This is a genomic window from Methanobrevibacter sp. (assembly GCF_045539575.1).
GTDB lineage: Archaea > Methanobacteriota > Methanobacteria > Methanobacteriales > Methanobacteriaceae > Methanocatella.
The window spans coordinates 1-57671 of record NZ_JAZQFM010000057.1 but is presented as its reverse complement, the minus strand read 5'-3'; the positions used below and the strand labels follow the sequence as shown (position 1 = coordinate 57671).

33 protein-coding genes and 1 tRNA gene (1 of these 34 running past the window's edge) are annotated in these 57671 nt (G+C 35.7%); 31 read left to right on the top strand and 3 right to left on the bottom strand.

All coding sequences use genetic code 11. The features are described from left to right. The 3 genes in view from ACKI30_RS07550 to ACKI30_RS07540 are tightly spaced (at most 8 nt apart) and all read left to right on the top strand, a layout consistent with a single transcriptional unit that may run on beyond the window. Positions 1 to 2088, top strand: partial view of a DUF5814 domain-containing protein gene (locus ACKI30_RS07550; protein ID WP_407411295.1) — the 3' portion only. The gene continues 504 nt to the left of window position 1, outside the view; 2088 of the gene's 2592 nt are visible here — the last part of the coding sequence; the start codon falls outside the window, past its left edge; the stop codon is at positions 2086 to 2088. Between the two features lie 6 nt (positions 2089 to 2094). After that, positions 2095 to 3708, top strand: coding sequence for a helicase HerA-like domain-containing protein (locus tag ACKI30_RS07545; protein WP_407411293.1), 1614 nt, complete (start codon positions 2095 to 2097; stop codon positions 3706 to 3708). An 8-nt stretch (positions 3709 to 3716) separates the two neighbouring features. Further along, complete coding sequence (locus ACKI30_RS07540; protein WP_407411291.1) at positions 3717 to 4208, top strand: hypothetical protein; 492 nt, start codon at positions 3717 to 3719, stop codon at positions 4206 to 4208. A 29-nt stretch (positions 4209 to 4237) separates the two neighbouring features. Here the strand turns inward: ACKI30_RS07540 and ACKI30_RS07535 are convergent, their stop codons facing one another. Then, on the bottom strand, positions 4238 to 4654 hold the full coding sequence (locus ACKI30_RS07535) for a GIY-YIG nuclease family protein (protein WP_407411289.1): 417 nt from the start codon (positions 4652 to 4654) through the stop codon (positions 4238 to 4240). Between the two features lie 119 nt (positions 4655 to 4773). Here ACKI30_RS07535 and ACKI30_RS07530 point away from each other — a divergent pair, with 119 nt between their 5' ends. The 18 genes from ACKI30_RS07530 (at position 4774) to ACKI30_RS07445 (ending at position 50079) form a co-directional block, all read left to right on the top strand. Then, entirely contained in the window at positions 4774 to 10896 is a 6123-nt protein-coding gene (locus tag ACKI30_RS07530; protein WP_407411287.1) for a C1 family peptidase, read from the top strand. A 128-nt stretch (positions 10897 to 11024) separates the two neighbouring features. Continuing rightward, a complete protein-coding gene (locus ACKI30_RS07525; protein ID WP_407411285.1) occupies positions 11025 to 17069 on the top strand; it encodes an Ig-like domain repeat protein in 6045 nt (2014 codons plus the stop codon). A 396-nt stretch (positions 17070 to 17465) separates the two neighbouring features. Beyond that, positions 17466 to 29306, top strand: coding sequence for an Ig-like domain repeat protein (locus tag ACKI30_RS07520; protein WP_407411284.1), 11841 nt, complete (start codon positions 17466 to 17468; stop codon positions 29304 to 29306). A 152-nt stretch (positions 29307 to 29458) separates the two neighbouring features. Further along, on the top strand, positions 29459 to 31660 hold the full coding sequence (locus ACKI30_RS07515) for a right-handed parallel beta-helix repeat-containing protein (protein WP_407411283.1): 2202 nt from the start codon (positions 29459 to 29461) through the stop codon (positions 31658 to 31660). A gap of 144 nt (positions 31661 to 31804) precedes the next feature. Continuing rightward, positions 31805 to 36988, top strand: a complete 5184-nt coding sequence (locus ACKI30_RS07510; RefSeq protein ID WP_407411281.1) for an Ig-like domain repeat protein — start codon at positions 31805 to 31807, stop codon at positions 36986 to 36988. 203 nt (positions 36989 to 37191) lie between these two features. Then, on the top strand, positions 37192 to 37611 hold the full coding sequence (locus ACKI30_RS07505; RefSeq protein ID WP_407411279.1) for a DUF371 domain-containing protein: 420 nt from the start codon (positions 37192 to 37194) through the stop codon (positions 37609 to 37611). Positions 37612 to 37664: 53 nt separating this feature from the next. Continuing rightward, positions 37665 to 37748: transfer RNA gene (locus tag ACKI30_RS07500), tRNA-Leu, on the top strand. Positions 37749 to 37822: 74 nt separating this feature from the next. Further along, positions 37823 to 40294 carry a right-handed parallel beta-helix repeat-containing protein gene (locus ACKI30_RS07495; RefSeq protein WP_407411277.1) on the top strand — a complete coding sequence of 824 codons (2472 nt, stop codon included), beginning with the start codon at positions 37823 to 37825 and terminating at the stop codon, positions 40292 to 40294. A gap of 178 nt (positions 40295 to 40472) precedes the next feature. Continuing rightward, complete coding sequence (gene galU / locus ACKI30_RS07490; RefSeq protein ID WP_407411275.1) at positions 40473 to 41327, top strand: UTP--glucose-1-phosphate uridylyltransferase GalU; 855 nt, start codon at positions 40473 to 40475, stop codon at positions 41325 to 41327. Positions 41328 to 41374: 47 nt separating this feature from the next. Further along, complete coding sequence (locus ACKI30_RS07485; RefSeq protein WP_407411273.1) at positions 41375 to 42598, top strand: aldo/keto reductase; 1224 nt, start codon at positions 41375 to 41377, stop codon at positions 42596 to 42598. Positions 42599 to 42665: 67 nt separating this feature from the next. After that, positions 42666 to 42875, top strand: coding sequence for a TIGR04165 family Cys-rich peptide (locus ACKI30_RS07480; RefSeq protein ID WP_407411271.1), 210 nt, complete (start codon positions 42666 to 42668; stop codon positions 42873 to 42875). Position 42876: 1 nt separating this feature from the next. Further along, positions 42877 to 44004 (top strand): TIGR04083 family peptide-modifying radical SAM enzyme, encoded by a 1128-nt coding sequence (locus ACKI30_RS07475; protein ID WP_407411269.1) that lies wholly within the window; start codon positions 42877 to 42879, stop codon positions 44002 to 44004. Between the two features lie 14 nt (positions 44005 to 44018). After that, complete coding sequence (locus ACKI30_RS07470) at positions 44019 to 44144, top strand: hypothetical protein (RefSeq protein ID WP_407411267.1); 126 nt, start codon at positions 44019 to 44021, stop codon at positions 44142 to 44144. A gap of 318 nt (positions 44145 to 44462) precedes the next feature. Further along, positions 44463 to 46511 (top strand): heavy metal translocating P-type ATPase, encoded by a 2049-nt coding sequence (locus ACKI30_RS07465; protein ID WP_407411265.1) that lies wholly within the window; start codon positions 44463 to 44465, stop codon positions 46509 to 46511. Positions 46512 to 46575: 64 nt separating this feature from the next. After that, positions 46576 to 47565 carry an ATP phosphoribosyltransferase gene (locus ACKI30_RS07460; RefSeq protein ID WP_407411263.1) on the top strand — a complete coding sequence of 330 codons (990 nt, stop codon included), beginning with the start codon at positions 46576 to 46578 and terminating at the stop codon, positions 47563 to 47565. Positions 47566 to 47703: 138 nt separating this feature from the next. Then, positions 47704 to 48606 carry a CBS domain-containing protein gene (locus ACKI30_RS07455; RefSeq protein WP_292740085.1) on the top strand — a complete coding sequence of 301 codons (903 nt, stop codon included), beginning with the start codon at positions 47704 to 47706 and terminating at the stop codon, positions 48604 to 48606. Positions 48607 to 48627: 21 nt separating this feature from the next. Beyond that, positions 48628 to 49551 carry a deoxyhypusine synthase gene (locus tag ACKI30_RS07450; RefSeq protein ID WP_292740084.1) on the top strand — a complete coding sequence of 308 codons (924 nt, stop codon included), beginning with the start codon at positions 48628 to 48630 and terminating at the stop codon, positions 49549 to 49551. Next, positions 49552 to 50079 carry a hypothetical protein gene (locus tag ACKI30_RS07445; RefSeq protein WP_407411260.1) on the top strand — a complete coding sequence of 176 codons (528 nt, stop codon included), beginning with the start codon at positions 49552 to 49554 and terminating at the stop codon, positions 50077 to 50079. A 79-nt stretch (positions 50080 to 50158) separates the two neighbouring features. Here ACKI30_RS07445 and ACKI30_RS07440 read toward each other — a convergent pair whose 3' ends face one another. Both ACKI30_RS07440 and pyrF read right to left on the bottom strand, forming a co-directional pair. Further along, on the bottom strand, positions 50159 to 50404 hold the full coding sequence (locus ACKI30_RS07440; RefSeq protein WP_407411258.1) for a DUF5654 family protein: 246 nt from the start codon (positions 50402 to 50404) through the stop codon (positions 50159 to 50161). A gap of 85 nt (positions 50405 to 50489) precedes the next feature. Further along, a complete protein-coding gene (gene pyrF, locus ACKI30_RS07435) occupies positions 50490 to 51137 on the bottom strand; it encodes an orotidine-5'-phosphate decarboxylase (RefSeq protein ID WP_407411256.1) in 648 nt (215 codons plus the stop codon). Between the two features lie 199 nt (positions 51138 to 51336). On the opposite strand from pyrF, the gene ACKI30_RS07430 reads away from it, so the two are divergent. From ACKI30_RS07430 to ACKI30_RS07385, 10 genes are all read left to right on the top strand, one after another. Beyond that, positions 51337 to 52002, top strand: coding sequence for an energy-coupling factor ABC transporter permease (locus ACKI30_RS07430; protein WP_407411254.1), 666 nt, complete (start codon positions 51337 to 51339; stop codon positions 52000 to 52002). A gap of 10 nt (positions 52003 to 52012) precedes the next feature. After that, on the top strand, positions 52013 to 52300 hold the full coding sequence (locus ACKI30_RS07425; RefSeq protein WP_292740076.1) for an energy-coupling factor ABC transporter substrate-binding protein: 288 nt from the start codon (positions 52013 to 52015) through the stop codon (positions 52298 to 52300). 35 nt (positions 52301 to 52335) lie between these two features. Continuing rightward, a complete protein-coding gene (gene cbiQ, locus ACKI30_RS07420) occupies positions 52336 to 53031 on the top strand; it encodes a cobalt ECF transporter T component CbiQ (RefSeq protein WP_407411252.1) in 696 nt (231 codons plus the stop codon). A 1-nt stretch (position 53032) separates the two neighbouring features. After that, positions 53033 to 53866 carry an ATP-binding cassette domain-containing protein gene (locus tag ACKI30_RS07415; RefSeq protein ID WP_407411250.1) on the top strand — a complete coding sequence of 278 codons (834 nt, stop codon included), beginning with the start codon at positions 53033 to 53035 and terminating at the stop codon, positions 53864 to 53866. 135 nt (positions 53867 to 54001) lie between these two features. Beyond that, positions 54002 to 54460: a riboflavin synthase gene (ribC, locus tag ACKI30_RS07410; protein ID WP_292608987.1), complete on the top strand. Its 459-nt coding sequence runs from the start codon at positions 54002 to 54004 to the stop codon at positions 54458 to 54460. Between the two features lie 11 nt (positions 54461 to 54471). Beyond that, on the top strand, positions 54472 to 55176 hold the full coding sequence (locus ACKI30_RS07405) for a glycosyltransferase family 2 protein (RefSeq protein WP_407411248.1): 705 nt from the start codon (positions 54472 to 54474) through the stop codon (positions 55174 to 55176). 9 nt (positions 55177 to 55185) lie between these two features. Next, positions 55186 to 55533 (top strand): DUF2304 family protein, encoded by a 348-nt coding sequence (locus ACKI30_RS07400; RefSeq protein ID WP_407411246.1) that lies wholly within the window; start codon positions 55186 to 55188, stop codon positions 55531 to 55533. A 3-nt stretch (positions 55534 to 55536) separates the two neighbouring features. Then, positions 55537 to 56205 carry a (Fe-S)-binding protein gene (locus tag ACKI30_RS07395; RefSeq protein WP_407411244.1) on the top strand — a complete coding sequence of 223 codons (669 nt, stop codon included), beginning with the start codon at positions 55537 to 55539 and terminating at the stop codon, positions 56203 to 56205. Continuing rightward, positions 56195 to 57397 (top strand): LUD domain-containing protein, encoded by a 1203-nt coding sequence (locus tag ACKI30_RS07390; protein ID WP_407411242.1) that lies wholly within the window; start codon positions 56195 to 56197, stop codon positions 57395 to 57397. The genes ACKI30_RS07395 and ACKI30_RS07390 overlap by 11 nt, the downstream gene beginning before the upstream one ends. A gap of 96 nt (positions 57398 to 57493) precedes the next feature. Then, on the top strand, positions 57494 to 57671 hold a 178-nt coding region (locus tag ACKI30_RS07385; RefSeq protein ID WP_407411323.1), incomplete at its 3' end, for a (5-formylfuran-3-yl)methyl phosphate synthase.

Sequence of the window (57671 nt, the reverse complement as noted above, 5' to 3'; positions counted from 1 at the left end):
AAAACATTGTCAGTTTTAGACCCTCACTTTGATGCCATTAAAAACAGAAACCTGACTCTGTTTGATAAAACCAGAAAGTCAAAGCACATCATACCTCCTGTTGACATGAAAAGACTCAAGATTCCGAAAAACTTCAAGAAAGTGCTTCTGGATTCAGGAAACACCAAGTTACTGCCTGTTCAATATCTTGCCATTAAGGAAGGTCTTTTGAAAGGTGAAGACCTGCTTGTTGTAAGTGCAACAGGTTCAGGTAAGACACTGGTCGGTGAGCTTGCAGGTATTGTTGAGGCCTTAAAAGGCAAGAAGTTTGTATTTTTAACTCCTCTTGTTGCTTTAGCCAATCAGAAATATCGTGACTTTAAAAAGAAATATTCCAAATTGGGTTTGAAAGTTGCCATCAAGGTCGGAAGAAACCGTGTAAAGGCAAAAGGAGAGTTGAACCTTCCGGATTCTGATGTTTCCAAGGCAGATATAGTGGTTGCCACATATGAAGGAATCGATTATCTTTTAAGAAACGGCAACTCATCTTCTCTTTCCAATTTGGGTGTTGTATTGATAGATGAAATTCACATGATTGATGATGAGGACCGTGGAACACGTCTCAACGGTCTGATTAAGCGTGTAAAGCATTTATATCCTAAAACCCAAATCATTGGACTGTCGGCTACAGTCAAAAATCCGGAGTTTCTGGCAGATGAATTCAACATGAAGCTGGTGAAATATGATGAAAGGCCAGTTCCTTTGGAAAGACACCTGGTTTACGTTAGAAACGAATCTCAAAAGCGTTTCCTTATGCAGAAACTGGTTCAAAGGGAATACAACACCAAATCCAAGAAGGGTTTCAGGGGTCAAACCATAATATTTACAAATTCAAGGCGTAAAACCCATCAGATTGCAAATTACCTGACAAATAAGCGTATCAACGCCAAGGCTTACCATGCAGGGTTGTCATATTATAAAAAGGAAAAGATTGAAAAGGACTTTGACAAGGGAAAGATTTCATGTGTGGTTACAACAGCGGCTCTTGCAGCAGGTGTAGACTTTCCGGCTTCACAGGTAATTTTTGATTCATTGGTAATGGGAAACAAGTGGATCAATCCGAATGAATTCTCACAGATGCTTGGTCGTGCCGGAAGGCCGTCTTACCATGACAGGGGTATTGTATACCTGCTTCCTGAAGTTGGAAATGATTTTCAGGGAGAATCAGAAGAGGCAATGGCACTGGATCTTTTAGAAAGCAACAGTGAAGATGTATTCATAGAATATGATGAGGAATCAGCATATGAGCAGATACTGGCGGATATATCCTCAACTTCAATCAATTCATTTGATGAGCTCAACAGGTTCTATAAAAATATTGATGTTCCGATAAGCATTAAGATAGCTGTTGATGAGATGGATGATTTGGGTTTAATCAACAGAACCTATGACAATAAACTCGAAGTCACAAAGTATGGAAGGGCTACATCAGTATCATTTTTATCAATTGAAGATGCGGAATTTATTAAAAATACTTTAAACGATTATAATTATCTTAAACGATATGTTGGACATTCTCCGATGTATAAGAAAAAGGACAAGTACGACAAGCTGAAGGTATTGATATTGGCTATGGCGCTTGATTTGGAGATGTTTGAAAACGCATATCTTTCAAATGTTATCCACAATCAGATTTCAAATGCATTGAAAATCAAATTCTCAACAAGATTATTTGCCGAATCAACTTTGGACATTATATCTTCAGGTGAAGCCATTGAAAAGGTTGACAAGAAATTCCAGGATGCATTGATTGCACTTCAAAGTGATTTCATGCAGTGCAGATGTCAGGACAGGCCATTCTGCAGCTGTATGCAAAGGGGAATTTCCGAGGTCATTATTCACGAAAGACTTAAAGGCAAGGACCCACAAGATATATCAAATAAGTTGTTTAGAAAATATCAGATTCAGGTCTATCCGGGAGACATTTTCTCATGGCTGGACAATTTTGTAAAAAACCTTGATGCAATTAAAAGAATTTCTAAAGCTCATAATAGACAAAATTTTGTTAAAAAAACTAATTGGTTAATTAAAAAAATAGAAAACGGGTGAAAATGCATGTATGCAGAAGAAAAAATATTAATTGGTTGTAATGATACTGAAAAAGTTTTTTTACATCCGAAATTGGCTAACCGTCACGGTTTGATAGCTGGTGCAACAGGAACAGGTAAAACCATAACATTAAAGACTCTGGCAGAGTCATTCTCAGACATGGGAGTTCCAGTATTTTTAGCGGACATGAAAGGGGACATTTCAGGACTTGCAAAAGTAGGTTCCGAAACTGAAAAAATCAAGACAAATGTTGAAAAATACGGACTTGCAGCTGAAGGATTCAAGTATCAGGCTTATCCTGTAGAGTTTTGGGATCTTTTCGGTGAAAAGGGATTGCCTGTACGTGTAACATTATCTGAAATGGGTCCTACATTGCTTTCTAAAATCCTGAACTTATCCGAAGCACAGCAAGGAGTTTTAAACATTGTATTTAAGGTAGCTGACAGCAATTCATTGCCAATTATTGATTTGAAGGACTTAAAAGCAATGATAAATCATGTTGTTGAAAACAAGGCGCAATATGAAAGCGAATATGGTGCAATCGCTGAAAAATCAGCCAATACAATATTGAGAAGTCTTATTACTTTGGAAGACCAGGGAGGCAACGACTTTTTCTTTGAACCTGCACTTGATTTGAATGATTTTATAAGGGTTGATGAAAACGGAAAAGGTATTATCAATATTTTGGATGCTCAAAAGTTATCCCTTTCTCCTGAAATATACTCAACATTTTTATTATGGATGTTATCCAGCTTATTTGAGTCAATGCCTGAAGTGGGAGATATGGACAAGCCTAAATTCGTATTCTTCTTTGATGAAGCACATTTATTGTTTGATGACATGTCCCCTGAATTCGGCAAAAAAATTGAGCAAGTCGTAAGGTTAATCAGATCAAAAGGCGTAGGGCTGTATTTCATCTCACAGTCACCTGCAGATATTCCTGATGATATCCTTGCACAGCTTGGAAACAGGGTTCAACATGCGCTGCACGCATACACTCCAAAAGACCAGAAGGCAGTTAAAGTTGCTGCTGAAACATTCAGGCCAAATCCGGACTTTGCAACTGCAGATGTAATCTCTGAACTTGGAATAGGTGAAGCATTGGTATCAGTTCTGGATGAAAAAGGAGTTCCTGGCATTGTTCAAAAGGTAGACATTGTACCTCCACAAAGTTATATTGGAGCAATTGACGATACCATGAGGTCTGATTTGATTAATTTATCCGAGCTCAAATCCAAATACTGGGATCCGGTAGACCCTGAATCCGCTTATGAATTGCTATTGAATAAAATTGATTCCGATGACAATATAGAAAGTGAAGTTGCACCTGAAACCAAAGAGGCTGTTGAAGCAGCTATTGAGCAAAAACAGGAAGCACCTGTTCAACAGGCTCCAGCTGAAGAAGCACCTGCTCAAGAAGCTCCACAAGAAAAACCTGCATTCGGTTTGGGAGATATCATAGGAACTGTTATGGGTGGCGCTCAGCAGACCAGCGGTAAAAAGGCTAAAAAATCTGAAGCTCAAAAGATGGCTGAAAGAGCAGCATCACAGGCAGCAAATACTGTTGCACGTGAAGTGACAAAAGGAATCATGAGAGGACTGTTCGGTCAAATGAAATAGGTGATTAGATGGCACATCCCCACAGAAATGCAGTGGCAAATATGCCCGCTTCATCATTGGTTGGCATTATCGAAGAGTCTAAAATGACTTATGTACGTGAAAACTTAAGCATTTTCCTGCATGAAAGTCAGATAAAACTCCTAAAACAAGTCAAAAAGCATGAAAAGCCTCATCACAAGCGTATCAGAATCAAGCAATTTGAAAAGGCCGAAAAGGATGATTTGTTCAATTTGCATTTGGGTCTGTATTTAAAAAAATACCAGAAACTGGAAAAATACGGACTGATTGAAATTGACTTAAATCCCGACAACGGCCTTGAATATGACTGCTCATTAACTCCAAAGGGCATTGACATTTTAGATGAGATATCTGCTTTGGAAAAGGAATGGGAAAGTGTTGTTAACATTGACGATGAGGATTTGGAAGTTTTAAGAAAAATAGCTCTTGATGCTTTTGAAATTTCATACAAACACAAGAAAAATCAAAATTTTATATTTTAAGTAAATTATTCTAATTTACTTCTCTTTTTTTAATAATATTCATATTCCATATTTATGGAGTTATATGCTTTTTCAACACATTCAACGGCTTCTTTTTTAGTTTTAAAGTAATACAGGTGACTTTCACATTCACAATCGCTACATCCGAAGTCCTTTATTCCTTCAGCTTGTTTTGAAATGTACCTGGAAAGGTCACATTCGATTTTTCTTTTTGACTGGTTGTATATCACATCACTGATTTCGGCTTTTTTTAGAAGATAGTCCACATGCCAATGCATCTTTTTATCGTCACTTAAATGCCTTTCAATTCTTGCAATTAGTGAATTCATTGCTGATCCAACATAAACATAGTAACCCTGATTGAATTCAATTTTTCCAAGTTTTTTGCCGATTCTTATAGTTGAATCTTTTTTTAATTTAATTATTAAGCAATAACATCCCTTCATTATTATTAGTATATGTTAGGATATCTTATATTTTTTCTAAAATGTAATTGATTATTTATAATATTAATGACATATATTAAGTCAGTATAAACGAAATTTGCTGATGTGGAGGTCTAAATTTGATTAAATTAAGGAAGTCTCTTATCTTCATTGCCGTCTTATTGGCTTTGGTGATAATAATCCCATCCGCCTTTGCAATGGATAACGAGACTGTATTGAATGAAGATTTGGGGGATGAAACGAATTTAATTTCTCTTTCCAATGACAACAGAGATGTCTTAAAGGCATCAAATGATTATTATTTTAATGCATCTGCTGAAAGTGACGGTGACGGGTCTCAGGGAAATCCCTACAAATACCTGACTGCAGAAAGAATCAAAGCCAATGCCAACATTTATCTTGCAGATGGCGAATATAAATTGGATAAATCTAAAAGCATTGAAAAGGTAAATATCTATGGAAGCAATGTTGATAAAACAATCATTGAATATTATGGTGTTGGATTTACTGTAAGCAGCTTTTTAACAGTTCAAAACGTTACTTTTTCTGACATGTCCATTGTTAACTATGGAAATGTCACAGCCAACAATACCGTTTTCTCATTTGGTTCAGGTTTCAGATATGACTCATACGGGAATAACTTCGGAGGGGCAATATACTCCCATGAGGATTACTCAGATGCCCATGTAACCATAGACAATTGTACTTTTAAAGATAATTTTGCCATTTACGGCGGAGCAATCTACATGGGTAACGGTTATCTCGACATAATCAATTCTGTTTTCGAGTCAAATAGGGCTTATAATTATGGTGGGGCAATCGCATGTGAGAATGCCCGCAACGTGACCATTTCCAAATCCAAATTTTATAATTCCAAAGCTATGGGCGATGCAGGTGGAGCTATTTATCTTAAGTCCACTACATTCACAGGGAAAAATATTGACTTTATAAATTCATCAGCAACATTCGGATCAGCAATAACCTCCCTAAAGTCAACAATTTCCTTATCATATTTAAATTGCGAAAATAATACTGCTGAATGGGACGGCGGTGCAATATATCACATTTACGGTGACTTTTCTCTGACCAATTCCAAATTCACAAACAACTCCGCTAGAAACGGTGGAGCATTATACGTAGATAATTCAACCTCCTTATTCTTAAGAGCAAATAGTTTTAAGGATAATGTCGCATCACATACAGGGGGCGCAGTTTACTCTATTTTAAACAAAGAAAAAATCCCTATAGCCGGATACAATTCATTTTCCAATAATCATGCATATTTTATGGATGATGTTTTCGACACATCAGAGATTAATTTAACAGTCGGAAGCGGAAACTACACAATGCATAAGGTTCTTCCAACCGATATTGATGTGCTGCCTTCAAGATATAGTTTAGTTGAAGAGGGTTACGTAACAGATGCCAAAAACCAGGAGAGTGGAGGTAACTGCTGGGCATATACCGCAATGGCGGTCATCGAATCATGTATTTTGAAAGCAGGAGGCAATCCTTTAGATTTGTCTGAAGAAAACATGAAAAATTTAATGGCATTATATTCTGATTATGGTTGGCAAATTGAAGTTAACGACGGAGGATATGACTATATGCCTTGGGGATATCTTGCAAGCTGGCTAGGTCCTGTTCTTGAAAGTGATGATTTAACTGATGATAAGTCTGCATTATCTCCAATTTTAAACAGCATTTTGCATATTCAAAACATCCTATTCCTAAAGCGTGACAATTTCACAGACAACGATGCAATAAAAAGGGCATTAATTCAGTACGGTGCTGTTGGAACAAGCATGGCTTTTTCTAACACTTATATCAACTCAAACAATTATTACTGTTACAACAACATGGCATGCAATCATGCCGTAACCATTGTCGGCTGGGATGACAACTACTCCAAATCAAATTTCAAGTGGGGCTCAAATATAGGCGATGGCGCATGGATTGTTAAAAACAGCTGGGGTCCGAACTGGGGTAACCACGGATATTTCTATGTATCATATTATGATATGAACTTCGCAAAACCTGGCGTCATGGATGCCTCATACGCCATTATTTTCAATGATACTATAAAATATGACAAGAATTACCAGTATGACATTCCAGGTTTGACTGACTATTTCATAAATGCAACACCATTTGTATGGTATAAGAATGTTTTTACTGCCGGCGATGATGAATATCTGGCTGCTGTTTCAACATACTTTGAAAAGCTGACCGATTGGGAAGTTTCAATATATGTTAATGATGAACTGGTTCTTGTAAGGGAAGGCCAATCCAATTCCGGATATTTCACAATCGATTTGAACCGGCTTATTCCTCTAAAAAAAGGAGATGTTTTTGCAGTTGTTTTCAACATCAACGTTGACGGTGAAGCGGCATTTCCAGTTTCAGAAAAAGTCCGGTTCAATAAAGTATTGTACGGGCCTGAAATCTCATTTGTAAGCTATGACGGTGAAAACTGGCAGGATTTATATGACCTATATTGGGCTTATTCATCACACAATTATGCATCCCAGGTTGCATGTATCAAGGCATTCACAGTACTCAGCGAGATTTCCACAAGCATGGATTTGACAGTTGACTTTGGAGATTCAAATCCTGCAAATATCACTGCTGTCGTTCATGACCAATACGGAAACCTGTTAAAAAGCGGAGTGGTCATATTCAACGTTAATGAAGTTGATCATTGGGTGGATGTTGAAAATGGTATTGCCGTGATTCCGTATTATTTCACAGAACCTCAAAACAATATTTATGCCGAATTTAAAAGTGACGGTTATGTCTCTTCAGGCAATTACACCACATTCTCATTTGACAAATTAGAGTTAACATTCGACTTTAACGTTGAGAGGACATTAAACAATGTAACTTTGGGTATTGTTTCCAATGATAAAATCAACGAAGATGTATTATTGTACATTAACAATGAAGAATATCCCATCAAACTGGTCAATGGAGAGTATACATTAAACTTATTTAATTTGGAAAATGGAATATATAACGTTTCTCTTAAAACTAATTTCACTAAGGATTCAATTTATTCCAACACCATTTCAAATGGCAGTTTCACAGTTGACATCAGAAACACCATTATCATTGCAGACAACCTGACTGTCAATGATGAGGATGAAATGGACTATAATATTTATTTACATGATGAAAAAGGCAATCCCGTATTCAACAGGACCATTGAGGTAATTTTAGACGGCATTGCTTATAATCTTACAACTGACGATAACGGTAAGGCTGCTGTTCTAATTAAACTGGATCCTGGTTATTATGCAGTCAATGTCAATTTCAATGGTGACAATGATTATTTGAAATCAGATAACATAAGCTATATTCAGGTTAAGACCAAGGTTGAAGTGAATCTGGGTGTGGATAAATATGCCAATAATGTAAATATAAGTGTAAATATTTCAAAACACATAAATGACACAGTCACTATTGTCATTAACAATAAAACAGAAAATGTTGAAGTTATAAATGGCTTTGCCACATTGAAATTCTTCGATATGGAAAATGATGTTTATACCGTTAATGTTTATCTCAACGAGTCAAAATATGCATTCGATGCTATTTCAACCAATTTCACAGTCAACGTTAAAAGGACTAAGATTGTTGCAAGTGATTTAATCATCACCGATGAGGATGAGCTGAACTACACAATAGTGCTTCTTGATGAATTCGGAAACTCCCTTTCAGACAAAGCGATTGAATTTGTTTTAAGCGGAAAAACATGTGAAGTTTTCACTGACAATGAAGGTCAAGCTGTCGTTCCGATAAACTTACATCCTGGCACATATCACCCAACTTTCACATTCAATGGAGATGATGACTACTTCAGTTCACAAAATTCAACTGAAATACAGGTCAAAACTAAAGTCTTGATTGATTTGGATATTGAAAAATCTTACGATGATGTTTTATTGACAGTTAATCTGTCAAAAAGAATCACAGGATTTTTAACATTGACAATTAACGGTGAAAACCATACTCTTAAATTTTTAAATGGTTTTGTCAGGTACCAGTTGTCAGATCTGGAATATGGGCAGTATAATGTCAGCATCACATTAGACAATCTGAATTATTCATTTGAGAAATATTCAGATAGTTTCATCATCAATATTCATCACACAATGATTTTAGCCGATGACTTGAATATGACTGATGAAAATCCTGTATCATATAATGTTACTTTGGTTGACAGTGAGGGAAATTCGATTTCCAATAAGTCCATTTCCATAATTTTCAATGGAAATGAAGTGAATTGCATTACTGATGTTAATGGCCGTGTTTCTATTCCGGTTAATCTCTCTTCAGGCGTTTACAACTTGGAAGCTACATTCAATGGAGATGATAATTACTTCAAATCATCCAACTCTTCCGTAATAACTGTTAAAGCTAAAGTTTACATTGACGTCAGCATTGATCAAAATGCCAACAATGTTTCACTAGCAATTAATTTATCAAAACCGGTCAACGAAACATTAACAGTTGCGCTGAATAAGGACTCTTATTCATTAAATGTCACTGATGGAACCGCTTTATTGGTTTTATCTGACTTGGAAAATGGCATTTACAATGTATGTGTAAAATTGGACAATTCAGATTACGTTTATGATGAAGCTACTGCTCAATTTGTTGTGGATGTTAAAAATACTCAAATACTGTCAAATGATTTGACAATTGTCGAAAGCGATTCCGCAATATTTGAAGTTACATTAATTGATGAGTTTGGAAATGCATTGCCAAACCGTTCAATTGAAATAATCCTAAACAATGAAAGTCATTCTCTTGTCACTGATGAAAAAGGCAGGGCATCAATTTCACTTAATTTAAACCACGGAAAATATGATGTTGTATCCAGATTTGAAGGGGATAACAATCACTTCAAATCAGTTTCAACCAACGTGATTAATGTTAAGGCAGTTGTCAGCATTTCTCTTAATTATTATGTTTCATCCGATGATTATGTCATAGAATTGAACTCAACAAATCCAATGAATGAAACTCTATCGGTTAAAGTCAACAATCAAAGTTATTACGTCACAATCAATGACAGCACAAATATCTTATCTTTAAATAAGCTTTCTGACGGCATTTATAATGTTTCAATCAGTTTAATTGACACTGATGAATTTTCATTTGAAAATATCGTTTCCAACTTCACTGTAAAGACTAAACATTCAGGCATAGTTTCAGATGATCTGGTGGCATATAACAATGTTGAAACAGGATATTCAGTAAAATTGACTGATGATGAAGGCAACGCTTTAGCAAATAGGAATGTTGCATTCGTTATCGGCAACTTTTATGCCGCTGCAGTAACAGACAGTCAGGGAATCGCTTCAATCAGCATTAAATTGCCAACTGGCAGTTATGACATTGCTATCAGCTATTCTGGAGATGTGTATGCATATTACGGATGCGAATCCTCTCAAAGGATTTTTGTAAAACCTGCAATTATTGCAAATGATTCAACAACAAAAACATACAACTCAAAATATGCAATTAAATTCCTTGACGGAGCAGGCAAACCTTTAACAAATTCAGATGTCAGTGTTGTTTTAGGAAATGTTAAATATCTGAAAACAACAGACGATGAGGGTTATATCTACCTTGACATTTTACAAAAACCTGGCAATTATGCATTAACAGCCATAAATCCAATAAATAACGAAACATTGACTGAAAACATTAATGTATTGGCAAGAATTGCTCAAAACAAGGATTTGACCATGTATGAGTATTGCGGTAACTGTTATCGTGTTCTGGTGTTGGACGGTGATGGAAACATTGCAAAAGCCGGTGAAATTGTTCAGATGAAAATTAAAAATACAATTCACAAGGTTAAAGTTGCTAGTGATGGTTTTGCATCCTTGAAAATCAATTTAAAAAATGGAAAATATAGCGTGACTGCAACATATAAGGGTTATAGTGTATCCAATAAGATAACTGTTAAAAAGGTACTGATTGCAAAGAAAATCATTGTTAAAAAAGGCAAAAAAATCAAATATCAGGCAAAACTTTTGAATAATAAAGGCAAAGCATTAAAAGGCAAAAAAATTACCTTTAAAATCAAGGGCAAAAAATATACGGCCAAAACCAACAGTAAAGGATTTGCTACAGTTACCATTAAACTTAAGCTTAAAATCGGATCTTATAATGTCTATTGCACATATGGCAAGTCAAAGGATATCGGCAGAATAATTATTAAAAAATAAAAAGGTTTTTTCCAACCTTTTTAAATACTTTTTTTCTTATTTTTTTTCAATTATAATTGAAAAGTTTATATAATTTAATTAACAAAATTAAATATCGTATTTTAAATTTTATCAAATAGGTTGTAATTATGAGGTCATATAAATTATATTTAACATTAGCTATGGCAATAGTTCTGCTGTTTAGTGTGAGCGCTGTCTGTGCTAGTGATATAGATAATACTATTTTGAATGCGGATAATTCATCATATCTCACCTCCGGTGATTCCGTTGATGTAATATCCGAGTCATCTGAGGAAATCACTGTAAATGACTGGGATGATTTGCAGTTGTATTGTTCCAAAAGCGATAAGAACTATGTATTGAAATTAAAGGAAAATACAAATTATTATCCTTCAGATGTTGAAGACGAAAGTTACCAGATTCAGGTAAACAATAATGTTACTATTATAGGCAGTGATGGTGCATATATTGGAGATTCATCTCCTAATGCAAGATCCATTAATTATTTGGCAATCAATGTTCCTGAAAATTCCGGAAATGGAATTACATTAAAAGGAATAACATTCAAATGGATCGCATCCGAATACCAGCCTAATGCAATATTTTTACTGATGGCCGGAAATGCAGATAACGTTATTGAGGACTGCATTTTCACTAATATTACAATGACTGGCGGTCATTCATCAGTTATTCACATGTTAAGGGGAGACGTTACCTTAACTAATTGTTCTTTTACCAATATTACTTCTGACTTTGGATGTTTAAGTTTATATGACCCTAAAGACGACCCTACCAAAACCTGCACTCATGCCCGTGCAGAAGTTGACAACTGTTACTTCGAAGGTAACTATGCAAGAACCGAACCTGGCTGTATCAATAACTGCGGTGTGCTTGTGGTCAGGAACTCAACTTTCTATAGGAATACTGCTTTCTGGTGGGCAGGTGCAATTCATACTCATGGTGGTGCTAATACTACAATATATGATTCCAACTTCACTGATAATCTGGCAGGTTGGAATGGTGGTGCACTATATACTTACAGTTACTTACAGATCTACAACACAATATTTGTAGGTAATAACTGTACTACCAATAATGGTGGTGGTGCAATAGGTGCTTGTAAATATTTACATGCTCCATACATTCATATAGAAGACTCATTGTTTGAAGATAATGAGAACTTATGTTGGGCACTTACTGAGGATTCTCCAGGTTTAGGTCGTGGTGGTGCTATATCCATAATGGATGAAGGTGGACTGACTGTACTTAATACTACTTTCATAAGTAATAGTGCTTCTATCGGTACTGCTATCTGTGCTATTACACAAGGTTCCAATTACGGTTCTCCTGATGTGACTATTGTAGGTAACAGATTCATTAACCATACTCGTGTGAGTGATGTTTTAGTAATTAAACTGGATTATGATTCATTATGCAATATTAGCGACAATTATTATTTGGGAAATTCAATTGAATTTTCAAAATTAAAACTCGTGGCCGATGATAGGGTTGGTGATGAAGTGGAATTGCATATTGATGCCGCTTTAAAAAACTCCAATTACTATGATTCAGACATTTTGGACAAATCCGACTATCTTGTATATGTGGATGGGGTCTATCTTAAGACAATTACCGGACTTGATTTCACACTAAATTTAAAAAATATTGAAAAAGCCCAAGTTTATGTAGTTCCATCTATATCAACTAGTAAAAGTAACGAAGTTTCTGTCGGAATGCCAAAAGAGTATATCTATGTGTCACAAAAGTTGGGTGATAACAGCAATAACGGATCCAAAAACAGTCCCGTTGCAACATTGGACAGGGCTGTTGAACTTGCAAATGCTACTGGAAATATTATGATTCTTGACGGTACATTTTCACAAACAGATTTGCAAGTAAATTATAATTTATCTATCACCGGTGAAGACAACGTGATAATAACTTCAACAGGAAACATATTCAATGTTGGAAATGTTGAATTCACACTTAAAAATATAACATTCAAAAATTCAAAACAGTCTTCATCAGCTTCCGAAAGAATCATAAAGCAAAGCGGAGGACTTTTAGTTATTGAAGATTGTGTTTTTGATTCAAATTCATACAATACCTTAATTGAATCTGGAGCACCAATTGAGGCTAAAAACCTAAAATTCACAAACAACAATGGAATATTGATTGTGGCTGATGACTATAAGATATCCTCATCAGTATTTGACTCCAATACTGCCGCCACTAAATCCAGGATGCCTACATTAATAAAATCAAATGCAGCGGAAAAATCATTTATATCAGATTCAATATTCTCAAACAACAAGGTATATGATGGTTGTGTTTACTATAATACACGAGTAGGTCTAAACACATTGACAGTTACAGATTCAGTATTTGAGAATAATGTCGCAAGCGACGGATGTTCTGGAATAGTAATGTCATATTCAGGAATACTTGATGTCAAATCATCATTATTTATTAACAACACTGATTCCGGAAAGACCGGTGCAGTCATATTGACTTCTACAGAAGTCCACGTCACTGATTCCATATTTTTAGCAAACTCCATAGCCAATTCCAATAATGCAATAATAAATGCCAAATCATCAGTTAATCTCAAAAAGATTTACTGTGATGGAAACTGGTTTGGAAATACACAGGAAGATTATGATGTGGCTCCTCAAATCAGCTCATCTTCAAACTGCAATTACTGGCTGTTTTTAAATGCTTCCGCTGACACAACTTCAATGTTTATAGGGGAAAGTGTTGTTGTTGACTTTAATCTTAACAACGTTTACAATAAAAATGGAAACGTAACCTACTGGGATTCAAGCAATCTGCCTGTTGTAAAATTGGATATTTCAACAACTGGCGGAACATCCAGTGATTCTGAACTTACTCTTGTTTATGGAATGGGTAAAGTGACATATACCTTGCAGAAAACTGAAGGAAGTCTGATTGCAAGCTATAGTGGATTGGAAGATGTAATAAACTTCACAGAAGCTAAAGTCACACCTGAAATGACTGTAACTGTAAATGATATTTCAGTCGATGACGATGAGATCATTACTGTTGAATTGCCTGCTGATGCTACAGGCAGTCTGACAGTTAATGTGGGAGATACTGTCCAAAGTCAGAATATTGCAAATCCAAAAACAACATTTACATTATCTGATTTGGCTGCTGGGGATTATACTGCTGTTGTAGCTTACTCAGGTGATGAATACTATTCAGCAGTTGAAAAAACTCTCAACTTTAATGTTAACAAGTATAATTCAACAACTGTGTTGTCTGTTGGTCAAATCGATGTTGGCCAGGATGTAACATTGACTGTTAATGTTTCACCTGCTGCAACAGGAAATATCACATTGATTATTAACAATAAGGAAGAAATTTTACCTCTTGTAAATTCCAAAGCAACATACACAATCAATGCAATTACAAGAGGAGATTACGATATTAAAGCAACATATAATGGAAATTATAAATATTTATCTAGTGAGGATAGCTTAAAATTCTCTGTAGATAAATTGGATACTGAACTGTCCGTTAATGTGGACGATATTGTTTATGGCCAGGATGCAAAAATAGATATAATTCTCGATAGTGCAGCCGGAGGATCGGTCATAGTGTCAGTTAATGGTGTTAATACAACTTCTGAAGTTAAAGATGGAAAAGCCAGTGTCACACTTTCCAATTTAAATGCAGGAGATAAACAGGTCATTGTTTATTACAGTGGAGATAACGTTTTCAATTCAAATAATAAAACTGCATCATTCAGCGTATCCAAGGCAAACACTGCATTAACAATTAATGTAAATGACGTGATGATAGGCCATGATGTAAATGTTGAAGTTATTGTTGAAAGTGGCGTTGACGGAAACATCACAATTAGCTATGCCAATCAAACGGTCACTAAAACAATTCCACGTACAGGAAAAGTCTCATGGAAACTCTCTGATTTAAAAGTGGGCGAGTTTGAAGTTGCAGCAAGTTTATCAAGCAATAACTATATCAATGTTGACAATGCAACCACATTTAAAGTTTCAGATTATAATGCTCCTCAATGGTCAAATGAAGGTTATGACATTCAAAATACCGGAAAATCACCTTATGATATCAATTCTAACGGAGCAGTCATCTGGAGTTACAATGTAGGTGGGGATGTTGTTTCCAACCTGGCAATCGACTATGATGGAAATGTTTATTTCATTACATCAAATGGCGTTTATGCAATCAATAAAACCAGTCTATTGTGGAATTACAACAGTAATATGGAAGGCAATCTTTCTGGTTTGGCCATAAGTCGTGATGTAGTTGCAGTGCCTGAAGAGGGCAACACCCTACACTTCATCAACATTACAACCGGTGAAAAGTTCGGTAATTCCAATATTTACTGGGCATCAAGCTTATTTGCTCCTATTGTCGATTCTAATGCAAACATTTACATTTCAAGTGAATATCAATTTGCATCAAATGACTACAAATTGGTGGTTATTCCATATTCCCTATGGGAAAAAGGCGGAACACCTACATTAATCAGCCTTGGAAATTCAAAACCTGTCTGTGCCCCGGTCATTGTCAATGAAAATACTGCCGTTGTTGCATGCAGTGACAGTCTAAAAATCATTGATTTGAATAAAAAAGAAGTAATTTCAAGCATTAAAGGTGCTAACAATGGAATTCGTCCTGTAATTGGTAATGAAAACATGATTTATTCAGTATTGGATGATTCAGTTGTTGCGATAACTCCTAATGCTGTTCAAATATGGAAAACTAAAATTACTTCCGAAGCAGGTAAACATTTAGCCTTGGATGATGAATGGGGAGTATATTCCATTAACTCTCAGGGAAACCTCTGCAGATATGATTTAGTTGATGGAAGTGAATCAGTAATCTCCAATCTCACTTTCACATCAGGTATTCTGATAGGAAATGACGGTAACATTTATGTTGGATCAAACAACATGTTATATGCTTTTGATAGTGAAGGCAATGTTTTATGGAAATCAGATTTGGGATGTGAAATAACAGGAACTCCAATAGTTGACAAAGACGGTTTGATTTATGTGTCAACTAAGGAAAGTGTTGTTGCATTAGCTTCAGCACCATTGCAAAGCCCTGATATTAAAATTGATGTTAATGATAGTGAATTTGGTGAAACTGTAACCGTTGCTGTTGAAATAGACAATCAGTGCACCGGTGATTTGATACTTAAAATTGATGATGAAATCTATACTGAAGCAATAAACGATCAAGGAACAGTAATTAAAGCTATTTCAAATCTGTCAGTCGGAATCCACACTGTTGAAGTAATCTTTAATGGGGATGCAAGATTTAACTCTAAATCAGTATCTTCTAATTTCACAGTCAATAGAGTTGAAATTCCTTCCGGTGAGGATACAATTGACTTGAATGTTTCTGAGACTGGTGAAGCGTCAGATTACAGCATTTCCCTGCCTGTTGATGCTACCGGTACATTGACAGTTACTGTTGATGGGGTTAACTATACTGCCAGTGTGGTTAACGGTAAGGCTACCGTTAATGTTCCTGAATTAAGCGAAGGTAGCCACAATATCACAGTTACATACTCAGGTGATGCAAAATATTCACCTATTGTGAAAAATACCACTGTTAATGTAGATAGAAAGCCGGTTATTGGTATAACTGCAAAAGACTTGTCAATTCTTTATACCAGCGGTAAATCTTATCAGATTATGCTGACAAAAGACGGCAAGGGTTTTGCTTCACAAACTGTAACAATCACAATAAACGGCAAGAAATACACACGTACAACAAATGCAAATGGTTATGCATCAGTTAAAATAAGCTTGCCTCCTAAAACATACACTGTAACTGTTGTTTATGGTGATTTGAAGGTTACCAAGAAACTGACTGTCAAAAGCATTGTTGTTGCCAAAAATGTCAATGCCAAAAGATCTGCAAAAACAATCAAAATCAAGGTTTCTCTTAGTAAGGTAAATGGCAAATACTTGAAAAGCAAGAAAGTTACCTTAAAATTCAACAAAAAAACATTTAGTGTCAAAACTAATAAGAAAGGAGTTGCCACATTTACCATTAAGAACAGTGTCTATAAGAAACTTAAAATTGGTAAAAAATACACTTATCAGGTAACTTACGGCAAAAATACAGTTAAGAAAACCATTAAATTTAAAAAATAAATGAAAAAGATTATTTTTTCTTTTTCTTTTTTCTTGTTTTATTAGAATTCATTAAATCTTTTTTGTTTCATCCATATGGTCTATTTGGATAAATGGAATTTGGGATAAATTGTCAAAAATATTAATCATTGGTGCTCTAATTTTATAACTTATTCGGTTACTCTTTTGAATAGTTGTCTGGAAAATTAAATAAATTGATTTGTTTTCATCTCTTGTAGAAGCTTTGTTTTTCATAATTGTAAACTATTTTTACATTAATCTTGTCCTATATATTTTAATTTTATTCAATTTTACATTAATTTATATATAATGTCATATATACATTAAAAATGTAAAGTTAGATTTAATTTTTCTTATGTTAACTTTATAATTAAAAACATTGAATCGAGTGATTGAATGAAGAAATTGAATAAAAAGATACTAATTTGTGTGCTATTGGTCGCAGTGATGCTATTCAGCGTTAGTGCGATTAGTGCAGAAGATACTGCGCTTGATAACAATTTAGCCAGCTCTGATGCTGAGGATGTTGTCAGCGCAAGTGGGGATACTATCTATGTTGATAGTTCTTCGACAAGTGATGACGAACAAGGAACAGAGAGTAGTCCTTATAAAACAATTTCTTCCGCTGTTGGCAAAGCCACTGGTGGGGAAACTATTTTTATAAAAAATGGAAACTACTCTGAAAGTAGTGTGGTGCAAATTACCAAATCTTTATCTATTGTAGGTGAAAGCAAGGATGGTGTTTCTCTTAAATATACTGGTGATGCTAAAGGTAATTTAATTGAATCTAATACCCAGGGCATTTCAATTTCATTTACAAACATGACATTTAAAGATTCTGAAACTACATCTGGTAGTGGAATCATAAGATTTTATGGTGGTACTCCTATTGATGTGAACTTTACTGACTGTACTTTTACAAATATTGCGAATAAGTATGGTGCTCTTCAATTTGCAAATACTGGAACTGTAAATATTGAAGGTTGTACTTTTTCAGATTTAACTTCTAAATCTTCAAATGGTGCAACTGGAGTTTATGCTAGTGCGGGAGCTACATTTAACATTAAAGATACTGTATTTGAAGATTTAAAATATGAATCTACTGGTGGTCAAAATGGTGCGGTAGTATTCATGAGTAATGCTGCTACTACTTTAAACATGGACAATGTTACTATCCAAAGATTTAGTGGTGCTGCAAACAGTATTGTACGTAGTACTGGAACTGTAAATATTAAAAAATCTAAATTTGTAGATAATGATGTTCAGTTATCCTCTGCAGGTTATGTTGGGGACAGTTTATTCTACATTGGGGGCAGTGGACAATTTACCATGGAACAATCTGTTCTTGCAAACAACACTGTTGCAAAAAATGTATTTTATTTAGGTTCTAATGCTAAAGCAACCTTGAACTATAATAATATTTATAACAACACTTTCAATGCTTCTTATCAAGGAGGATTTAAAACTAACAATGGTGTTGTTGATGCAGAAAACAACTACTGGGGATCAAACACATTACCTGAAGGCGTAACCGCTAACGTATGGGTTGTTGAAGAAGACGGTTCATACAAATTAAGCAACGGCAATGAATTAGAAAAAGAAATCCCTGGATTGAATGATGGTGGCGACGAACCTGTTGTACCAACCGTATACGACATCATTTATGTTGATTCAGTAAATGGTGCAGATACTAACGACGGTTTCAGCGAAGCTACTGCAGTAAAAACAATCGAAAAAGCTGTAGCAATTTCAGAAGAAATCACTGCTGATTTGGATGAAGATCAAATTCCTACCATCGTAATTAAGGAAGGTACTTATGTTGAAAACCCAATTACAATTACTGAAAGTGTCATGTTCAACACTACCGGTCCTGTAACCTGGGATTCAAACGGTAAAAGAGCATTATATGTTCAATATGCGGGTGTAAGTCTTTCAAACATTACATTCATTAACGGTAATGAATCATACAACGGTGCTGTTATCCGCCAACAATATGGTATTGTACTCATTGACAATTGTGTATTCACAAACAATGGTGGAGAAAACAGGGAAGCTCTTATTTACGATAGTTATGGTGCTTTATCCATAACCAATACTGTATTTGATAAAAATACTGCTCATAAGACTAGTACTTCTTATGGAAACATTCGTGTAAACAATGGAAACTTATATGTAAATAACTGTAACTTTACTAACAACCACAATAAATATGGGGTATTATACATTTCAAGCTCACAAGCTCAAGTATACAACTCTTCATTTATTGGTAACAATGCAACTTCCTCAAGTGGAGGTTCAGGTGCAGGTATTTATGTAGGTGGTACTTCCACTACCCAAAGTGTATCTAGTGGTAAATTCAGTAATGGTACTGCTTCCAATTTATTAGTCAAAAACTGTGAATTTATTAATAACACTGCATTCGGCGGTACTTATTATGGTGGTGCCGGTGGAGCAGTCTATGTAAACAACAACGCAACTGCTGTAATTGAAGATTCATTGTTTGAAAACAATGTCGCTATTACTGGTGGAGAATCAGGTAAAGGTGGAGCAATTTATGCTTCTGCAGGTGACATTACCGTAAACGGCTGTGTATTCAACGACAATGTTGCTGAAGAAGGTTCAGAAATTTATCTTAGATACTATGACAGTACTTCTTCATACAGTATCATGATTGCACCTGATGCAATCAATAAAATTAACGTTAAAGATTCAGTCTTTAATGATGATAATAGTGCAATTGTTGTTTCAGACAATGCTAAATATGCTGCTGACGTGAATGAAAACTACTGGGGCAGCAATGATAATCCTGCTTCCAAAGTAGGAGAAAACGTCAATGTTGAAAATTGGGTAGTAATGGATGCTAAAGTAACTCCGGACAATGCTCAAATCGGAGATAATGTTACTGTTGACGTAACCTTCGACAAACTTCAACATGCTGATGACACTGTAAGCGAATATACTGGAACTTTACCTGAAATGGATGTAACTGTTACTTCCACAAGCGGTAAATTAAATGAAATTTTAACTGTTAAAGATAACAAGGCAAGTGTTGATTACACTATCGATGCTGCTGATGATGCAATTGATGTTGGTGATGTATCAATACCTTTAGTTGCTGGAATCATTTACGTTTCACCTGAAGGTGACGATAACAATGCAGGTACTGAAGAGGATCCTGTTGCAACTATTGCTCATGCTATTGAAATTTCAGTAAAAGGTAAAATCATTCTCTTGAACGGTACCCACAAAACCGGTGATTTAGGAACAATCACAAAAGATTTAACCATCATCGGTCAAGGTAATGCTATTATTGACGCTCAAAACAACAATAGAGTATTATATGTCGGTTCCACTGGAGATGTATTAATCGAAAATGTAACTTTAATCAATGGATACACTGCTGCTGATGAAAGCGGTGCATTATTCGGAAACTCAGGTAAATTGACCATTCAAGGTTGTACCTTAGCAAACTCCACTTCAAGCAAAAACGGTGGAGCAATCTACAATGTAGCTGAATTAATGGTAATTGATTCTGTATTTGAAAACAACAAAGCAGCCCAAAATGGTGGAGCAATATTCTCCCAGGCCGCTGCAGGTTTCACTCCTGAATTGTATGTTGTAGGAACCACCTTTACCAACAACAATGCTAAAGGTTCTTCCAACTTTGGTGGTGGAGCAATTTTCGCTCAACAAAATTCTGCATTTGATATTATAAACTCTGAATTTGTCGCAAACAGTGTGGATGCATATGGTGGAGGAGCTATTGAAATTGTAAACACAAATGTTGCTACAATCACAGGTTCTACATTTACTGGAAACTCCGCTAAAGGTGAAGATTCAGACAGTAACTATGGTGGAGGAGCAATCAGTTTCATTGGTGCTTACTCAGATAAAAAAGAAACTTTAACTGTAACTGATTCTTTATTCGAACAAAACACCGTTGACGGTCTTGGTGGTGGAGCAATTTATGTAAGAACCGCTACTGTAAACGTTGCAAACTCTGTTTTAGTAAGCAATTACGATGACAGCAATTATGCAGTTTATTCCAGAATTACCAGTATGGTAACTCCTACCGTAACTGTAAACGACAACTGGTGGGGAAGCAACGATTCACCTAAAGATTTAGTTTCTAACAAAGTGACATTAAACAGATGGGCTGTTTTAACTGTTACAAATGACACTCAAATCAAAGCTGGTGAAAACGTAACAATAAACGCTAACATTAACACATACACCACTGGTACTGCAACCGGAGATTTAGCAAAACCTATTGTTGTGCCTCGTGCTGTTACTTTAGAAACTTCCGATGCTACTGAAGAAGGTGTTTTAGTAGATGGTGAAGCTGACTTCGTTTACACAGTTCCTGAAGGATTAAAATTCATCAGAGTTTCTGTTGACAATGAAATTGTAACTTTATTCGTAACCACTACCGCAACAACCGTAAGTGCTGACAACTTCACAGCTAAAAAAGGTGAAAGATATGACTTCACTGCAAATGTAACCTGTGACGACGGCACTATCGTAAACCAAGGTACTGTCGAATTATTCATCGGTGAAGAATCCATCGCTACATTTGATGTGATTAACGGTACCGCATCAGGTAAATTATTAATTACTCAAGATGAAGGCGAATATAACATCACTGTAAAATATGTTGACCCTGAAACCTTATTCGATGAAAGCTTTGCTGTTGTAGGATTCACAGTTAAAGGTATGAATAACATTATCACTCCTGAAAACTTCTATGACTTCTTCGATGATGAAGGAATCATGTTTAGTGACATTCCATTTGATAACTTAATTTTCGATGGTGAATTTGAAGATTTAGGAGTTGACAAAATTGTAATTTCTGAATCCAAACAAATCGAATCCAATTATGCTGATTTCAATGATGTCGTAATAGTTATCGATGCGGATGATGTTTCATTCACTGGCAGAAGTTACTTCACTGTAGACGGTAATGCTGTTTCAGGTCCTGTAATCGCTATTTACGGTGACAATGTAACTGTAGAAAATGTAAATATTGATTACACAACCGCTAAAGACACTGAAGCTTACGGTATTTTAATCTATGAAGCTGATGGCGTATCAGTTGATAACGCACGCATTGACTTTGAAAGTAACTCCGTTGGTACTCCTGGATACACTCAACACGCTATTCAAATCCGCAGTTCCAGCAATGTAAACATTACAAAAGGAACTATCAGATCAAAATTGCCTGCTTGCGATGTTGATTTCGCAAGTCAAGGTATTGACCAGGATTTAATTTTAGCTATCGGTATCCAAGACAGTGAAAACATTGTTTTAAATAAAAACACTGTTACCACTGATGTAACTGCAACCCACGGATACTATCCTACTGTTGACTCCATCATGGCTAATAATGTAAACAATTTAGTCATCTCTGACAGTAAGATTACTCAAATCGACAAGTCAACTGTTGGTGCAGGTTACTCAAATGCTGTAGACTTATACGTTTCAAACAATGTAAATATTACCGGAAACACCATTACAATCAATTCTGATGCTGGTGAAGAGGCTGCAGGTACTGCATATCCTATCCAACTTACCGGTCCTTACGCAAACCTTTTAATTGACGGTAACACCTTAACCGCAATCAGTAATGGTCCTACCTTAGGTATTTACTCACAAAACTATGCTGGTGAAACTGATATTACTGTAACAAACAACTATATCGACGTAACCGGTTTAGCAACTGCCGGAAATGTTTGGTCTTTAGTTTCAGGTATGGAACTTCAAGACACCCAGGCAAAAATATACAACAACACTATTTACTCTCACAATGTCGGTGAATATGATGCAGATAACAATTTATACGGTATAAGTTACGCTCAATGGTTATCCGGCGATCACACTTTTGACATAAGAGACAATGCTATCTTCACTGAAGGTGAATATGCAGTATACTTCTTGAATGCTGTAAACAGTAATGTTGTTGGAAACGATTTACACGGCCATGACTTAGAAGGTGACGATGCAGCTATCATTAAAGGCGGTGAAGGAAATGTAATTGAAAACAACACTCCACCTTACGAAGCTGAAGTTATCATCGACGCTCCTGGAGCTTGGATTGGTCATGATGCTGAAATCACTGTCACTGTAACAAATGCTACTGACGGTAACGTAACAATCAAAGTAAATGACAAAGTATATGATGATTTAGCTTTAGTTAACGGTAGTGCAACTCTAGTTGTTCCTTTAGCTGACATTGCACAGGATGCAATCAACAACGTTAGCGTAACCTATAACGGTGGTTCCAGAGTATTCTCTGGTGCAGGCGAAGCTACATTTAATGTTGTCAGCGGTTTAATTACCAACCAAACATTCTTCAATTACTTCGCTGAAAACGGTTACTTGTTATCATTTGTTCCTGAAGGAGCTACCTTAGACTTCCAAGGACCGTTCTATGGTGATAAATATAGCGTATACATTAACAAACCTGTAAATGTAATTTCATCCAAAAATGCAAATGGTACTGGTTTATTAGGTGCTTATAAGGAAGAACTCATCGGAACTGCTGTATTTGACAGTGGTGAAAACCCTAACTACAAATGGATTAAATTCAATGTTGTAGCAGGCGGTGACAATACCAACATTACCGGTATTAGTATCATCAACGGTGATTTATTCATCCAAGGTGCATCCAATGTAACCGTAGACAACATTTACATGAAAGCTAACATGAGAGGAGTAGGTTCAGGTACTGGATTCTTATCAATCCACTCTGAAGCTTACAACACTGTAATTAAAAACTCATACTTCGAAAACGGTGGTACAGGTTCAAGTTGTGTAGTTCTCGGTAAAGGTGGAAAATACGCTACCTTTGACAACAATGTATTCAACATAACTGGTTCATCCGGTAACGTTTTATCATCCAATATATTTGTTGGTAAAGGTGACAACCCTGAATTTGTAAACTACATCAACAATGTAATTAACAGTCAAGTTGCTGCTTCCGGATTTATGTATGGTATTACTGTATGTGGCCAAGGTAACGTAATTGAAAACAACACCTTAAACAACTTCAAAGGTAATGCAATTGTTAACCAATGGGGTGCAACCTCAACCAAGAACGTTTACAGAAACAACACCATTACTGGTGGAGGATCCATGGCTATCGGTACCTACAGTATTGTTGAAAACAACAATGTAGCTGAAGGTGCTTTAACCGTAACCGAAGGATGTAACTTCACTGGAAACACTGCAAAATCCTTAACAATCAGCGGTAAAAATGTTTATGCAGCTAACAACACTGTTTTAACTACTGTAAATATTGCAACTGCTGCTAAAAACACAACTTTCGAAGAAAATGAAGTAAATGGTCTTGTAACTGTCAACTCAAATGACAACACTATTGTCAGAAACAAAGTTACCACTACAACCCCATATGCAATCGACTTGAAATCAACTTCAAACAACACTGTAACCTACAACAAATTAGCTAGTGCTGATAAAATGGGTGACGCAGCTGTAAACTATGCTGAAGGTAAAGACAACAATGTTACCCTCAACGGTGGAAATCCAATTATGGATATTCAAGTTGAAAACACATGGATTACTCAAAACAATACAATCACTATTGCTATTGTCAACGCTACAGGTAATGTGACTGTAAAAGTAAACAGCAAGGAATTTGTTGAAGTTCCTTTAGTAGATGGTGCTGTAACTATTGAAGTGGATGCAGCTGACATTGTTGCTGGCGTAAATAATGTAACCGTAACCTACAACGGTGATGAATTCATCAACGCTGACACTGATTCAACCACTTTCATCGGTTTAGACAATGTTGTAACTGAAGATATCTTCTACGAATACTTCGATGAATACGGATTCTTAAACGAAGAAGTTCCATTCGATGAATTGATCTTCAAAGGAGAATTCGACAAACTTTCATATTATGTAATTCTTGACAGACCTATCAAAATCACTGGTCAGGATGCTGTATTGAAAGACATTGCATTCGTCATTGACTCTACTGATGTCAGCTTAGATGGATTAACTTTAACTTCCACAATGAACTTAGGACCATTAGTAACTGTAGGTGAAAGTGACGTATCCATTTCAAACATGAACATTTCATACATTGTAAAAGATGGCGACTCAGTTGCTATTGATATTAAGGATGTAGACAATGTAAATGTGACTGACTCTGTCATTTATGTTGAAACTCATATTACTGATGATACAAATTCAGCAAGTGCTATTAATGTAGACAAATCTTCCAATATTTTAATTGATGGAAATGTATTCACTACCAGTTTCCCTGCATTATTTGCAAGCAACTATGACTGGGATTACATGATGATGGGATTAAATACTGTTAACCCTATCAGAGTCAGAGCATCTGAAAACGTTACATTCACAAATAACAAAGTAAACTCTACTTTAAATGATGTAAGTGCATCTTATCCTACCGCTCAATCTGTATATGTAATTGGATCTGAAAATGTATTAATCGATTCCAATGATTTCTATTTCAACGATGAATTAACACCTGCTGGAGTAGTAGCATACTTATACGTAATTGAATTTGGATATGATAAGAATGTAACTGTATCCAACAACAACTTTGACATATCTACTGTAGCCGGTAGAGACTCAAACGGTGCGGCATATGCATTGCAAGGTGTGGAATCTGAAATGTATGTTATTGGAAATAACATTACTACCATTTCAAGCGGTCCTAACTTAGGTTTCTACGTATCCAGTATGATGGGTGGAAGTTCTGAAGTATATATTGCAGACAATATATTCAATGTAACCGGTAATGCTACTACAAATGCTCAATGGGCATTAGTATCCGGTATTGAAATTACCAACGGTAACGCAAAAATATACAACAACACAATTTACACTTACAACAAAGCAGGATATGTTGATGTAGCTCCTGTTCATGGTGTAAGTTACGGTCAATACATGTACGGTTCCCGTTCATTAGACGTGCAAAACAACACCATGTATGTTCAAGGTAAATACACTGTTTCAGTATTGGAAGGAACTCCTGCTAATGTAACTGGTAACACTTTATACGCTGAAGAATTATTCGGTGATGACTCTGTTGCTCCTGGTGTTGACGGAATTGTTGAAAACAACACACCTCCATTTGCTGTTGAAATGACCATTGATGCTCAAACTGCTTGGGTTGGAACTAACTCTACTATTACTGTAACCGTTCCTGCCGGAACCGGTAACGTAACTATTAAAATAGGTAATAAAACTTATGAAGAATTAGTATTAGAAAATAACACTGTAACTGTTGATGTTGCAGCTGAAGACTTAGTTGTAGGCGCTAATAACATTACTGTAATCTACAACGGTGACACCTACATTAACCCTGGTGAAGCTACCGGTAACTTACAAGTAATCGACGGCGTAATCACTAATGAAACATTCAAATACTACTTCGATGCAGACAATAAGAATTACTTATTCGATTATGTTCCTGAAAACGTAACTTTAGACTTCCAAGGATCATTTGTTGGTGGAGACTTCTCATTATTCATTAACAAACCTGAAAACATTGTATCCACAACTGGCGATGCTGTATTTGACAGTGGTGCAAACCCTAACTACAACTGGTTTAAATTCAATGTTGTTGCGGGTGCGGACCACACTAACATAACCGGTATTAGCATTGTTAACGGTGACTTGTTCATCCAAGGTGCATCTTACGTAACTGTTGATGACATTGACATGAAAGCTAACATGAGAGGAGTAGGTTCAGGTACTGGATTCTTATCCATCCACTCAGAAGCTTACTACACTGTAATTAAAAACTCCCACTTTGAAAACGGCGGTACAGGTTCAAGTTGTGTAGTTCTCGGTAAAGGTGGTAAATACGCTACCTTCGATAACAACGTATTTGACATAACCGGTTCATCTGGTAATGTTTTATCATCCAATATCTTTGTTGGTAAAGGTGACAACCCTGAATTTGTAAATTACACCAATAACGTAATCAACAGTCAAGTTGCTGCTTCCGGATTCATGTATGGTATTACTGTATGTGGTCAAGGTAACTTAATTGAAAACAACACCTTGAACAACTTCAAAGGTAATGCAATTGTTAACCAATTTGGTGCAACTTCAACCAAGAACGTATACAGAAACAACACCATTACTGGTGGAGGATCCATGGCTATCGGTACATACAGCCTTGTTGAAAACAACAATGTGACTGATGGTGCTTTAACCGTAACCGAAGGATGTAACTTCACAGGAAATACCGCTAAATCCTTAACAATCAGCGGTAAAAATGTCGTTGCAACTGAAAACACTGTTTTAGGTACTGTAACTATTTCAGCTGCTGCTAAAAACACAACCTTCAAAAACAATGTTGTAAACGGTTTAGTAACTGTAAACTCAAATGACAACGTTATTTCAGACAACATGATTACTGCCGCTAGCGAATATGCAGTTGATCTTAAATCAACATCCAACAACAATGTTACCGATAACATTTTATACGCAAATGAATTAGTCGGTGATGCTGCTGTTAACTTCGCTGAAGATAAAAACAATACTGTTGAAAACAACTTCCCAGTTGACCCTGTTTTAGTTGTTGAAGCAGCTGACATTACAGTTGGTGAAAATGCAACTATCAACATTTCATTTAAAGAAATTGTAGACGGAACTGTTGAAGTTATTGTAGACGGTAAAAAATACAGCGTTGAAATTACTGAAGGTAAAGGTCAACTTATCGTAGCTGATTTAGAAGCTAACAAATACACTGTAAGTGCAAGTTACGATGGAGATTTAATCTACATGGCAACTGAAAACGCAACTTCATTCACTGTAAACAAATTAGAAACTGAAGATGCTCTCAATATCACTGTTCCTAGTGATGCTAAAGTTGGAGACAACGCTACTGTAGACATCAGCATTCCTGGCGCTACAGGTAATGTTTCTGTTATTGTTGATGGTGTTGAAACAGTTGTTGCTTTAGATGAAAATGGTACTGCTAGCGTTCCTGTCAACGATTTAGATGCTGGTGACCATAATGTTGTTGTGGTATATGACGGAGATGACACTCACGCTCCTACACATGCTGTTGCATCATTCAATGTCCCTGAACCTGAAGCTCCTGAAGCTAACATAACCGTTCCTAGTGATGTTAAAGCTGGAGACAATGCTACTGTTGATGTAAGCATTCCTGATGCTACCGGTAACGTAACTGTAATTGTTGATGGAAAAGCAACCACCGTTCCTTTAGATGAAAACGGTACTGCTAGTGTTCCTATTAATGATGTTGCTCCTGGTGACCATGGTGTTGTTGTAGTCTACTCTGGTGACGAAACTCACGCTCCGGTAATTAAAACTGCTGCTTTCAGTGTTCCTGATTACATCGCAACCAAATTCGCTAACATTACAGTCATGGAAGACTTAAACATTACTGCAGTTTTAGTGGATGCTAACGGCAATCCTATTGCAAACGCAAATATTGCCTATGCAGTTGGTGACGTATCCAACAGTACTGTAACCGGTGCTGACGGTTCATTCACAATTGCAGGTGTAAGCGGTGAAGTAATTGCATTCAATTACGCTGGTAACGACACATATCTTGCTACAAACACTTCCATTAAATTTGATAATGTGGCTCCTGAAAGGTTAGCTACCCAATTCAATATTACTAATGGATACAGATTACAAGTTTATGCTGTTGATTATAAAGCTGGTGAAAGAGGAGCATACTTTGACGTATTGTTAACTGATTCAAATGGTAACCGTCTTGTAAACCAAAGTGTGGTATTCGCTATCAACGGTTGGGTACACAACAAGACTACCGACGAAAACGGTGTAGCACATCTTCAAATCAACTTGCAAGATTCAAACTACTACACCTGCGCTCCATGTTACCTTGGAAACACAACATACAACGCAACATTTGCTTCAGCTATGCTTGATGTAATCAAAAAACCGATCACAATTTCTGCTGCTGCTAAATCATACAAAGCAACCGCAAAAACCAAAAAATACACAGTTACTTTAAAAACCATCAAAGGATCATCCGCTGATGGTAAAACCTACCTCAAATCAGGTAAAAAAGTAACCCTTAAAGTGAACGGTAAAACATACACCGGCAAAATCAACGCTAAAGGACAAGTTACCTTCTCACTCAAATTGACCAAGAAAGGTAAATTCCAAGCAGTGATTAAATTTGCAGGTGACAAAACATACGAAGCCGCAACCAAAAAAGTAACAATAACAATTAAATAGTGAGATTAACTTTCTCACTCTTTTTTTTTCTTTTTTTAATCTTTCTTTGATAACTTTTTAAGGATAACTTTATTAACTATTTTTTACATAAATTATTGTATCTTTGAGTAATTATTCATTTAATTGCTTTGGGTGTATTTATCTCAAAGGAGGTGAAAGGTATAAGATATGATGTGAAATTATTCACTCTATTAATGGTTATCTGTTTTATAATTTCACTGTCTTCTGTATCAGCAGCTGACTTAAATGAGACCAATTCAACTATAAAACTGGATGTTGAAGATGTTTCCATATTGACTGTTGATGAGGAGATTCCGGATCAGCCGGATTTGGTTGTAAATGATACGATTTATATCGATTCAGATAATATTGATGATTATTTCACAAATGGTGTATTAACATCAAGATTTAATGATAAGACTTTGATATTCAATCAGAATTTTGAAAATCTTGGTAAATTAAGTATTCGTGCTAACAATGTTACAATTAAAGGTATTGGATATGATTTAAAAAATACAGTATTCCAAGTTGATGCTAGAGATGTTACATTATCAGATTTGTATTTGGAGTTGGATAGTGCATTTCCTGAAAATGACGGTGCAGCTATTGAAATCCTATCAGACAATGTTTATTTAAATAATGTAAATATTAATTATATCGTCCCTAAAAATGTTGAAGCGTATGGAATTTATGCAATGAGCGATCCAGAAAACCCATTGAGGAATTTGAAAATAAAAAATTCGCTCATCAATTTTGAAGGGCATAATGATGATGTAAACGTTTATAATTGTGCTGTGAAATTATTGGATTGTAAAGATTCTTTAGTTGAAAACAACACTTTTATTTCCGCATTGCCTCTTAAAGATATCATATTTGGGGCAGATGGTGCTGAACTTGCATCAGATTTAGTATTGACAGTAGGTATAGAAGGTTGTAACAACATATCTTTTATTGGAAATCATCTTTTCTCTGAGGTTAATAAAAGGCCTGAGAATTTATATCCGTCCCTTGATTGTATGTTAATCAGTAAATCGGATAATTCATTAATATGCAATAATTCCATCTTTATGACAGACTTTTTAACATATCCTGGTATTGACAATTACCTTTACGGACTGGACATCTACAATTTGAATAACATTACTGTATGTCACAACAATATTTCAATCATAACCACTGGAGGAAAACTCGCTGCTGGAACAGCATATCCTATCCAGATTACAGGTCCAATTTCCGAGGTAAATATTACAGAAAATGATTTGTATTCATTTTCCAACGGTCCGAACATTGGAATTTATTCACAGAATTTCTATGGTGCGACCTCATTGTCCATTACAAAAAATAGGATTAATGTCACTGGACTTGCAGGAACTCATGAATGGGCTTTAGTGGCCGGAATTGAGTCTCAAGATACATGTTCAACAATTCTTAACAATATTATTGAAGTTCACAGTGTAGGAGATGTTTCAATTGATGATAACATTTATGGAATCAGTTATCGTCAGTCTACAAACGGAGACCATCAGTATGATATTGAAAACAACACTGTGTTCAGTGATGGGTACTATGCAGTAAATCTCCTGTCTTCCGTTAATTCAAAAGTCATTAACAACTTATTGGTTTCATATAATTCCAAAGTTAATTCGGGTAACGGAGGATTTAGATATTGGGATGTGAATTCGCACAGAGGTTTGGAATTCTACAATAATCAGATAATGAGAGCCTTTGATTATTTTGCATTAAACAATAACAATGTGGATAATGGAGACAGAAACGATTATTCCACTCCAAAAAACGACAAGGGTATCAAAAACGAGATTGACGGTTCTAAACTTCCCGGTGATAATAAGGATAAAAAATATCCGTTCAACCCATTGATTCCTGGAAATTCAAAGGATTATGGGACAAATGATCAAACTCAAACCGGTGATGATAACAAAGATGATTCATCTTCAGATAGCGAAGGGGGAAACTCTCAACAAGGAAGCAGTTCTGGAAATTCCACAAAAGACAATGTAATGTCTTTAAAAGATTATTTGATAAATTTCATCAATTCAAATACTGAAGGTGGAAGCGTAAACACTACTTCATACAACGGACAAAATGCAAATGTACAATCAAATCAAAGTGATGCAACCCCATCAGCTGAAGGTGCTGAAAGTGCAGCAAGTCAATCAAAATCATCCATGAGTCCGGATTCCTCAGCTGCAGGTGAATCCGAAAGTGTGAGTAAAAAAGCTTATGAAATTGATGAGAAGTATGAAGAAAAGTTCATTCCATCAATATTTTTCATCATACCTGTGTTGATTCTGTTATTTATTGGAGTTAGACGCAAAAAATCAAATCTTGATTAATTAGTTGTTTTTCAACTAATTCTCTTTTTTTTTATTTAATTGAGTATTCTCGATAATTTTAAATAGTCTTTTTTTCATAACTAAACATATCATAGACAAATGATATTTTTTAAAGTATAATTAAAAATTATTGAGGTAATAAAGTTGAAAATAAATAAATTAGTATTTATATTGTTTATTTCATTGATACTTTTATCATTATCTTTTGTAAGCGCTCAGGATAACTCAACAGATAGTGATATCGTTACTGTGTATGTCAATTCAACGGACAGTGATGTTACAGGTGTTAATGAAGATAATTCAATATATGTTAGTACAAAAGGGATGGATTTCCATAAGGGAACTCCGGATTCCCCGCTCAAAACAATAAAACGGGCCATATCACTTTCAGGTGATAACGGTACAATCTATTTGTCTGATGGGGAATTTTCAGGAAATCTGAACAGTAAATTGACAGTTTCAAAGTCTTTGACTTTTGTCGGTGGTAAAAATACTGTAATCAACGGATTATATAGCAACTATCTTTTTGAAATATCTGATGGAGTTACAGTTAATTTTGTAAATATTAAGTTTATAAATGCATATAAGGCTCCGGAATCATACTCAGCATCTTACAATAAAAATGTGTATGGTGCGGCTTTGGACATTAAAAATGCAAAAGTGACGGTTGAAAACTGCTCTTTTCTAAACTCTGTCATAAGTTATGGTTCAAGGGACAATTATGTCTACGGTGGAGCAATCAGTAACTTCGGAGACCTGACCGTTATCAACTCATATTTCAAAAACAACACTGCACTGTCCACTTCAGGACTGTTCTCATATGGTGGAAGCGTATACAATAAGGGCAAGCTAAGCATTTGCAATTCCACATTTTCAAAATCATCCAGCATTGATTTCGGATACGGTGCTACAATAGCAAATGACGGTGAAGTAATCATGAAGAATTCCGTCATATCTGAAGCTTCAGCACTTCATGAATGTAAAGGACCTGCAATTTACAATACCGGCGACTTTAAGTTGTACAATTCCATAATTGAAAATAACTATATTGAAAGGTCTAATTTCAATTATATCTACGGTGTAGTTTATAATTCAGGAACACTCACAGCTGTTGGAAGCATTTTCAGAAACAATACTGGTTACTATGAAGCTCCAACCCCTGCATATAAAGGTTCACCGAATATCTATAACATCGGTTTATTGAACTTGACCTACAATGCATTTATGGACAATGCTCCTTTTGACGGGATTTCAACAGATATCTTCTTCAATGGCGGAGAAATTATCTCAATTGACAACAACTGGTGGAATACAAACGAAAACCCTTATAAGGCAGATTCAAAAATAAATGTGGATGAAATCAACTCCTGGCTGATTCTCAATGTGACCCCTGACTATTCAAAATTAAATATTTCAGATTCCGTCATGCTCAATGTCTCATGGACAAACAACATTAACTTATTACCTCAAATCAGTTTAATTCCTATATTCAATGTCACATTCAAGACAGATGTGGGTGGAAATCAGATAATCTCAAACAAACAGTTAGTAAACGGAAAAGCTAACTTTGAATTTAATTATACTCAAAATAAAGGTCTGTATGAAGTAATAACATATTTGGGATCATTTAATCTGAAAGCACAGGTTGACGTCGGTAAGGTAATGACATACATAAAATACGATGTGGATGATAACATTACCTATTTGGATGACTTGACTGTCAATGTGGAAGTCGTAAGTGCAGACGGATCTGTTCCGACAGGTGTTGTTCTTTTAAAGATTGGTGAGGAAACCTATACCGTTAATCTGGTCAACGGTAAGGGAACATGCAAGATTTCAGACTTGACTCCTCAAAAATACACATTAAACATGATTTATGAAGGCAGTGAAAATCATTTCAAGGCATTCAATAAAACCTCAGTGAATATCAATAAGCTTGATGTGGACTTGGCATTGAATATTCCTGAAATTAAGGTAGGTCAGAAAGGCCAAGCAATTGTTACCCTTTCTCCAAAAGGAGTTCAAGGTCAGGCAATATTGTACGTCGATGGAGTGAGAAAGAAAATTGTTTACCTGTATAACGGAGACACTACAATCTCCTTGAACAATTTTGCAGAAGGAAAATACAACATAACTCTTGAGTTTGTTGAGAATTCATACTACAATTCAGCCAAAGTCAGCGGAATCTTAAACGTTACAAGATATGAATCCTCAATAAACATTTCTGCAGACGACATTAAAGTCGGAGAAAATGCAACAATAACCGTTAAGGTAAGTCCTGATTCACTGAGAGGAGAAGCTACATTAATCATCAACGGCGTTAACAATACCATATTCATAGATGACACAGTTACAAATGTAACCTTAACCAATCTGGGAGCTGGCGCATACAATGTCACATTGATTTTTGATGGTGATTTAAGATATAATCCAGTAACTACATCAACTTCATTCAATGTTTTAAGGATTCCTGTTGACTTGTCAGTCAATATCATTCAGGATGACAAGAATTTAAATGGAACAATAAGTGTCAAATTAAATTCAACCAACTGCACAGGAGTTGTAGGTGTTTACGTTAACTATAATGTATACAGAATAAATGTCACTGAGGGTGAGGCTGAATTTTCAGTCAAGTTTGATAAGGGAACAAATTACATATTTGTATTTTATGAAGGAGACGAATACTTCGATGAGGCAACCTGGAACACTACCTTGGGAGTAGCGGATGAGTTTGTATTCATCGGTGAAAATTCAACAGGCTTTGCAGGAAACGACTTCAGCTATTCCGTAAGGTTAATCGAGGTCAACGGTATTCCTATGCCTGGAAGAACAGTGACTATAGAATTCAATGATAAAAAGTATAATGTCACAACAAATGATGACGGTTACGCTTTATTTAACCTCAATCTCTCTGAAGGAAGCTACACAATCTCTGCAAGCTATAAAAATGCTACAGTACACAATACATTAACAGTTAAAAAGGTTGATTTCAACCTGACTGCAGATAACATTTCTTACGGTGAAGCAGAAGTGATCAAGGCAACTTTTGAAAATGGTGTGAAAGGTAATGTAACATTTAATATTGGTGATTTAAGCATTTCAGTTGAAATTGTCAACGGAACAGCAGTTTATAACACTTCCAGTTTAAATGCCGGAAAATACACAGTCACTGCAATCTATAATGGAATTGCTCATGATGCAGAGTTTAATGTTGCAAAATCCGAATTGAACTGGCAAATCACTGTCAATCCTGCAACCCCATATATTGATGAGATAATAGACGTTTCCAATCTGGGCGACGCATCAGGCGAAATTACATTTGTTTTCAACGAAAATGAATACAAAGTTGACATTAAGGATAATGCAGTTAGTCTGAACCTGAATAAATTGGATGAAGGAAGATACTCAATTACAGTTAAATATGACGGTGATGCAAATTATTTACCTGCAAATGAAACATTGAGCTTTTATGTAAAACAGTTTGCATCAGACTTGACCTTAAGCGTGAATGATGCACCTTATGCAGGTGACTTGATTGTTACAGCAACCCTTAATGATAATGCAACAGGTATCGTAAGATTCAATGTTGCAGACATCACAAAGGAAATAAGCATTGTCAACGGTAAGGCTGTCTGGAATTTCACAGGAATCGATGTTGGAAATTACACAGTCACTGCAAAATATTTGGGTGACGAGTACTACGTTGAATCTGAAAATTCAACTTCATTTAGCGTATATAAGGCAAGTTCAGCTATTCGTCTGTATGTAAAAGAGGTTAGCTTAGGCGAAAACATCAGAATCTATGCTGATTTAAGCCCTAATGCAACAGGAAGCGTATCTTTCAGTATGATAGGTTATTTCTCACCTAGAAACAAACCTATTTCAAATTCCGCATCAACCTGGTATATCGCTCCTTTAAACACTGGAGAATACACAGTCATTGCCAAATATGTAGGTGATAAGAATTACCTTGCTTCAAATACCACCTACATTCTTAACGTTTCCCAAAGAAAAACTGTTTTGAATGTCGAATTAAATGATGCAGGAATAAATGACAGGGTAATCTGCAAAGTCAGCTTAAAAACAAAAGATGGAGTTGGCATAACAGACAAGGTATCCTTAAGAATAGGAAACAACGTTTATAATATTGAAATAAAAGACGGAAGCGGATCATTGGTTTTAGGTAAATTGGCTATTGGAAATTATGCTTACAATGTTGAATATGCTGGATCTGAAAACTTCACTTCAGCAAGCGTTGACGGCAGCTTCAAGGTAATTGACGATTTGCTTGAAGCTAATTTGACATGCAATAATCTGACAATGTATTACGGAGGAAGCGATAAGCTTGTGGTCTCATTGAAAAATTCCAACGGCAATCCGTTTGCATCCCAAATCATTGTAGTTAAATTGAATTCAAAAGAGTATACTTTATTCACTGATGCTAATGGTGAGGCTTCACTTGACATAGACCTCAATCCTGGAGTTTATAACGCTTCAATAATTTTTGAGGAAACTTCAAGATACAAATCAGCATCAACAAGTGCCAAAATTAACGTATTGTCAACTGTTGAAGGAATTGATGTCGTCAAGTTATACGGAAGCGGAACCCAATACTTTGCAGCATTTGTCGATTCAAATGGAAAAGCGTTAGGAAACACTGAAGTCACATTTAAAATTTCAGGAAATTCCTATAAACTAAAAACCATGCCTAACGGTATTGCAAAGATAAATGTCAACTTTAAGGTGGGAACTTATGTGATTTCAACCGTTAATCCTGCTACAGGTCAGAAACTGTCCAATAAAATTACAATTTATTATTATATTGTAGGTAAGGACTCATCAAACTATGACGGATCAAAGACCACATATAAAGTCCGCATCTATTCAGGATATCAAAAGCCTGTCGGAGCGGGCAAGGTTGTTAAGTTTAAAGTCAACGGCAAAACATACCAGGTAAAGACTGATAAGAAAGGTTATGCAAAACTTGCAATTAAATTGAAACCTAAAAAATACACAGTTACTGTTACCTACTCAAAATACAAAGTGTCAAACAAGATTACAGTCAAAAAGCTGTTGTCCGCCAAAAACATTTCAAAGAAAAAATCCAAAACAACCAAGTTTCAGGCAAAACTGGTCAACAGTAAGGGTGTAGTCCAGAAAGGCAAAAAGATTACCTTCAAAATCGACGGCAAGAAATACACTGCCAAAACCAATAAGAAGGGACTGGCTACCATTACTATCAAGACAACCCTGAAGGTGGGCAAGCATAAGATAGTTTCATCTTATGGCAAAACCAAGATAACAAACACAATAACAATCAAGAAATAGAAGTTTTTTACAAAACTTCTTTTATTTTATTTTTTCATGTACATTATCAATGTGCAACCGATGATAATTTCTCAAAACATTTATTTTTTGGACAGTTGCATTGATTATTTCACTGGTTTTCTAAATACATTGTAATATATTAATCGTTTCTTCAAGTATTTTGTAGGGAAAAATTTTATTAATTTTCGAATCAAAGTATATGTATGATTTTTAAAATTCTGGCCAAGGGTCATGAGAATGTAACATCAAAACATAAGTCAACATTTGAGATAACAAAAGATCCTGAGCTGACTCTTAGCGGAGACTGTATTGTTGGAGTTGACATGGATAAGACCATGCTGGACTTTCCGCAGGAGTTCAAGGACAAGATTGCTGATTCAAACACTAAAATTATCGTTGAGCTTAAAACCGAAAACGGTTATGATGAAATTGTCGGATATGGCCATGAGGATTTGGAACTGACACATCCGACTGACATTGTCATTAGAAAAAGTGATTTCACCTGTCCGAGGACATTGATGATAAAGGCGGATAAGGCTGCACGTGACCTTGACAGCAACCTGATTTGTGATTTAAAAAATGAAAAAGTCATGGAAGTTACTATAAAATTAAGTGAAAAATAGATAACTTTATATAAGTTGAAAAATATATTTTTTAATAACTACTTTTGTTTTATGCGGGGGTGGTCGAGCGGTCAAAGGCGCTAGGTTGAGGGCCTAGTGGGTCAGTCCCTTCGCGGGTTCAAGTCCCGTCCCCCGCACTATCCAAATTACTATTTTTTGAAAACTTTATTTATATAAAAATCAAATATATTTTACGAAGGAGGAAATTTATTTGATAAAAAAAATATTTTTTATTTTATCTTTAGCATTAATTGCCGTATCACTGACTTGTGTAAGCGCAAATGATGCAGACAGTAATGCTACAGCGGATCTTCAAGATCTGGCTTTTGAAATCAACTTAACTGATGTTGGTGAAACACTTAATCTAGAGCATGATTATAAAAGCACTAATTCCTCAAATCAAATAATAATCTCAAAACCAATAACAATTGATGGAAATCATCATACAATCGATGCTCCTGATGTAAACAGGGTATTTTTGATAAATGCCGATAACGTTTGCATAAAAAATTTAAATTTCATCAATTCAAGAACAACCGGCCTTGCTGGAGGAGTCATCTCCTGGTGGGGTAACAACGGTACACTGTCAAACTGTAATTTCGAAAACAATTCCGCTTCATCAGGTGGCGGTGCGGTTTTATGGAACGGAAATGACGGATGCATGGAAAGTTGCAATTTCATAAATAACAATGTTTCATATGGTCCTGCAGTCAGCTTAACCAGCGGAGAAAGCTTTGACCCTCATCAAATTCACATTCAGGTTGTAAACAGTGAAGGCGGAGCCCTTTACTTGAATGGATATAATCTCATTGTCAATAACTGCAATTTCTCAAACAATGCTGCACTATTGAGTGGGGGTGCAATATGTGTTAACTGGAATGGCAATGCCACAATTTCAAACTCCCGCTTCAAAAGCAATTCTGTTTCAGAATACAGCGGTGCAATACATGTGGATGGAGACAATTCAACTATAATAGGTTGCGATTTTGAAAATAATCATCAAAAGGATTTGTTTTTAAATGCAAATGCTGCTATCATCAATTCCACTTTTGATTATCCTCAGTCCATTGAAGACTTGCATAACGCAACTTACGTTAATGTTACATTCAGGTATGGCAATCCCTTTGACGAGTTATGTGAAAGAATAGCCAACACTCCTGAAGGTGGAATTCTGGTTTTAGATAAGGATTATACCTACACCGGTGGACCGGCTAAGGGAATTCTAATCAATAAAACTATCACAATTGACGGTAACGGCCATACATTGAATGGAAATCACACATCAAGAATGTTCAATATAAGCGCTGACAATGTGGTTATCAAAAACATAAACTTCATCAACGGTAATGCATATGGATTATACTTCTCAAACAATGCTGGTGGGGGTGCAATCTACTGGAACGGAGCAAACGGATACATTGAAAACTGCAACTTCACAGGTAACACGGGAAGAGGACTTGAATATGATCCTTTCGAGAAGGAAGAAACTTATGTCGATGAAAACGGAACCGTCTGGCATACTGTAAGAGTCAGACCAATGGGTGCAAAAATCAATGAAGGCGGAGCTATTGTATGGAACGGTACAAACGGAACAGTCGTCAAATGCATTTTCAAAACCAACAGTGTAGGATATCCAAACTATGGCGGAGCAATCTGCTGGAGAGGAGACTCCGGTAAAGTCTTGGAAAGCGAATTCTACAACAATGATGCATGGGGCGGAGCTTCAATCTGCTGGATTGGTAAGAACGGTACAATAACATATTCCAAATTTACAAATTCCGGAAACATTTTCGGAAGGGACATAATGTGGTTCGGTGAAAATGGAGCTATCAACTACTGCTGTTTACTTACAGAAGAGGGAGGAATTCCTTTCTATTTGCCTGCTAATGTAAATGCTGACAATAATATATTGATGGATAAAAAATACGCCTCATATGTCGATAAGTTGGAAAACCTAAGCAACTGGGCTGTTTTATGGACATCATATCCTAGCAAGAGTTTCGCTGTGAAAGGTGATTTGATAACTCTTGAATGTTTTTTTGTCGTATTTGAAATAGAAGGCAATTCCACTGTTATAACATTTTCAGCTAATGTTACCAAAACAGCTGAAAATAACGGTATCGTTCAGCATAAAATTGTCAACGGCAAACCTGTTATTGAAATTCTCCCAACACCTTTGATTGTTTCAAATGACATGTCAAAGTTTTACAAGCAATCCAAAGACTTTAAGGTACGTGTTTATGAGGATGACGGCAGTTTGGCTGTCAATAAAAAGGTTAAATTTACTATTGGTAAAAAGACATATTACAGAACAACCGACAGCAAAGGTTATGCGATTTTAAAAATCTCAAATAAACCTGGAAAATATACTGTTACTGCAAATTATGGTAAGATAATGGTCAAAAACAAAATCACTATTAAAACAACTTTAATTACTAAAAATGTAAGTAAAAAAGTTAAGAAATCAGGAAAATTCACTGTAAAGACTTTAAACTCCAATGGTAAAGCTGTTAAAAATAAGATTGTTAAGATTAAATTCAAAGGCAAGACATATAAAATCAAATCCAATAAAAAAGGAATTGCAACTTTTAAATTGCCTAAGAATTTGAAAGTTGGAAAATACACAATAAAAACCACTTATAACGGTTTGACAAATACCAACAAGATTATGGTTAAAAAATAACCATATCTTTTTACTTTTTTTTATCATTATAATTTACATGAACATTTAATTTTTCAGTAAATTTTCATTCGATATTCTAAAAAACTATAATTTCATTTTTTAATATCCATTTTTTTCATAACTTATTTAATATATTAAAATAAAATATTATTAACTGAAAATTATATGGTGATAAATTATGAAAGCTGTAATTCCAGCAGCAGGTTTCGGAACAAGATTTTTACCTGCTACTAAGGCACAACCAAAAGAAATGTTGCCTGTTTATGACAAGCCTACCATTCAATATGTAATCGAAGAGGCTGTAGCTTCAGGTATTGATGATATTTTAATCGTTACTGGTAGGAACAAAAGATCCATTGAGGATCACTTTGACAAATCATTTGAACTTGAACAAACCTTGCAAAGCGCAGGCAAGGACGACCGCTTGAGGCAAGTTCGTGCAATCACTGATTTGGCTGATATTTGTTATGTAAGGCAAAAAGAGCAAAAAGGTCTTGGAGACGCTATATATTGTGCTAAAAAGCATGTAGGCGGAGAGCCATTTGCCGTTCTTTTAGGTGATTCAATCACTAAAGGTCCAACTCCATGCACTAAACAGTTGATTGACGTTTATGAAAAATACGGTGCATCAGCTATTTCACTTGAAGCAGTTCCTAAGGAAAAAGTGGAAAGATATGGTATCATTAAGGGAACTGAAGTTGAAGATAACGTTTATAACATTGAAAAGCTCGTTGAAAAACCATTGGCTCATCAGGCACCATCCAATCTTGCAATCATGGGAAGATATGTCTTAACACCTGACATTTTCGATAAAATCGATGAAACCGAACCTGGTGTAGGTGGAGAAATTCAGCTGACTGATGCTCTTCAGAAATTGGATTCAATCTATGGTGTAACATTTGAAGGAAAAACCTACGATATAGGTAACCGTTTCGAATGGTTAAAGACATCAATAGAATTTGCAATGGATGACGAAGAGTCCAAAGATGATTTGATGGAATATATGAGAGAAATCATCAAAGAAAATGAATAGTTATTTTTAAATAACTTTTTTTTATTTTTTTTTTTAAGTTGATAATTATGCAAAATCGATTAATCAAAAAAACCGGTGATGAAATATCTCCATTGGGTTTTGGAGCTATGAGACTGCCTTTAAAAAACGGTAAAATTAATCGTGAACTTGCTAAAAAACAGATTTATCATGCGATTGATAATGGAATTAATTTTATAGACACAGCCTATCTTTATGGTGACAGCGAGACTTTTCTTGGAGAGGTTCTTCAGGGGGAGTATAAGGATAAGGTGAAATTATGCACCAAACTGCCGTCAATTAACGTAAGAAAATATGAGGATATGGAAAATATATTGGATGAGCAGTTAAAACGTCTTCAAAGGGATTCAATCGATTATTATCTGATTCATGCAGTTGATTTGAAGACCATCAACCGTCTGCTCAAAAGGGATTTGCTCAAATTCCTTAACAAGGCAAAAAGCGAAGGTAAAATCAAGCATGTCGGCTTTTCATATCATGGTCCTAAAGAGGAGTTTGAAATCATTATTGACGGTTATGACTGGGATGTCGTGATGGTTCAGTATAACTATTTTGATGAGAATGTCCAGGCAGGCATGGAAGGAATAGAGTATGCCGCTTCAAACGGCATGGGAGTATTTGTAATGGAGCCTTTGAAAGGAGGAATTCTTGCAGGAAAAATGCCTCATGACGCCGAAGAGATATTCAGAAAGGCCAATCCGAATAAGAGCAATGCCGAATGGGCACTTGAGTGGGTTTTAAACAATAGAAATGTTACCTGCGTACTGTCAGGAATGAATTCATTTGAACAGATTGATGAAAACATTAGAATTGCAGAAAATACCACTCCATTATCCATGAGTTTTGAGGATTTGGAGACAGTTGAGCTTGTTAAAAGGGTTTTGAGAAATTCACTGAAAATCAACTGTTCCACATGTGGATACTGTATGCCATGCCCTCAGGGGGTTAATATCCCTGAATGCATGAAAATATACAATGAAAAATACCTGTTTGAACATAAGGGTCTCTTCAATCAGTCTTTCATGGACTACTACCAGTATGTCGGAGGAATCATGGGAAATGAAGGCAATGCCGGCAAGTGCAACGGGTGCGGAAAATGCTTAAGGAAATGTCCTCAAAAATTGGATATCATTGCAGAGCTTAAAAAAGTTAAAAAAGAGTTTGAATTCCCTGGATTGAAATACATATTGGTATTTGTCAGATATGTTGGATTTCCGGTTTACAGACAAATGGTTAAACTTTTAAATCGCTAGAAAAACTTTTTAAAATTTAAAATAAAATTATATATTTCAAAAACAAATAATAATTATAGGTGAAAAAATGAAACTCGAAGAATTATTAGCTCCTTGTCCAAAATGTGGTTCAAAGGATAAAGTGGCAAAAAGAAAATTATTAGACAATCACAGGGCTCATGCAGAAATGGATGCAGTCAAATGTGAAAATTGCGGTTACATATTCTTTGTAAACGATGATATGGATGAAGATGAGAAAAAGAAATTATTAAATGAATTAAACAAAGTCTACGGATAAAATGACATTTCATGTAATGATTATTCCAACATTAAACTGTCCATCAAACTGTAAATACTGTTGGGGTTCTGAAAATAAAAAGGAAATGATGGATCTGGATATCATCGACCAGATTATTACCTGGTTGGGCGACTTTAGAGATGACAAGGTTCATTTCACTTTCCACGGCGGAGAACCTCTCCTTGCAGGTTATGACTTTTATGAAGCCGCTTTGGAAAAGCTATCCAAACTCCCAAATCTTGAAGGATTTTCCCTTCAGAGCAATATTTGGCTTTTATCAGAAGAGCTTATTGATTTATTCCTAAAATACAATGTTGTTGTAAGTACAAGTATTGATGGGCCAAAGGAAATCAACGATTATCAGCGTGGAGAAGGTTACTTTGACAAGACCATGGAAAAATTCAGACTGGCGAAAAGTAAAGGACTAATAATTAACTTTGTTTTAACAGTAACCGATTATTCAAAAGATTTCTCTGATGAATTGTATGATTTCTTTAAAAGTGAACAGATGAATCTAAAGATCCATGCAGCACTGCCGTCACTGCGCGGTGACAATGCAGACCCATGGGCACTTGACCAGGAAGAGCATGGAAAATTGCTGGTCGATTGGTTGGACAAGTATCTCTATGATTTGGATAAGTTCACTGTAATGGATTTGGATCATATCTGCAAATCCTCTCTTAGAAGAAGAGGAACCTTATGTACCTTTGCGGACTGTATAGGAACTACATTGGCAGTTGGTTCTGACGGTTCAATCTATCCATGTTACAGATTTGTTGGAATGCCTGAATATGTTTTAGGCAATGTGTCTGATAATCCTAGCTTTGATGATTTAAAGGAATCCGATGCATGGTCAAAACTCATGGAATTCAGGGAATATGTTGATGAAAACTGTAAGAAATGCAGGTATGTGAAATATTGTGAAGGAGGATGCCCTTACAATGCGATTGTAGCATATCAAACACCTAAGGCAGTTGACCCTCAATGTACTGCTTACAAAATGATTTTTGGAGAAGTTTCTAAAAGAATGAATAAGGAATTTGCAAAGTCTGCTTTTGGAATGGGTGCGCCTGCTCCTAGAAAGGAGGGTGAACCATTCAGCATTATGGATCTTGCAATGAAACCTTGATTTGAGTTGATAATATGATTTGTGACGATTGTGTACATTTGGAATTAAGAAACAAGTACAAGATTGTATGTAAAATTCATGAACACCAGTTGCTGGATGTTAAAGAGTGCATGAATTACAAGAAAATCGAAGATGAATAAATTTTTCTATTCTATTTTACTATTTTTTTAACTATTTTTTGCAGTATTATTTTTTTCAATCATGAATAAGTAATACTGAGTATTTAAATGAATTCAAAAAAAGTAATAACATTTATATTACTGGAATCATATATTATAATGTAGTAATACTGAGTATTTAAATAAATTCAAAAAAAGTAATACTTTTTGGCTGTTGGTACTTACTCGATTTAATTTTTTTAACAAGTTTCAAAATATGGGGGAAACTTTTAAAAATTTTTTTTGTAATACTGAGTATTTAAATAAATTCAAAAAAAGTAATACTTAGAGGTGTTTATTGTGATAGACGAAATAACTGACTTCTTATTTGGACTAAAAATGACCATTGTTTCAGGTATATTTTTATTAATCGCAGTTATTTTCATGATTTTTGGAGTGAAAACTCCAGTTTATTTAGACCCTGCATGGGGTACAGTAATAATCAGCGGTATTCCAATGCTGCTTCTGGCTATGACCAGATTAATCCGTGAAAAATGGATATCATCTGCTTTATTGATTGCAATAGCTATGGTGGCTTCACTTTTAATTGGTGAAATTTTTGCAGCAGGTGAAGTGGCTTGGATTATGGCTTTAGGTGCTCTTTTAGAAGACTGGACTGTTGAAAGGGCTAAAAAAGGTTTAAGAAATTTAATTAACTTGACTCCACAAACTGGAAGAAGAATTGTTGACGGTGTAGAAGAGGTTATCCCTGTGGATGATATTAAATTAGGGGATACATTAAGGATTCTTCCAGGTGAAAGCGTTCCGGTTGATGGTGAAATCATAAGCGGTACTTCATCACTTGACCAGTCCATCATGACTGGCGAATCCCTGCCTATAGATAAGGAAGTGGGAGACGAGGTATTCTGCGGAACCATGAACATGTATGGTGCCATTGATATTAAGGCAACCAGTCTAGGTGAAAATTCATCACTTCAAAAATTGATAGATCTTGTTAAGGCAGCCGATGAAAAACAGGCACCTACCCAAAGAATTGCAGATAAATGGGCAACATGGCTGGTTCCTGTTGCATTGATAATTGCTATTGCAGCATGGTTAATCACAGGCAATATCGAAAGGGGTGTAACCGTCCTTGTAGTGTTCTGTCCATGTGCATTGATACTTGCAACACCTACTGCAATCATGGCCGCAATCGGTCAGGCAACAAAATACGGTGTCTTAATCAAGTCAGGTGAAGCCCTTGAAACCTTGGGAGGTTTAAATACTCTGGTATTCGACAAGACCGGAACTTTAACTTACGGTAATCTAGAAGTTTCTGATGTTATTTCTCTTAAAGAAGATTTAACCAATTTGGATTTGCTTAAACTCACAGCTTCCTGTGAAAAACTGAGTGAACATCCATTGGCTAAGGCTATTGTTAACAATGCAAAAGAAGCCGATATCGACATTGAAGAACCACAAGACTTTAAAATGTATCCCGGTAAGGGAGTTACATGTAAAAATTCTTATGGTGTTGTATATGCAGGAAACTCCAAATTCCTATCAGAAAATGATATTGACGTAAAAGTTGACACACAGCTAGATAAACTTAAAAATGAAGGTAAGGCTTCAATCATTGTTGCATTAGATGGACAGGTCATTGGTTTAATTGGTTTGTCTGATGTGATACGTGAAGATTCCAAACAGATGATTGACAGTTTGCATGAGCTTGGAACCGAAACAGTATTGCTTACCGGAGATAACACAGAAACTGCTAATTACTTTGCATCACAGGTTGGAATTGGCAAAGTTTATGGTAATTTACTTCCTGAAGAAAAGCTTTCATGGATTGAAAAGTTCAAAAGTGAAGGCAAAAAAGTCTGTATGATTGGAGATGGGGTAAATGACGCACCTGCACTTAAGACTGCAAATGTAAGTGTGGCAATGGGATCCGTTGGAAGTGATGTGGCTATTGAGGCGGCAGACATTGCACTTTTGGGAGATGACATCGGAAAAATCCCATATCTTAAAAAACTTTCAAATTCCACATTATTCACTATCAAGGCAAACATTGCAATTTCAATGACAATCAATGCAGTGGCTATCATTTGTTCCGTATTGGGACTTCTAAACCCTGTGACTGGAGCTATTGTTCACAATGCAGGATCATGTCTAGTTGTTTTGAATGCAGCACTTTTATATGATAGGCACTTTGACGATTCAATCAAAAAAATTGACACCCAGAATACCGAGCACTCACATTACCACTTCCACAATGACGGTGAGCATGCTCATTCCCACGAGGGTGTTGAAATTCTTGATGAAATCAAAACTGAAAATGGAATTAAGCATATGCATGTTCACAAACATGCTATTGACAGACAAAGTTGTGAACCATATCACAACTAAATTCTTTTTTTTTAAACATCACTATTTATATATCTTTAAATAATAACTAATTGTAGGTATTATTATGAATGATAAAATAATTTTAGGACTTCCAAAGGGAAGTTTAAACAACGTAAAAAGAGGAAATACTCACCAATTATTTGTTGATGCAGGTTACGAGGTCAAAGGATACGAACCTGGCGATGAATCTTATGAAATTGAAATCTTGAATGATGATGATATAATTGCATTTTTAACCCGTCCGCAATCCACTCCTGTCGAGCTGAACAGGGGAATGGTTGACATAGCTATCGTTGGTGAAGATTGGATTAAGGAAGAGTCTGTTTTAAGGCCAACTAAAACAGTTAAACTCGGTGATTTGGACTATGGAAAGACACGTCTGATTGTAGCGGTTCCTAAGGATTCTCCTTATGACAGTTTGTCTGATCTGTTCAGGGCAAACAAGGACAGGAAAACTCCAATCTTATGTTTCACTGAATATCCAAACCTGACAAGAAAATTCATCATGGAAAATGAAGTTTATCAGGAAATCTATGGTGATTCAGTACCGTTTGTTCAGGTCAGAGGTTTGACAGATGGGGACAATGAGATGGTGCAGGTCATCAACTCCGACGGAGCTACTGAAGTTTACATTGCTAAAGGTGCTGACTTGATTGTTGACAATACCCAAACCGGAAGCAGCCTTAGAAAAGCAGGATTGAAGGAAATCGAAACCATCTTGCATTCCTCAGCAGGTCTTTACGCAAGCGAAAAGTGTACAGGTGAAAAGCTTGAAAAGGCTAAGATGATTTATGAGCAGCTGCTTGGGGCAATCACCGCTAAAAAGTATTTTGACGTAAAGTTCAATATAGCAAATTCAAAAATCGAAGAGGTTTCCAATTATTTAATTGAGAATAAGCTCTGTGCTGATGAGCCTACAATCACAGCGGGGTCTGATTTTTCACAGATTAATGTGTTGATTCCTAAATCAAAATTCCCTGAGATGGTTGATGTCATCAAAGGTTTTGATGCAACTTCAATTATAAGGAATGATTTGAAACAGTTGGTTGAATAATCATTTCATTTTCTTTATTTTTTTTAAACGATGTTTATATTTCTTTAATAGCTAATTTTATCTATCATTATTTATCATTAACATTTATAAGGTATCTTTTACATATTTAATAGTATTATTTAAGTTATGGGTGAAAACATGTTAACATCTGTACAAAAGGAAATTTTACAAACATTAATTAATTTATATCAATCCTCAAATGGCAAATCTATTAAAGGGGAAGATATTGCTGAGGTTATGAACAGAAATCCGGGGACTATCCGTAACCAGATGCAATCTCTTAGAAGTTTAGGTTTAGTTAAGGGCGTGCCAGGTCCTAGAGGCGGATATAAACCAACTATTGAAGCTTATCATTCTTTAAACATTTCAGTTTCAGATAGTGATTCTAAAGTGCCTATATATAAAAATGGTGAAAAACTGGATGATATTTCAGTTGCAAAGATTGAATTTACCAGTGTTCCACAGCCGACTGAATGTGAAGCGGCCATAAAAGTTTTAGGAAGCATAAAAGATTTGAATCTTGGCGACATCATTAGGATTGGCCCTACTCCTGTAAACAATCTGGGAGTCATGGGAACAATTGTCGGAAGGGATGACATGGACAATATCCTTCTGGTTGATACCACCACCATCAGAAGCATTCCTAAAAAAACAGTGGGTGATATTGCAAGCAAGGATGTGATTTCATTCAAAATGGATTGTTCAGTAAAGGAAGCTGCTCGCAATCTGGCGGAAAATGAAATTGATGGCGCTCCAGTTATAAAAGACGGGAAAGTTGTGGGAGTGTTCACATTAACTGATCTTGTTCAGGCCATTGCTGAGGATAATGAAGATAAAACCGTTGGAGAGTTGATGACTCCGAATGTGGTAATTGTAAATGAGGATTTAAAGATTGCCAATGCAATTGAGGTCATGCTTAAAAAATCAATTTCCAGATTGATTATAGCAGACAATGACCAGAACTTACTTGGAATTGTAACAAGAACTGACTTGATTGACAGCATTACCAATCTAGAGCAATTTCCAATAATTACAAATTAAGTTTATTTTTTAAGTGATTTAATGAAAGTTAACCAAATTAATGTTGATAAGGATATGAGTGTGCTGGATTTGTTGGATCAATTTGATGAATCCGGAGTTTTGGGAGCAGGTAGAGTAGCTCGCGCATGTAATATATTGGCGGACATGATTCAGGATGAGGATATGAACGTATTCTTAAGTCTTGGAGGCCCTTTGATACCTGGAGGCATGAGAAATATAGTGTCCAAAATGATTAAGGAAGGGCATGTCAATTTAATAGTCTCAAGTGGAGCAAATATTACTCATGACTTAGTTGAGGCTTTTGGCGGTTCCCATTACCGTCATGAAGGCAAAGACGATGAGGAGTTAAATGCTGAAGGTATAGGCAGAATTGCAGATATCAATGTGGGGGCAGATGATTTCACAATCTTTGAAAGCGAAATAACTAAAATATTTGAGAAAATCTCACAGGAAAAGAAAGTTATATCAATTCAGGAACTGCTTCACGAAGTTGGCCTTTTGGTTGATGATGAGAATTCATTTGTGGCCAATGCTGCAAGGAATAATGTTCCTATATTTGCGCCGGGGATTATTGATTCCATGATGGGTCTTCAATTATGGATTTTCTCACAGGACCATGACTTTACAGTAAGTGCAGCTGGAGACATGCCGTTATTGTCAGACATCGTATTTGGCTCTGAAAAGGTAGGAGCAGTGCTTTTGGGTGGAGGATTGACCAAACATTACACTTTAGCATCAAATGTAATTACAGGAGGTCTTGATGCTGCCATTCAAATTACTATGGACAGGCCTGAAGCCGGCAGTTTGGGAGGTGCACCTCTTGAAGAGGCAAAATCCTGGGCAAAAGCAAGATGCGGATCAAGTCTTGCAAGTGTCGTAGGTGATGTTACCGTTATTTTCCCATTGATTTATGCAGCTGCTCTAGATAAAATCGGTCGTGATTAAGTGAGTTATATAATTTTAGCTATTTTATTTATTTTATCCGGATTTTTCATGAAATATTCGGATGATTTGGTTGATGAAAATAATGATTTAACTTTTGCAAGTGTTTTAGGAGTTTTCTGTGGTGTTGCTTCAGCTTTAGCTTCCATTTATAGTGTAGAGGCAGCCTATATTTTCATAGCTATTCCAATAGGCAATCTCCTTGCCATGAAAGTGGATGGCATGCATCACATCATTACTTTAATAGTTTACATTTTTATTCTGTTAGTTGGCGGAATTCCGGAATTGAGTTTGGTTGTTTTACTGATATGTATTTTAGGAACACTTTCAGATGAAGTGGGTCATGAATTAATAGGTAATGTCACTCAAAACAAGTTTTGGAATCTATTTTTTGAATATAGGTTTGTATTGAAAATTGTAATACTCTTGCTTGCGGTTAGTGGTGTATTCAGTTTTTGGATATTTGTCTGTTTCATACTCTTTGAAATATCCTATACCTGCGCAGGAATATTATTTGAAAAGTTGAATTAGAAAGAGAAGTTAAAAAAAAGAAGTTAAAAAAAAGAAGTTAAAAAAAGGAATAAAAAAATTCCTTTTATTTTTTTTATATTTATTCGCCTGTTTCAACACCCATTTTACCTGCAATTCTAGCAATGAGTACGGTAACGATAACTGCAATAATAGTTACTACAATAGCGTATGTGAATAAACTAGGGAGAGCATCTCCAGTACCAATGAAAGATTCAATTAACTTTTGAATTGCACTGTTCCATGCTTCACCAGCAACAAACGCAAATGCTGTGGTGATTAATGCTAAGATTGTTTCCATAATCATTTTTGTTACTTCATTTGCCATGATTTTTCCTCCGATTTATTATAAATTTGTTCATAAATTTTAAGAACAATATTATCTTTATTGGTTTTAATTAAAATAGTTTGCTTTATTTTAAAGATTCGATTAATTTTTCACAGGCTCCCTTTGGATTGTCTGATTCATAAATACTTCTTCCGACAATTATTGCGTTTGATATTTCCAAAGTTTTCTTACCGTCTCCACCTTGCTTGCCAACCCCAGGAGATATGATATATGCATCTTCACCGACAATACGGCGAATATCTGCGAGTCTGTCTAATCTTGTAGCAGGTGCAACATAGTTTGTAATTCCCATATCAACTCCCATTTCAGCTATTGCATCTGCATTCTTTTGAAGGAACATCTTAGCTCCCGGATGGGACATTTCGGTAAGCAGGAATAATTCTTTTTCATATTTGTTTGCCACATCAAGGCATGCCTGAACGCTGTCTGATCCTACAAATCCATGGCATATTATTGCATCTGCCCCTGCCTTGAAGGTTTCTTCACAAATTTTTGAGTTTGTTGCATCAATGTCTGCCACCTTAAAGTCACAAATGACCTTAAATCCAAATTTGTCCTTAAGTTTTCCTATGATTTCAAGACCTTCTGCAAGTGCAAGCGGGTAACCTATTTTTATTGTGTCAATATAGTCTTTGATTGAGTCACATATTGATATGGATTCACTTTCACTTCCTACATCGAGTGCCAAAATCAAGTTATTTTTCATGTTCATGTTATCATCTTTGTTCTTTTTTCTATTAAATATATTAGGTTTACCTAAATTTTGTTTGCTTAATTGTTAATAATATTTATATATAATAAGGTATATAATACCATTATCAATAAAACTTTAATAAATATTAATTTTAATTTAAATTTTTATTGACATATTTATCAATCTATATTGATAGGTTATTTGGAGGAAATTATTTATGCATATTATGGAAGGATATTTACCATTAATGTGGTGTATTGTATGGTTTGTTGTCGCAATCATATTCGTTGCCGTTGGTATTTATCAAATTAAAAAAATCGTAGATGAAACCCCTGAATCCAAAGCTTTACTTGCAGTAAGTGGAGCATTCATGTTCATCTTATCATCTTTGAAATTACCTTCTGTTACTGGAAGTTGTTCTCACCCTTGTGGTAACGGTTTAGGTGCAGCATTATTTGGTCCTGCAGTTACTGCAGTATTAGCTACTATTGTTCTTATCTTCCAAGCTTTATTACTCGCTCACGGTGGATTGACTACTTTAGGTGCTAACATTGTTTCAATGGGTATCGTTGGACCATTAGTCGCATGGATTGTATACAAAGGATTAACTAAAGCTAATGTATCTTCTACTATTGCAGTATTCTTTGCAGCATTTTTAGGAGACTTATTAACTTATGTAACTACTTCATTCCAATTAGCTTTCGCATTCCCAGCTCCATCTTTCGGTGCAGCTTTAACAAACTTCTTAGTTATCTTTGCAGTAACTCAAGTACCGTTAGCAATTGGTGAAGGTATCTTAACCGTAATTATATGGGACAGATTAAAAGCTTACAAACCAAAATTATTAAATAAACTTAATGCATTAGCTCCTAATGAAGCATAAGGTGATTTAAATGAAAACATCTACATTAATTATTTTAGCAATTATTTGTGCTATTATATTTATTGCACCTTTAGCAATGTATAATGGTCATGGGGAAGATGATGGATACTTTGGTGGATCTGACGACGCAGCTGGTGAAGCTGTAGAGTCATCTGGTTTTAAACCATGGTTTTCATCTATATGGGAGCCACCTAGTGGTGAAATAGAAAGTTTATTATTCGCTCTTCAAGCAGCTATAGGAGCAATCATCATTGGTTACTTCTTCGGTTACTGGAGAGGACAAGGTAAAGAAGAATAATTTTTCTTCTTTATTAATTCTTTTTTTGTGATTTTATGAAATTTGACATGGATTATATTGCGCATCATAATGCTTTAACAGAAACAAATCCTTATTTAAAATTGTTTATAACAATCTTCTTGTTAGTCTTAACTTTAGCATTGGATAATCTGTATTTTGATATTTTCATTTTCATTGCTATGTCAATTGTCATTTTGGCAATAGCTAAAATTAATATTCGTTCCTATTTGAAATTTTTATCCATTCCCATGGTATTTGTTGTATTGACCTGTATTTTTTTAATTTTCTTCTTCGGTAAGGGTGAAGTAATTTATGAAACAGGAATTTTTGGAATTGTAGTTACAACAGATTCACTTCATTATGGTGTTTACACATTCTTTAGAGTTATAGGATGTTTGCCGTTACTGGGTTTTTTAGCTTTAACAACACCAATCGCAAAAATTTTGCATTGTTTGGAAACCTTGAAAGTTCCAAAAATCGTTATTGAAATAGCACTTTTAATGTATAATACAATATTCATTTTCTTAAATGAAATTGACACTATGCAGAAAGCACAGGAAACACGTCTGGGATACAGTACTTATTTCGGTTCTTTTAAATCACTGGGAGCCCTTGCAAGTACAATTTTTTTAAGGTCTCTTGACAAAAGTGAAACACTGCAACATTCTTTAGATTCAAGGGGATACACAGGAGAACTTCCAATTTATGAACCAAGAAAAAAGGAGAATTGATATGTTAGAAGTGAAAAATATTAAATATTCTTATAATGCGGATTATCAGGCGCTTAAGGGAGTTAGCTTAAAAGTCGAGAAAGGAGAAATGGTAGCTCTTTTAGGTAAAAACGGTGCAGGTAAATCCACATTGTTTCTTCATTTGAACGGTATTTATGAACCGGATGAGGGACAGGTGTTTATTGATGGCGAAGAGTTAAAATACGATAAGAAATCTTTACTCAAATTCAGACAAAAAGTGGGTATTGTGTTCCAAAACCCTGACGACCAGATTTTTGCTCCAACCGTAGAGGAAGATGTAGCTTTTGGACCTCTTAATTTAGGTTTGCCTATGGAAGAGGTTCAGGACAGAGTTGAAGAGGCTCTTGCCCGTGTTGGAATGAGCGGTTTTGAGAAAACAGCTCCGCATCATTTAAGTGGAGGTCAAAAGAAAAGGGTTGCTATTGCCGGAATTCTTGCCATGAAACCTGAAATAATGGTTTTGGATGAACCTACAGCAGGTTTGGATCCTCAAGGTGTAGTCAATCTGCAAAAGTTATTAAGGGATTTGAATGATGAGGGAATTACTATCATTATTTCAACTCATGAAGTGGATTTGGTTCCAAACTATGCACAAAGGGTATTTGTTTTAGTTGATGGGTTATTAATAGCAGAGGGTACTCCTAAAGAAATCTTTGCGCAGCCTGAAATTTTAAAACAGGCAAACTTGAAAGTACCTATTGTAACTGAACTCTTCCAGAAACTTGAACAGGAAGGCTTTGATATGGAAAATGATTATCCGTTGACCATAGATGAAGCTAAGGATAAGTTTTTGGAAATGTTAAACAAAAACTAATTTTTTTTTAAATCAGATTTTTTTCATAATTTTAATATCGAAAGTATTACTCGCAGTAATAATTCATAATACTTTTGTATTTTTAACTAAACATTTATATTATTAAAAACATACTTTTTCATAAGGTGAATTTACATGAGAATTGGAATTTGTGATACAACATTTGCTCGTTTTGATATGGCTTCAGCAGCTATTGATGAGCTTAAAAACAACGCTTATGATTTAAAGATAATTCGTGAAACAGTTCCGGGCGTAAAGGATTTGCCTGTAACTGCAAAGATTCTCATTGAAGAAGAAAACTGTGATATTGTAATGGCACTTGGAATGCCTGGACCTATGGAAAAAGATAAGATGTGTGCTCATGAGGCATCAACAGGACTGATAAATGCACAGCTGATGACCAACACACATATTCTTGAAGTGTTTGTCCATGAGGATGAGGAGGAAGATCCTGTTGAACTTGCAAAACTTGCGGAAAACAGGGCCCGTGAACATGCACAAAACCTAATTAAGATGATGTATCATAGAAAGGCGATGAGAAAAGAAGCTGGAATGGGAATGCGTGAAGGAAAAGAGGATGCAGGACCATTATAGAAAGGTGTAAAATGGAATATGAAATAACCAAGGAAGACAAGGATGCCACTTATGTGGTTCTTCCGGCATATAATGAGGCAACAAGAATCCAACCTGTAATCGAGGCAATTGCAGAGAAAGGATATAATATGGTCATTGTCAATGACGGTTCGTCAGACAATACTTTAGATGTTATTTTAGAGTCTAAAAGACAATATCCTGATAAGGTTCACGTTTTTTCATTGCTCATTAACAGAGGTGTGGGCGTTGCAACCCAGACTGGATTTGACGCTGCCTTGAAATTCAATCCTAAATATATTGTTAGCATGGACTCTGACGGCCAGCATTCCGCTGACGATTTGGATGCTGTCATAAAGCCGTTGGTTACAGGTGAAGCTCAGGCTGTAATTGGTGTAAGGCCGCTTAAGGACATGCCTAGAAGCAGAAACTATGCCAATGCGATAATGAACCTTTTAACAAGAATATTTTATAGGGTTAATGTAAGCGATTCACAAACAGGTTTCAGGGCAATCACTAGAGATGCTTTGGATAAAATCAGCATTAACGCTACAGGATATCTCATATCTTCAGAATTCATTCGTGAAATCAATGATAATAAAATTCCTTTTGCAGAAGTTCCGATTGAGACAATTTACACTCCAGAGACTCAGGCCAAAGGTACAAACGTAAGTGTCGCAATTAAGATATTGCTTCAAATGATAAAACATCAATTTTAAGGTGGTAAAATGCTTTTATATTCTTTAATATTTCCAATAATTTCTATCCTAGCCATAGTGTGGTTTGCATTTAGATATTTGAGGGGAAAAAATTCTTTCTTTACAACAATATTGTGGTCTATTTTTTGGATAATTGTAGCAATATTTTCACTTTTCCCAAATCTAAGTAACTCTTTCGCTAGAATGGTTGGTATAACCCGTGGTTTGGACTTCATAATCATTTTGGTATTTATAATACTGTTCTACACAGTTTTAAGATTATACTTTATTGTGGATAAACTGCAAAATGATATGAATACCATTGTAAAACAGGTAGCAATACAGAATGAAATCACTCTTGACGATGAAGAGGAATAATTTATGTTATATTTCAGAGGATGCACCGCACGCGAAAAGCAGACTGGCATTGCTGAGGCAACTGAAAGAATTCTAAAAATAGCCGGTGTGGATTTTCATACACTGGATGATGAAAAATGCTGCGGATCTGTTTTGCTGAGAACTGGTTTTATAGATGAGGCTTCAGAACAGATTAAAAAGAATACTGAAATTCTCAAAGGTCAAAAAATCATCACTTCCTGTGCGGGATGCTATAAGACATTGAAAGAGGATTATGACGGATTGGATGTAATCCACATTTCCCAATTATTAAATGATTTAATTAGTCAAGGCAAACTTGATTTGTCCAAAAAGGATTTGGACGTTACTTATCATGATTCATGCCATCTGGGCCGTCATTGTAATGTTTTTGATGAGCCGAGAAATGTTATCAAATCTGTTGCAAACCTGGTTGAGATGGACAATATCCGTGAAAACAGTCTGTGCTGCGGAGCAGGCGGAGGTGTTAAGTCAGCTTATCCTGAAATTGCCACTCAGATGGCAGCATCAAGGCTGGAACAGGCAAAGCAAACAGGATGTGAAACTTTAGTGACACCGTGTCCGTTTTGCAAACTCAATCTGGAAAATGATGATATTGAAGTTTTGGACCTGACTGAATTTTTGGTTAAGTATGGTGGTATAGATGGAGAATAGTGAACTTGAAACAATGAGAAAATCATTCAACACAGTTAAAAAAAGGTCAAACACCATCAAGGACTCCCCATCCACTAAAAGACTAATCAAACGAGTTCAGGAAATCAAGGAGTATTCAATTGAAAATAATGATGAGCTGTTCGCCCAGGCGCTGGATTCATTCAAACGCAATGACATTGATTTCAGGATTGCAGACACAGCGCAGGATGCGCTTGACATAATTGACGAATTGCTTGAGGAGTATGACTGCACTGCAATAGCTAAAGCAAAATCCAATACCTTGGGAGAAATCAACCTTAAAAACCATCTTAAGGATACTGATATTGATATTGTTGAAACAGATTTGGGAGATCGGATTTTACAGCTTAAAAAGACTGACAATAAGCCGGTTCATCCGACCGGACCTGCATCTCATCTGAACATTTCAAGAATTACTGACATTGTCAATGAATCTCTGGACGTTAATGTCAATCCTGAAGCCAGGGAAATCATGGAGGCCGTCAGGCATGATGTACTAAAACGTCTTGAAAATGCCAATGTAGGTATAAGTGGAGCCAATGCTATAGCCTCCGAAGAGGGATCCCTTGTAATGGTTCACAATGAGGGCAATATTTCAATAGTTTCACTAAAAGATTTGCATATAATTGTAGCGGGAATTGATAAAATTGTACCTACTTTGGAAGATGCAATTTCCGTTGTAAAGCTTGAGACAATTTTTGCTACCGGAAACTATGTGACCTCATATATGAATGTGATCTCAGGGCCTTCAAAAACAGCGGACATTGAAAAGAAGCTCCTGAAAAACATGTATGGTGCTGAAAGGGTAGTTGTAATTTTGATGGACAATGGAAGAAGCGATGCAACACCGGAATGCCTGTACTGCATCGGATGCGGAAACTGTGTCGTTCACTGTCCGGTATATAACGCTGTGGGTAATGAATTCGGGTTCAACAACTATCTGGGAGGCCGTGGCGTTGCTATGTCAAAGTTCATTGAGGATGACGAGACATGCTACAATTCAGGCCTTTACATGTGTACCTTATGCGGATTGTGCACATTGAACTGTCCGGTGTCAATTCCTACAAATGAAATAATTGAAAACATGAGAAAGTTATCAACTGATGTTGGATTCTATCCCAAAGCACATGGGGTAATTAAAAACAATGTTCGGGATAATGATTCTCCTTATTAATTCTATTTTTTTAAAAAATTTCCCCAAAAAGCAATAATATTATAAATAATAAGGAAGTAATATTATTATATTATAATATAATATTGGAGGAAATTTATGCTTCTATTAATAAGTCCTATAAATCGTGAAGAAGCTCTTGAATCAATTAAAGGTGGAGCAGATATTGTTGATGTTAAAAATCCTAAAGAAGGTTCTTTAGGTGCTAATTTCCCTTGGGTAATTAAAGAAATCAGGGAATTGATTCCTGAAGACAAACTTGTCAGTGCAACTTTAG

Coding starts and splice junctions, on each gene's coding strand:
- ACKI30_RS07545 (WP_407411293.1), top strand. CDS start 2,095: ATGTATGCAGAAGAAAAAATATTAATTGGTTGTAATGATACTGAAAAA.
- ACKI30_RS07540 (WP_407411291.1), top strand. CDS start 3,717: ATGGCACATCCCCACAGAAATGCAGTGGCAAATATGCCCGCTTCATCA.
- ACKI30_RS07535 (WP_407411289.1), bottom strand. CDS start 4,654: ATGAAGGGATGTTATTGCTTAATAATTAAATTAAAAAAAGATTCAACT.
- ACKI30_RS07525 (WP_407411285.1), top strand. CDS start 11,025: ATGAGGTCATATAAATTATATTTAACATTAGCTATGGCAATAGTTCTG.
- ACKI30_RS07520 (WP_407411284.1), top strand. CDS start 17,466: ATGAAGAAATTGAATAAAAAGATACTAATTTGTGTGCTATTGGTCGCA.
- ACKI30_RS07505 (WP_407411279.1), top strand. CDS start 37,192: ATGATTTTTAAAATTCTGGCCAAGGGTCATGAGAATGTAACATCAAAA.
- galU (WP_407411275.1), top strand. CDS start 40,473: ATGAAAGCTGTAATTCCAGCAGCAGGTTTCGGAACAAGATTTTTACCT.
- ACKI30_RS07485 (WP_407411273.1), top strand. CDS start 41,375: ATGCAAAATCGATTAATCAAAAAAACCGGTGATGAAATATCTCCATTG.
- ACKI30_RS07480 (WP_407411271.1), top strand. CDS start 42,666: ATGAAACTCGAAGAATTATTAGCTCCTTGTCCAAAATGTGGTTCAAAG.
- ACKI30_RS07475 (WP_407411269.1), top strand. CDS start 42,877: ATGACATTTCATGTAATGATTATTCCAACATTAAACTGTCCATCAAAC.
- ACKI30_RS07470 (WP_407411267.1), top strand. CDS start 44,019: ATGATTTGTGACGATTGTGTACATTTGGAATTAAGAAACAAGTACAAG.
- ACKI30_RS07460 (WP_407411263.1), top strand. CDS start 46,576: ATGAATGATAAAATAATTTTAGGACTTCCAAAGGGAAGTTTAAACAAC.
- ACKI30_RS07455 (WP_292740085.1), top strand. CDS start 47,704: ATGTTAACATCTGTACAAAAGGAAATTTTACAAACATTAATTAATTTA.
- ACKI30_RS07450 (WP_292740084.1), top strand. CDS start 48,628: ATGAAAGTTAACCAAATTAATGTTGATAAGGATATGAGTGTGCTGGAT.
- ACKI30_RS07440 (WP_407411258.1), bottom strand. CDS start 50,404: ATGGCAAATGAAGTAACAAAAATGATTATGGAAACAATCTTAGCATTA.
- pyrF (WP_407411256.1), bottom strand. CDS start 51,137: ATGAACATGAAAAATAACTTGATTTTGGCACTCGATGTAGGAAGTGAA.
- ACKI30_RS07430 (WP_407411254.1), top strand. CDS start 51,337: ATGCATATTATGGAAGGATATTTACCATTAATGTGGTGTATTGTATGG.
- ACKI30_RS07425 (WP_292740076.1), top strand. CDS start 52,013: ATGAAAACATCTACATTAATTATTTTAGCAATTATTTGTGCTATTATA.
- cbiQ (WP_407411252.1), top strand. CDS start 52,336: ATGAAATTTGACATGGATTATATTGCGCATCATAATGCTTTAACAGAA.
- ACKI30_RS07415 (WP_407411250.1), top strand. CDS start 53,033: ATGTTAGAAGTGAAAAATATTAAATATTCTTATAATGCGGATTATCAG.
- ribC (WP_292608987.1), top strand. CDS start 54,002: ATGAGAATTGGAATTTGTGATACAACATTTGCTCGTTTTGATATGGCT.
- ACKI30_RS07405 (WP_407411248.1), top strand. CDS start 54,472: ATGGAATATGAAATAACCAAGGAAGACAAGGATGCCACTTATGTGGTT.
- ACKI30_RS07400 (WP_407411246.1), top strand. CDS start 55,186: ATGCTTTTATATTCTTTAATATTTCCAATAATTTCTATCCTAGCCATA.
- ACKI30_RS07395 (WP_407411244.1), top strand. CDS start 55,537: ATGTTATATTTCAGAGGATGCACCGCACGCGAAAAGCAGACTGGCATT.
- ACKI30_RS07390 (WP_407411242.1), top strand. CDS start 56,195: ATGGAGAATAGTGAACTTGAAACAATGAGAAAATCATTCAACACAGTT.